Origin of the sequence: Niallia endozanthoxylica (assembly GCF_008710145.1) — a bacterium.
Classification (GTDB): Bacteria; Bacillota; Bacilli; order Bacillales; family Cytobacillaceae; genus Bacillus_BD; species Bacillus_BD endozanthoxylica.
This window is the reverse complement of record NZ_VYKL01000021.1, coordinates 57,672-115,342: the sequence shown is the minus strand read 5'-3', so window position 1 is coordinate 115,342 and position 57,671 is coordinate 57,672. Positions and strand designations below refer to the sequence as shown.

Below are 57,671 nucleotides of genomic sequence, written 5' to 3'. Positions count from 1 at the left end.
CGAATTACAAATCCAAGTGAGGATAATCCTTTTTATCAAGCCTACCTAATAGACAAGAAGGAATTGGCCGTCAACCCGCTGTTGGTGAATTACGAAATGTTCTCGTCAAAATCTGTCCAAAAGCAAATAATTCAGCTCATTATTAAAACCATTATGAAGGATAAAGTTATTGTCTCTTCTCGGGCTTTACTAAATTTCATTTATGACATCCTTGTCCCTTCATCTGTGGAGGAAATCAGAACATCTGACTTTATTGATATGCTGCCAAGCTTATTGCCAAACCTCCTGTTCGAAGGAATTGAAAAATCTCATTTATTGAGAATGATTGCGAACCATGACCCCATCCATCGCCGCTTAAAGGAATTGGATGAAAAGCTGATAAGCCTTCATAATTCAGGCAGCTATTACACCTTTTTCAGAGAGGTCATTTATGATCCGGATGCACAGGAATGGATGAACCTCTTGGAACCTATTGAGGAGGTAGCACTGCTTGATAAGGATACAAAAAGGGAATTAAGTGAATTATTTATTCGCTCCACCTTCTTGTATGAATCACATTTGCAGAATGCCTTTAAGGATCTTGTTTATAGCAATTATATGAAATTTTTGTATGCCTACAATACGGATAAAAAGCCGATGCTGCAGAACCTGTACTTCGATATTGAAAAAGCCATTTATCTCTGGAGAGGAAGTCCAAAGAACAATTACCTATATATCGACCCTGAAGGCAGCAGCATTCGAATTGCAGAGCCGCTGGAGATAAAAAAGGCACCTATGACAATTAAAAATGAAAAAACCGATGTGGTCGAACGATTCACCCCTACTATTTTTCTGGGCTTTCGATGCAATCCATATCCAGAGGTACATAGGGTTGAAATTGACCTGCAGCTATATGAAATGGTCATAAGAGTAAAAAATGGCTATCGTTTAAACAAGAAGGATCGGGAGGATTCCATTCAGTTTGTTGATTATATCGAAAAGCTTCTGCCGTTTGGAAAACAGCAGGAGGAGATTCTCATAAAGGATATCGAGCACCGGCTTTCATTCCGTTTACTTTATGATGCTGAATTTGAATCTTATTCATTTTACAGGGAGCAGTGATGATGTTGAGTGCCTTAGAGGAAATAAGAAATACATTAGTAAGTACAAAAAATGGAAAGACGACCTTGAAGCATACCATTAACAAAAGGACAGCCTTCCTGCCTTTTCAAACGAGAAATCCAGAGAGAGCCAAATTCAAAAATGGCTTTACCCCTGTATTAGGCCAGTTTTTCCGTTATGTCGAGAAGGCTGGCTCCGATTTTGAATTAAATGGAGAAAGCATTATTCAGGAAATCTCTCATTCCGTTGAAATGGATGAGAATGACCGTCCGTATTTCGAACGAATTTTAGAATCCTATCTGTTTGAAGCAAGTTCCATTCGAATTTTTCATCCGAGTATGTATAAATACCTTCCTCTTTCTGAATCAAAGGAATCGCATGGAGAGGGAGAAATTGCACAGTTTCTCTATGATGCTTTATTGGAAAGTGATTCCGGCAAGCTAGAGGATATTTTGGAGCTGAAGGAAAAGGAGCATGTGCTGGCACGGTTAATACAGCAGCATATGCCTCGTCTCGAAGCAAAGGAAAGAAAAGTAAAATATACACCTACTCTTGCATTTATAAGAGAGACCTTCGCCGAGGATTTACAAACCCTTTTATCCAACAGAGAATTTTTTATGAACCATATTAACTTGTTTTTAGCCTATTACTATTTTTATTCAGCCTCACAGTTTACGCTGAAAATTAATCAATTTGAAAAAATGGACACCTTTTCTCCTACACCAATCTATTATAACCTGGATTGGGAAGCGTCGAACAGGAACCGCATGGCGGTAAAAACAGGTTTTAAGGTTGTCATGGACAATGCTCGGAGACTATTAGGACATGTCAATACGGTCGAGCATCTAAACTATTTGATGAATACAGAAAACCTGGTTTATATTGAGCTTCAGGAGCGATTTAAAGCCATATCAGAGGATGAGCAGACAAGCCTACTGGACGATCTATATACCTGGACCAGGGAATATTCAGAGATTACTTTAGGCAACCAACATGAAATAGAAAAGAAGCAGGACTTCATGGAGGGCTGCAAACAGCTGCATGTTCAAATTTCAAAGGGTTTATCATTAGAAACAAAATATCGATATGCTTTAGCTATTAATGAAATTGGCAAAACCTATTTTTTGAAAACAAGGGGCTCACTTGGCAATATCCTGAATGTGACACAGGACTTTCTCATCCTTTTGACAGCCTTATCGGTTAAGCACGAGAAAATCTCATTAAAGCAATTGTTTATCGAGTTTGAAAAGCGCGGTGTTTTCTTTGACCGTTATTCAAAGGAAGCCATCGTAGAATTATTCAACAAGCTCAATTTAATTGAGAAAAAAAGTGATAGTGGTGATGCACAATATGTTAAACCAATTTTATAACTATATGGCTAAAAAGCTGTTTACATTTCTGAAGGACCAGCAATTAGAGGGCGGCGAGCGTTACTATCTACAGTTTGATGAAGAAAAGAATGTCAGAGAATTCTATTCAACACTAAAAGGTCTGCCGGAAGCTCAGGCATTCCAATACCAGCACGAGCTTGGATCACCCTACAACACCTTTTATTTGCAGGTAAATGATGTGAAGGTGATCGTTGCTGCCACCATCGATGCGATTACCCCTGACTTTTTAGTCACCATCCGGAACCTGGTGAGTGAACAGGAAGAACAATGGGAAAACACGTCCATTATCTTTATATCCCACCTTTCACTTGATAGTATTCAGGGTGGAAGCAAGAACCTGCAGCAAAAGGGGATGCCCTTTAATATCCAAAGCATCACAGATTATATAAAGGACGAGCTTGATTATAACGAAAACCTCTCCCCGGCTGAAAAGGAAATTATCCATTTTCATCTAGATAAAAAGCTGGAGGATATCGTCATTCAAACCTCCATTTGGGATTATGCCGATGTCATTGCTTTAATCAATAAAGGGGATATTCAAGATCAGGACTTTAAAGCATTATATCTATTCCCAGATAAGGAGCTAGGCAAGGGCTCCTATATTAAACCGTCTGATATTCGGAAGCGTTTAGAGGAAAACAACCGCCTATATGAGCTGGTGCAGAGAATCCATGACTATGAAACACTCGATACAGAGCTCGAGAAATCCTTCGATGAAAAAATGATTCCAAAGTTAAAGAAGGAAAACTGGTTTGAAAATGAATTTGCACCAATTAAGGATGCTTACAACAATGTGAAGCGTTCCTTGGACTACCTGAGCAGCGAAACAAAAAAGCTAAATAAGCATGTAAGCTTTTGGGAACGACCACAGCTTGAAACAAAGGTAGGTCAGAGAAAGCGCCATATTATCATCTTTAACGAAGAGAAAGCTTCGAATGTGGAGATGCAATTTGAATTTGATGATTTCTTGAAAAAGCAGTTTATCAATAAACAGAGTGCGCCGTATACGGTGACGAGCGGAAGAAAGCTAAAGGTTATCCTTCCCTCCTCTGAAGGCATTCAGTTTCAGCAGATTAAATACAAGCACAATAATGAAAGTCAATCCAGCTATGAATTCAACTTTTGTATTGTCCCCTTCGCAGTAACGGAGCTTGAAGGCATAGAGGCTTTATTTGAAGTCAAAATTAAACCCTCTGATAAAGGAATCTTTTTAAAATATCAGGGTGACCAAACCACCATTGGCTCCGGTGAACATGTGAGGGAGCATACAATCAAGGAGCCCTTTGAAACCATTGTCAAGGGCGAAAATGAGAAGCTGGTTCTCGATGTGGACGCTGGCGCATGGGATGATGATTCCCTCACCTTCACGGTTCAAATCGATGGAAATTATCTTCCTATTGAATTGAAGGATACAGATACTAAATCCTATCCGATACCGGCAAGACGAGTTTGGAAATTAAAAAGAGAAAAACGTGAGCATTTTTATTTAGATCATGACCGGTTGAAATATGGAACCAATACCTTTTATCCCTATGAAAATTTCAAGGACATTCTATTACTAGAAAAGGATTGGATTGAAAATAAATATACCAGCCTGATAGACAGAAAACAGATAGAGCACTTTTCCTTGCCTGAAAAGGTTCAAGAGGCATACCTTTCTTATCTAGAGTACTTTTCAGCCAATAATCGGCTGCCAAGCCTAAGCTATATGGATGAAGAGTTGATTCCGCTTGCCAAGCAATACGTAGAGGCAGTCATGAAGGAAATCCGTGCCATTGAGGAGCACTCCCTTCTATCTCAGGAGCAAAAGAACCTGTTTAGACTAGGCTTATCTGTTACGAACGGAAAAATTTGGCTGTCCTCCCTTCATCCATTAAATGTAGCCTATCAATTACAACTTGAAGAGGAGATAAAGGACGAGGAGCTAGACAATCCCATCTTAGATCGACTGCATCCGCAAAATCTGCTTCCGTTCCTCTATTCGCAGCAGGATGAATTGTATAGGCCTTCAATGGATTCACCGTTTGCAGAATGGTACAGCTACGAGCCTGAAAATCTGATAACGGTCGGAACAGCCAATGAGTTCCTTGCCACGGTCGTAGAAGAAAAAATGAAGCAGTTTATTCGACATTTTGACTATTTATTCCTTGAGAGCGCACACTCTCCCCTGCTGCTAAATGTGATTGAAATTCATAATGACAAGGAGGTTGTTCGGGGACTGTTTAGCTTTTTGAAAAAACAGCTGGAAACGAACGGACAGGACGGAATGCTGCCGATTGAGGTGGCTCTCTACCGCGATGGTGTTCAAAGCCCGAGTGCATTCGAATTGTTCTCAACACTGAAAACACCCTCTGAGATTGAAGCGGAGTTCAACATAAGCTTAAATTCCAGAGAATTTGATGCCGTTGATGTCTTAAGGCTAATTAGAGAACGGATTCATTATTTCAAAATTGATCTAACACCGACAACGGAGTTCCAGTATGCACATATATCCTTCTTTAAGCTTCCTACGCAGGATATCGATGCATCCCATCAGGTTGACAGCATGGAAACAGGAATTGCCTTGAATGGTCTCCTTTCATCTGTGGTTGCCATTGCCAGTGAATCGGATTACCGCTCAGGCTTCGGGTTGTTGAATGCACCGAAGGAATTCAACCCTCTCATGGGTCTGGCTGCCTGCTATAATGAGCTTTCCTTTAATATGCAAAATGAAGGGAAAAACTCCTATAGTAAGAACAAATCCATTGTCATGAGCACATCAACAGAAGGCAAAAGCCTGTTAGATAAGCTTTATCAATCATCTGCATGGGTGACGTTCATTGATCCTGGTGTGGACCTTGATTTCTTCCAGAAATCTAGTCAAAATCTGTTAGTCATTCATTATAATGACCAGCATACCTCCTCCGACCGCTATGACGCGATTACCGTCACAGATAAGTCCGAGCAATATAAGAGAGTAATTTCCGATTATATCGGCAGCAAGGTGAAGTTTACACAAGGAAATATTGATTTGGCCATTAAGTCGTTTAACTCGATTAATGGTGAATGGCTGTTAAATATCATTGGCAGCAAAGGTCATCTGGCCCGTGAGAAAATCAGCCTTGTGGCGGCGATGAAGTTTGTAGAGGGCTATTTCTATCACCCGAGCATCACCTGGATACCAATATCACTAGAGGAGATTCTTCGTGTTGCCTCTGCCATCAAGCTAACGAAAAGTGAAGGTATTTTCTCTGCAAAAAACCTAAACTCCAGCGGTAAGCACAGTGATGACATCCTAATGATGGGTGTAGAGGAAATTGAGGATCAGCTTATTCTTTATTTCTATCCAGTAGAGGTGAAAATCGGTAGACTGCAAACCTCCAAGGCAAAAATTCAGGTTGAGAAAACAACCAATCTCTTTAAAACGTTCCTAATTGATGAGCCTGACGAGCAAAGCTTTAAAAAGAAATTCTACCGAAATTTCTTTGCCCAAATCCTACTATCTAATGCGAAGAAGCTCCATGCCAATGGCCTGTGGAATGATGAGAAATATCAGCAGATTCACAAGCTGAAATCCAGGCTGATGAATGATGATTTCCGGATTGGCCTGCATCTTGAACGCTTTATTGGTCAAAGTGCCGCCCTTACCTTCCGAAAGGATTATGGCTTCCGCTCGGCAGAACTAGAGAACAACAGTCTAAAGCTCACCTTTATTGAAGAGGATGCTTTCGCCGGACTGGTGATGGATATGGACCAAATACTGGAGAAAATGCAAAAGGGCTATATGGATTTTCAACAGGAGAAGATGCTATTTTCTGTGTATAAGCCTGAGGAAGCAGATTTGACGGTGGAATGGACACCTGTTGTGGATGAGACAGAAGCTGAGGTCCCAGCTGAACCGGAACTTGAGGTCCTAACTGAACCGAAACAAAAGGCAAAGGCGGACGAATCCTATCAGTATTGGGAGACTCCTGAAATACCTGAATTGGATTTTGATGATGACTTAGATGATGATTATGATGACGAAAAGCTGCCTGAGCAAAATGGCTTCACCCCTGAAATAAAGGAAGAAGTCAACGAGGATTCCATACTGGAGAAGAATGACGCTGAAGAAACTTCAAAAGCCAATCAAATGGTAGCGGATGCTACTCCAGATGTAAATCAGGACGAGAAAAATGCGGCCCACAACGAAGTCACTGACCCTGTCACACCACTTTCAGACATCAGAGTTCCAATTGGCACCATCCATGGCTCAAATCAGGTGATACATTGGGAGTTTGGTAACCAAGGCTTAGCAAACCGCCACCTTTTTATCACGGGACGTTCCGGTCAAGGAAAAACCTATTATATTCAATGTCTGCTTTGGGAGCTATCTAAGCAGGGGATTTCGAGCATGATCATTGATTACACAGACGGCTTCAAGAAGTCACAGCTTGAGGATGACTTCAAGGAAAAAATGGGAGATAACCTCGAGCAATTCATCGTCTTAGCGAAGAAGTTCCCAGTGAACCCCTTCAAGCGAAATCAAAAGGAACTCGATGAGGATATTATGATTGTGGAGGATGACTCAGACGTAGCAGAGAGAATGAAGAACGTCATCAGTTCCATTTACACTGGACTGGGACCACAGCAGCTAAATGCGATTTACCAGGCGGTCATGAAGGGCATGTCCATTTACGATGAGAGAATGAATTTGACACGCCTGCGCGAGCTGCTTGAGGAGGATGGATCCTCCAATGCTAAAACAGCCATATCACAAATGAATCTATTAATTGATAAAAATCCGTTCGATTACGAAAAGGATTTTGACTGGTCATTTCTTGAAAAAGGAAAAGGAAAGGTCTTTGTGGTTCAATTAACCGGCTTCTCCCCTGATGTGCAGAAGATGATTACAGAGTTTATCCTATGGGATTTATGGTACTACAAGCTGCAGCACGGGAAAAAGGATCTCCCCTTCCCTGTCATTCTGGATGAGTCACAGCGCTTAGATTTCAGCGGCGACTCCCCAAGTGCAAAAATTCTAGTGGAAGGCAGAAAATTTGGCTGGTCCGGCTGGTTTGCTACTCAGTTCCTAAAAGGCGGCTTCTCCACCGATCAGGTCAGCCGGTTGCAAAACGCGGCAGTGAAGGTCATCTTTGCACCAATGGAAAACGAGGTTGCCTCCATTGCAGCCACTCTAACGCAGGATTCTGGAGAACGTAAGGAATGGGAAATGCGGTTAACTAACTTGAAGAAGGGACAGTGTATTATTTATGCACCTGTTTTAGATAGGAATGGGAAGTTGCTTTCTCCTAAGCCTTATTTAGTGGATATTTTGGCTTTGGAGGGGCGTTAGGGGTACTTCTTTGATATCCTCATAATGTTTCTACACATTAAGGGAGTAATTTATCCGCTTCTATGATAATTACTCCCTATTTTTATTTATTAAGACATAAAGCAGAAATGGAATTCAAACGATTATGTGCAGTTTTAATAAGAAATTTCCACATCTTCTAAAACTGCATTTTTTAACTTTTGAATCATATACCCGATACCTGAACAATCACTTAATGGGTACTGATAGATGTAGCTATTGCCAAAAGTCTGTTCAACGACTTTCCTATACTCTTTACCGCCTAAAACCACTAGTGCTTCAAAATCATCTAAGTGTTTGTCAATGATTTGTTGTTTTAATTGATCTACAGTAATTACTTCTCCACTTTTCCGGTTAAAAGATACGTCATAATTAGAATGGACTAAATCATTTGGAAGTAAAAATCCATATTTTGCTGAGAGAATCACCCAATGTTCAAAGAACTGTGCAGCATACTTCTGACAATAGTGGTGATAATTACTCATATAGACATTTTTTGCTTCAGTTGGTCCAGCTTCTGGTTTAATATTCCATATTTTTTTGCTGCCGCATGGAATGATACATAATCGTTTAACTATTTTCGATTCACACCTTCCTCATTTAAAAGAAATTCAGGATAAATATCGCTTGCTAAACCAATTAATAAATATTCAAGAAAGGTAAGAGATGTATTTCCAAATTCCTTCCAAACACCGATATCATCTTTTGACCATGCCTTAATCCAAAAATAAGTTTCCTTTTTTAGTCTTGGGACTTCACTCGGGAATTCCTTAAACAACATGTCAGCCCATTTCCTATACTTCTTTGTCATTTTGTTTGTCGGATGTTCCTTACAAACAACTGCACTCAAGTCACCTATATGATAGGCATAATTATTTCCCCAACGGCAAAAATTCGCTTGATTTCCCCTAATATTCTTTATGTTTTGAGATAAGTTACCGCCGTTTTTCCCATATTTTTCAGATTTCCCGATATACAAAGGAATTACTTTTGAATCCTCTTTCCAAAACATGATATAGATTAAGCCATCATATTTTTCAGTTTTTTGATTATAATCACTAACTACTTTTTCAACCTCTTCAATGATTAACGAATCCATTTGAGAACTTCGCTTTAGGATATTACGTTGATTTTTTCCATACTTAAATGTTTTAACAATTCCATTCACTTCATCAAATAACGGGACTCCTTGCTCAATAATTTTATGTATTGAACAAAAGTCATCCCAGATATTAATTTTATTGTTCATATGTACAAAAACCCCGTATTAATCTTGAAAGACAAAGATTAACTTTCAAAGTATTTTTAATAAACTCTCTTCTCCGGAATAACACCCCTAACACCCCCCCGAGGCTCTTCCATATCACCTTTAAATCTAGGAATAAGATGAACATGCATATGAAAAATCGTCTGCCCCGCTGCTTCCCCACAGTTAACGCCGATGTTATACCCATCTGGAGCCAATTGCTCATCCAGCAATTTTTTTCCTTCAAATAGTAATTGATCAATCGCATTTCTCTCATCAAGCGTTAAATCAAAATACTGCTCAACATGTCTTTTTGGAATAATAAGAAGATGGCCTTTGTTTACCGGATATTTATCATAAAAAGCTAGGGCTAGATCATTTTCCAAAACAACTTCTTTCATATTACAGAACACACAAGTCATAATAGGTACCTCAACTTTTTAGCTTATTTACTTTCTCGCTTCTCTCTCCGCTCAAAATAATGATGTAACCGGTATTCACAAATTTCCTTCGTCCAATGATACAGGATGTCCTGGTCATCTTCAGCTATGGCAAAATTTAAACTAAATACATCATTTTCAAAGCTAAGTAACCCTTTTGAACTGCCACTCCATTTGGTCATTGGCATTCTGACAATTAACTTGCTAACTTTATCTTCATTGTAATCCCATAATTGTTTCCCAGCTTTATCCGACAGATCTATTCTTTTGCGGTATTCCTTTTCAGTTAAAAATTGATGAAAGCCAAGTGCTGTTTCTTCTGGGGTAATAGGTTGGTACCACTGAGAAACCCCTCGATCAAGCATCACTTTCAGCACAACCATCTTATAACTTTTGGACATAGCTGTCTTTTCCACTTCAAGAATCCATGATTCATATCTTCGGAAAGCCTCTTTCTCCCTTTCAGACAATTCATCAGCCCAGAAAAGGAAGCCTACATATGATTTAAATTCCTGTTTGTATAAAGTAGAGTCCGACCAGCCTTTTAAATGAAGCTCAAGGTAAGAAGGTTTCCGCCCCATTTCTTGTTTTAAAGCAAAATAATCATCATATAGTTTTTGTTTTCGAGGCTGTCTTTTTCTAGCCATTTCTTCAAGCAGGTTGATCACTCGAATATCTAAATCAAAGGAACAATGCTGCGGAACAGTTGGCTGAACGGCAGATTTTTTCTTTTTAGTTTCGGGATTTGTATCAAACACACTCAGTTTGACATCAGCGTTACGGTAATTTCCAATCAGATCAATGATAACGCAATTTTCTTTATCCGGATGTAACCGTAGTCCACGCCCAACCTGCTGTGTAAAAACAGTTAATGATTCCGTCGGCCTGACAAAAAGCAGTGTATCAACCGAAGGGATGTCGACCCCTTCATTAAATAAATCAACGGTAAAAATAGCATCCAGTTCTCCCCGGTCCAGCATGGCAATTGCCTGACTTCGGTTGATGTCTACTTGTTTTGAATGTAAGCTGACAGTTCGAAAGCCATTCTGATTAAAATAATCTGACAAAAAGACAGCCTGACGGATCGACGAACAAAAGACGAGCGTGCGAGTTTGTTTATATTCCTTCCATGCTTGTAAAGTATTCTCCGCCATCTCTTCCCGAATTTGTACTTTTAACAGATCCTCTTCAGCATACCTTGTCCCCAGCCATGTTAATTGAGAGTAATCTGTCTCATCATAGACACCCACATACTTAAACGGGGCAAGCCACTGTCTTTGAATCGCTTCCAAAAAATCAATCCTGTAGGCCACATTCCCCTCACAAATGGCATAAACATCTTTATTATCATTACGATCAGGTGTGGCCGTAATTCCAAGCAGAAACTTTGGCTTAAAATAATCAAGTACCCTCTGGTAAGAAGCTGCAGCCGCATGGTGGAATTCATCAATAATGATTAAGTCAAAAGTGTCTGGACCAAAGACCTCCAGATGCTGCTTCATACTTAATGTAGAAATAGATGCAAAAATGCTCTGTGCCTCTGCATCTTTTACTTTTCCATTATAGATACCTGTTGATCGTTCCGGCATGATATGCTTAAATGACTTCTGCGCCTGATTTAAAATCTCCTCACGGTGAGCAATGAAAAGCGTACGTTCAAAATTCCGAGCAAAGAAACCAGCTAAATACGTTTTCCCTAATCCAGTTGCCATAACAACAAGAGCGCTATGATAGCCTTCCTCCAATGTAATCTCCAATTGCTCAAGAGCCTCGGGCTGGGCAAAGCGCGGTTCAATGTCGCCATAGGCAGTTGGAGTTTCTCTAACTGTCTCAGATTCCGGCACATGTTCTGTTGGCAGCATTAATTCAATTTCTTCCAGTTCAGTCCAATTATGTACCAAGTTTTCGTGCTTTTGGTGATAGTGTTCATATTGTTCGCTGTATATCTTTATCGTTTCATGATTAACCGTCAGCGTTTGTTCATGATAAAAAATATCCTCTAAAAAGGTTTTTACTGCCTGATCATATGCTTCAGGTCCTGCCTCTTTCTCCATCGCCAGATTCCATTCTGTCCCTGACGTTAAGGCCGAACGGGATAGATTAGAGGAACCGACAATTAATATACTATTCTCATCATTTTGGAAAATATACGCTTTCGGGTGAAACGATGTCCCATTACTTTGCCATAAACGAACTTCCATTTGATCATGAATGCTAACGAGTAATTGCAAGGCTTCTGGCTGTGTGACAAATAGATAGTCCCCTGTACAAATTTTGATATCTGCCCCCCGCTCAGCAGCTTTTTTCAATGCATCATGAATAGCCTCTACTCCTGATTTCATGACAAAGGAAATTAAGATATAAATGCTGTTAGCCCAATCTATTTCGGTGACTAGGTGATCAACCAATCTGTCTGTTATAAGCCGCACTTTATTCATCACAAACCTCAATTAAGTACACTTTATCTGAAAAGCCGCCTCTTTTTGCGGCTTTCTCGATACGAATGTTTTCTACATCTTCTATAGAAGAACCATGGACTTTTGCGAGTGCATGGATGATTTCTAGGAGGTCAGCTAACTCCTCGAGGGCCTCTTCATTTGTTTTTGCTGATAAGTATTCTTGCAATTCTTCTTCGCTTTTTTTGCGGAGTTCAGTTATGTATTCTTCTTGGTTTAAGATTTTTGTAATTGGTGTTTTTCCAGAATCGTTTATAATATGCGGTATTCTATCTCGAACAAGTTTATTGTATGTAGGCACTGAAATTTCCTCCATCATTGATTACATTTATTATATAACAAATCAAATTGATAAATAATTAACATTTGATTCGCTAATAAAGCGACCGAGTTAAATCGGTCGCTTTATTTTTAACGCAAGTGTCTTTATGGGCGCTATATAAACAATAATTATTACTCCCCCACTAAAACGGGATCAATCCTTATCAACAAATAATCTCTAACAATCGATGATGAATCTGTTGCCAGTTCTGATTTAAATCCACCGTGCACACCTTTATTGGATAACCTTTTATTTCATAGGAGAGATCCAGACTATGTCCAACTAAAGGATACAATAGCATACCTTTTAGTTCCTTTTTCGGAAAGCTTTTATCTTTATAGTTGCTAAGGTAAGAATACAACTGATAAAGGTTGCCGCTAATTAACTTTTCTGAGCCCCAATGCCCTTTGACTGTATCTTGATAAAACTTAGTATCGATGATCCATTTTTCAGATTGATTTTCTAATGAAATATCGGTCTCCATACTCGGCAAATAGTTCAGGTTATCTCCGACGGCATCCCAATGAAACCTGTCTCGCTTCACCCGATAGTCAGGTAATTCTGCTTTATAGAAATTCCGTACAAACTCTTCAAATAAACGTGGCATTCTTTTCGCATCTCTTTCAAAATCCGAAAAACTTCTTTCATCCCCATCTTCGTGAATCAACAATGATTCATATAAGAACTGACAGATATCCAAAACAAAACGATAATGTTGGTTACTTCGATGTAAGGTTATATTCGAAAACACTTTAGAATAAAGTGGAATGATGTCTATGCCAGCAAAATAATGATGTAATTGTTGTACTTCATTCAATAAACGTTGGTCGAGATTCTGAACCCTTAATAATGAATGTAAAGTCGTTTTAATAATTTGATTGTGAAGGATATTAAGATTCAATTCTTCATATTCACACTGCATTTTTCCCCGCTTAAAAGAAAATGAATGAACCGATTGGGAAAAGAGAACTTTCCCTCGCAACAATGACATCTCTTCTTGATTGGCTCTATATTCGCGGTAAAAGCCCCTTTTTATTAACGAACGGATCTTCACCACAAGAATTCTTGTGAGTAAATGATGAATGTCCTTTTCATCTTCTTGTGCCACACTCGTCATATCTTTCTCAGTCAGATGTCCCCAAGCATAACAAAGCATATAATAGATATTTTTTACTGGGATTTTACTTAATTCTTTCAAGGAGTTCATTCACTTTCTCCTCCTGATTAAACCAATATTCTTTCAATAAAGGTTTGATTTCCATCTTGATAATTCGGTCATACCATTTCTGCTCATCAACGACATTTTCGATCGTTGGACAGAAATAGGAATGCCCAATTTCAAAACCTTTGCCTAAATTAATAGTATCACTAACAATTTCATGATTAAGATCGTTCATATTACCAATAATCATTTCGATAAATCCCTGACTTAGACCTTTCCTTCGTAAATACTCACTAAATTTTTCTGAATCAAAGGCAGGCTCCACCGTGATAAAAGAAAAACGTCTTCTTAGAGCATAATCAACTAAGGCAATGGATCGGTCTGCGGTATTCATTGTTCCAATTAAATACAGATTTTTTGGTATGTAAAAAGTTTCTTCTTCATTTTTACCATAAGCGAGTTTTACAGCATATTTCTTACCTCTTTTATCCGATTCCATTAGCATCATTAACTCGCCGAAAATCTTTGAAAGGTTTCCACGGTTAATCTCATCAATGACCATATAATAATTTCCTTCCGGATCACTAATGGCTTTTTTACAAAAAGTATAGAAGATCCCGTCCTTTAAGATGAAATGGCCATTTTCATTTGGCTTATATCCGCGAATAAACTCCTCATAGGAATAGGACTGATGGAATTGAATCATGGTAATTTTACTATCATCAATTGCACCCATGTGTAAAAAGGCAAGCCGCTTCGCTAAAAAGGTTTTCCCAACACCGGGAGGACCTTGAAGAATGATATTTTTCTTATAGTCTAACGTTTCAAGAATTTCCTCGATCTCTTCTTCTTCCATAAATATTTCTTGATAAATATTTTCGGAATTAAATAATGGTAAAGGAACTGGCTCATCTGGAGGTCCATCTAACACAACCCCGGCTCCTGAGTTGGCATTAGGATAGTCAAATTCCTTACTATCCACATTCATTATTTCGAGAAGATCCTGAACATACTCTTCGTATGGAGTAATATCTGTCAAAGCTTTTGTATGTAAATTTAAAGTACCGGTATCCCAATTTCCCGTTTTCAACCATTCTACCTTTCGAATCGAGTGATAACCCTCTCGAGCCGCATCATAAATATAATCAGAGATTATTTTTCCTAAAGCGGTTAATTTCCGAATCCCCGCTTTGATTAATACATAATCCCCTACTTTCATTTCAAAGGCAAACTGGTAATTAGCTAATGCATTCATAGTAGGATTATAATCTAATTGGTTCATTTCCTTTAAAGCTTCTAATATCTCCCGTTTACTACTATACTTTTTCAAATCACCCAGCTCTTTCCAGCCGATCCCAATGATTTCATTTTGTTTAAAATCATCCCACATGTAGTTATTTTCCCCTGGTGACAACAACCAATATTGTGGCCCGTCCATTATAACCTCTGTCTCTTCCTGGGAGGATTTACCGAATGTTTCATACAAAAAGCTAAAAAACTGATCTACTTCTAGATAGAGTGGTAAATTCGTTTGTTTACCTACAATGTCTAAATATTTATTTGAAATTTCGTGATCATTAAGACATCTTTGAAACTTTACGAATTTTTCCCCAATCGTATCTCTTCTCGAATATTTTGGATCTAATTCCAGAATATTTTCAACCGCTACCTTGTCTCTTTGATTGTAAAAACAGTATTGTTCCGGAAAAATATTTCCAACAAATTCACTGACAAAACTCTCGCCCAGTCCGAAGATTTTATAATTTTCATCATGTAAAAAACGATCAATGCGTACTTGTAAGGAATCTTCCCCGTAGATTAAGTACATAAAACTTTCTCTATACTTTTCTATCGGTGCGTTCGGATTACCCAGTGCTCGTTTTTTGGCAAGAGGCATAGTCATAAATGCATTGATATGATTACCTAACTCCTGTACATTTCCCCATTCCAATTGCTGAAGGTGTTCCATTGTTTTAAAACGTTCAAAAAAGTGTTGATTTAAATAAAGAAACTCAGCTTTTCTAAACCACTCTTTAGCTTGTGGTTTGAAAGCATATAAATAGCGATCAACCAATGATTGTTCCAATCTTTCTTCAACCAGATTAGGTTTTTTCCAAAATTCACTTAATATCAGAAACTCCTGTTCTGTCAGTTTAAAATTGGTTCCCGTTCCTATTTTTAAAATCTGTATGGTTTTCGTTTCCGGCAGTTCTTTTAATTCATGGCGCATGAGCATACCATCGTCTTTAGTCAAACGGTATGCCTTTATAACTAATTTTACCTCGTAATGTTCATCTCCTTCATAGGGTTCAGAGATGACTTCACTTAAGGCAATCACTCCACCTGAATTCTTTTTTCCACCGTCTGCTCTCCATAGAAAAACTTTATCACCCATTTTGATATCATCTATATATTGTTTTTGTCTGACGCCCCATGTCAGTTCTTTATTTTCCTCTACATATGTATTGACATCAAATTGCTTTGGGTTTCCTTGAAATATCCAATAATTCATATGAGTGATGCTCCTTTCTTGAAGCGCGGGGACGGTTCTGCCGTTTCATTTTAAGGAAAATAGTTCCCAGGTGAAACAGGAGGTCCAGCCCTACGTTTCAAATTCACCATGATTTATTATAACAAAGCAAATGGACACGAAGGAAAATTATAGGCGATTATACTATTTACATTAGCGATTCATCACTCTCTCATACCACTCTTGCTGATATTCCCGCACCTTCAAATTCCACAGGCTCCCGTAAACCACACGATAAAAATACCCTTCAAAGGTTGTATGTACCTTCCCTGTCTTATACAAAAACACCGTCCGTTTAAAATCAGCGATAATGGGTTCCATTACATCATCCAGATTGGCCAAAAGCTTTACTTTCTTATAAGCCAATTGAATCTTCGACCAAAGCTTATGGATGTCACCAGGATGAAAAAATGACTGTGCTGCTAAAATAAAATCTTTGTTCACGTACTCTGGTAAAAAGCTTGGATTGAATTGATGCCATTCAACCGGTTTTAGCTGAACAGTTGATTTAATCTCTGCATTTAGTTGTGCCTTTTGCTGCATTTCTCTTGATGTTACCCCTGCCTTTTGTTTTAACCCTTTACTCTCTGCTTGTTTTTCACCATCCACATCAGAGCGGCTGACTGCCTCAGAATTCAATCCCATTTCTCTAACAGAATCTTCAACCTCCGTCTCCTTTACGATAATACGGTTTTGTTTTTTATTCTCACAGAGTGAGCTTTGTTTATTCTCTGTTTTATTAGGAGTGACAGGATGGGTGACATCCTGGGGTGACACCTGATCCAATGCAAAAGGCTGGATCACAAACAGATTCACACCTTGCTTTCCGTTCATTCGAGAAGTAGGGATTTTCTTGATAAAAGTAAGCTCCTCCAACACCTTCACTGCACGAATGACCGTTCTCCGACTAAGCCCGACAGTTGCGGCCATTGTGTCATACTTGGCAAATGACACCCCAACTACCTTCACTGAATAATGCCATATAAAATTCAGTACCTTCACCGCTCCATCTGATAGAGAAGACTTATATTTATATAAAAACCCGCGTACCGCCTTGTCCATATCCTCAATTGTAGCAAAAGATTGATAGTGTTTGATTGTGTCAAAATTGAGCCTTTCCACCTGTCCATTCCTCCTGAAGTTAAGTTCATGCTGTTTTAATGAAAAAGAATCCGTCCCATTAGGTACTTCAGTTCTCTTCTAACTCCAATGTATAAAAGGAAAAGGATCTTGTACAATGTTGAAAAACTCCAATTGGTCCACAATTGATACCAATTCCGGGACAATTGATATCAATTGCGTCAGAAATCATATCAATTCCGCCGCAATTTGATATATTTGGTCCAAATTTTAGAGAAACATCCTCGCTTAGTGCGAATGACTTCCAGGATGTAGTCACTCTCTTAAAACGCCAACGACAAGTGAACAATCCAACCGTCAGCGATCAACAGAATCACCAATTTGAAACGGATTATAACGACATCGCTGAGTTAACACTGGTAAATACTGAGGCAAGGCAGCATCCGTTAGAAGATTATGTCGTCATCATGGAGAGTGCAAAATGAAACAAATTAAATATCTACAAGACTCGCTTGTATCACTAAGATTAGTGGAAACCTCAAAGAAGCTTCCTTCCTTATTGGAGGAAGCTGAAAAGGAACAGCTAAGCTATATTGCTTTCCTAAATAATGTAGTGGAATATGAACGAAGAATTAGAGACGAGAGAAACATGGAAAAACGATTAAAACTCGCGGCATTCCCGTGCATAACTCCTTTGGGGGAGTTTAATTTAAACAAACAAGAATCATTAAGTTTAAAACAATTTAATCAATTAAAGGAATTAGCTTGGGTTGAAAAGTTATTCAATCTTATTCTATTGGGACCGCCGGGTGTTGGAAAAACACACATGGCGGTTGGATTAGGATTAAAAGCCATCAAGCGAGGTTACAAAGTCTCTTTTATTTCAATGGGCGACTTGGTGCACACGTTAAAAACTATGGATATAACAAGAAAATCCCAAACAAAGATTAAAAGAATGAAAGAATCACACTTAGTTATTATTGATGATTTGATGTATGCCGCTATGTATCCAAGAGATGCAAATCTGTTTTTCCAGCTGGTCAATGACTTGTACAATAATTCAACTATTATCTTAACCTCAAATCGTTTTCCAAATGAGTGAACCGAACTGTTAGGTGACGTTGGTGTAGCGACAGCCATTTTGAATCGCCTCATTCATCGTGCAGAAATTGTTCATTTTAATGATTCAAGTTATAGAATGAAACATCGAGAAACCATTTTTAAAGAAGAAAGTGTTCAAATTTAATAAGCAAATTTGTTCAATGCACTTGACTCTTACATGAGGGTTTGTTTTTATTCTCGGGATTTAATGTAACAGGAACAATGTAAGCCCTTATTCAAACAAAATACTCTCAGGTAAACGTAAAGGATGATCATAAATATTAACAATTTTTGAATAGATTCTTGCTCTAATGCTTCCTCAATCATCTTATCCTGTAAAGTCAAACTCATCAATTTTAGGTTATTTAATATTTGGGTTGGCAATCCCAAAACATTCCACAGTATTTTTCATTACCATGTAAGTCCAAAATAAAGAAAAGGAGATGAAAATCTTGAAAAAAGTATTAGTAGGTGCAATTACGCTCGCTATCTTGGCAAGTTGTGATTCAAAAGATACTGAAAAACAACAAGAGGTTCAACAAGAAACCCAAGAAGATATAATACCTGAGGCTCAACAAGTTGAAGAACCTGAGATCAAGAAGGAGCAATACGATGTCGTGTGGGGAACGTACGATAATGAGTGGGTTTATAGTGACGACTGGACAGGGGAAGGATTTGATAATTTTGATGAGGCTATGAACGTGTTGAATCAATGTATGACAGAAAGTGAGGAAGAAACTGAGAATTGTGTTTACGATTATTTAAAAAATAAATAAGACCGAAACAATCTAACAAGATAGATTTAATATACTCATATATATTTCTTAACACAATCCCACCAGATTATTTAATAAAGCATCTTTTTTTGCAATAAACAAGCATTACAGAACCCCCTTGTTAACGAGCAAAACTTTTTTAACAAGGGGTAAATGAAGTTATCAACCCTATTGTTCTGTTTGTTCTTTTATTCTTTATTCGAAGAGTATAATAATAAAATTGACTATTTAAAAATTATTATTTCAACAAATAACCCATGCCTCCCCTTTGTTAACAGTACTCGATAGGCATTCAGCTTCAATTGGTAAGAATCCTCAGCATTTTTTCAAATGACTTCATCTCCAGCCATCATTTGTCCATTGGGAAACGCGGAGACACGGTACTGCCGTTTCATTTTAAGAAGCGCAGAGGAACCATTCTCACACTTCCATAGGCGATTAGGTATGCTATAAAACATCAATTATTAGTGCGTAAAATTTCAATGAACGAAAGAGAAACCCTACAAATACTATTTTCCGCTTAACCGCTCCGGCAGACTTTGGATCGATTGAACAACGTTATCGAGTTTTGCTTCAATTCGATAAAGCAAGAACAGGGTAACGGCAATAGGAAAGCCAACCTCGCTTATGAGGGGAATAAATTGTTCCAAGATAAACACCTCTTTTCTCAATAATTATAGGAAAAGGCCGCCTCCGGAAGGAAAGCAGCCCTTTTGTTTTCAAGGATTACGAATGAAGATTGAACTTACACAATTTCGTAATCGGTTACGTTATGCTCCACAAGACGAGCTTCTTTTACACTGACAAAGCTTTGATTTTCTCCGCCGAAAATATCAGCTGCAATAATCAAATCCATTACCTGCTTCACTGCCATCTTGTCCACCGGCTCTTTCGGATTATCAATTGTTAGTTTGGAAGTTTTCCCTAAGCCATTTGTGAAATGTAGTTCAAGTGTTTTTGCCATATTCGTCATCCTCTCCTATTCATTTCATCCTTGTTTAACCGATTACTTCATAAAGGTCGTTCTTTTCCAGCATAGAAAGCGGATCGTTCGAAAGGGAAGCTAACGCCTGCCCCACCTGAAAAAGCTGATCAGCCGTAGCTGTTTCAACTACACCACCGTACGTCTTTGATTTAAAAATCGCCTTACCGCCTTCACCAATCCCAATTTCATAAGTCAAACGCAGCTTCATCGCCTTTACCATTGTCTGTGCCATCCTTATCATCCTCTCCTTTCATGATTGTTATATAGAGAAAGGAGGAAAAAGTGGCCTATGAATTTTATATTTTTTTAGATTATTATAAGTCGGAGTATAACCGGTTTATTTGAATACGGGCTTACAATACTTTTATAAAAAATCTGTAAAATGAAATCAATTCTACTTTTTTCCACAGAATAAAAAACACCCACAAACATTGATGTACCAATATTTACGAGTGTTTTATGGTTTCTTAATTTAACTCGTCGTAACCTAAAAATACCGGTGATCGGGGTCGAATTAGGTTAATAGACATTAGGTTTTTAAGGTTTTGTGTTGGCGATGTATAAAATTTGTGTAAAATGATATGAATGTTTTAAAGCTATATTTACATGTTGCCCCAAACCATGACCAAATTATTTGTTAAGAGATTTAATTCTTTCACTTACTATTTTTTTAATCCGCTTGTATGAGTTTGGCAAATTCTTATGTTGCAGTTCACTTATCACATTCATTATCACCTTTATTTGCTTTATTTGTCCTTTTCTTTCTGTTAATAAAAACTTTTGAGAAGGATTCTCTTGCATTTCGCGCGGGACGATTAGTAAGTCATGATAAACTTTTGTTGCTGTTTTTGAACCTACCAAATCTATTTCTAAATTATACATCATGGATATTATATTGTATTTCTCTAAGAGATCCATTGCCTTACTATGATTTGTTTTGAATAGATTCAATAATCTATCTCTATCATTTTTTTTAGGTATTAACTCTTTAATAAGTTCAAGGTTTTCATTCTTATACTCATTCCTATATTTTGGAAAACCATTATCATAACGACTATTCTCGAGAGAATCATTGTAGTACGGAATAAAAAAGTCTTTATCTAAAATAATAAAATGTGGAATTTTAAGATAATTTAATAAATGAAAAGGATATCGAAGATTATTTACCCCGCCTAGGTCTATTATACTTACCCCATATAAGTCTGGATCAATATTTTTTTGTTCTAATAAGAACTTAACTACCTCAGCATCATTTTTACTTTCTACTATAATAATAAACTTCGCAAAAAAGAACTCACTATTCTTATATCTATAAAACTGATAGTATTTAAATTCTTCAATATCATGTTTTTCCCAAAAATTATCCGGTACTTGATGTGCAATAGTCTTAAATCCTCTACTTCGATCTTCTACTTTTCGAAATAATATAAGTTCATTATGTTCTAATTGATCAACTATAACTGCTGAATGTGTAGTGAAAATGGTTTGTATTTCATGAATGGCCTCATTATTTTCTTTGATTGACTTTATAAACTGGCGTTGAGCTTGTGGATGTAAATTAATTTCAGGTTCTTCAATTCCTAAAATTATATTATTATGTTTAATCTCTGCCAGGTATCTATATAAAGCTATTATTGTTAAACTCTGGATTCCACTTCCACTTTCCGTAATGTTATAATTTTGTCCTTTCTCCTCTATACTTAATGAAATATCATTTAGCAGTATAGAATAATCAATCATTTTATTGTGATTTAACTTGAAATCAAAGTTCTGTGTTAAGGAATAATATTTAGAAAGTGATTTCTCCACTTTTGATAATGCTAATTTTTCAAAGTTCCTTGCTGCCTCTTTTACTTTTGGTGACAATGAATCTCTTCTTGAAGTATGTTTTTTAAAATATGCCTCTAAAACGGTTTTTAATAAGGCATTTTCAGCCCATATTACCTGCTTATGATCCCTACTTGTCGGGATTAAGACATAGTTAATATCATTTTTTAGTTGTTCTATAAAATCGTTTGAAATATTTTGATAGCTTCCATTTATTTTATACTGAATAGTCCGTCGTTTATTTCTTGCATTGTGGGAATAAGTCATTCTCAAAATAAGTTCTTGGTTATAAATTTTATCTATATAATATTCTTTGTCAGGAATATTTCCAAATGTTAGCTCTATTCTTACAAGGCGTTGATTAGAATATTGATGTGAGCCATTTTTAAAATGCTCCTCTTCTTCTTCATAATTAAAAAAGGCATTTAATGCTCTTAAGATTCCAGATTTACCAGAATTATTTTCTCCAACTAATGCCGATAACTTTCCGCAGGTAATAGTACATTCAGCTATTGATCTGAAATTATTTATAGTTAGTTTTTTTAGTATCAATCTGATATCCCCCAGTAAATATGCTAATCCCTAATTCTATTTTTCATACTTCTTCTCTTTATAACATTTTTAAGGTTCAAAGAAATCTCTAAAATCTATAACTTCCCTTTCGCACTTAAAATTTAAAGGAAAATGGTGTCTGCCACCGTGGAGAAGCAATTTATTCTACTAGAAACAGAACTGAGTCTTTTTTTATTTCTACTTGTTAAAATAACTGGCACTTTATCATATAAAATAACAGATTGAGAATAATCATTCCCACTCGGCTAAAAATATTGCTATTTATCATGCCATTTCAACTGCCAAAATGCCAAAACATTGATGTGTCAAGGAAAATAAAAGTGTGAAATCATTTGTAAGGTGGCCCCCTGTTTATATAGTGATTTACTATTTACACCCATAAAGGGAACCCGTTAGTAACATTACGGGCTTCCTTTTTTCAAACAAAGAACTCCATCAATCTCCTTACATTATTTCGGGTAGTCACTAGTGACAAATTTTATTTCGGGTGACTTGTGACAATTCAGCTTTTGTTACTAACGTCAAGCAAGCAGGCCGGAGTTGATTCCTCCGGCCTTAAGTATGGATGGACAGAGTTACGCATTCGCTTCCGCATAAACCTCATGCATCATATCTTCCATAATCAAGTTTTTAAATTCTTCGTTCTCTAAAATCTTCATAAAGAATTTTTCGTTGCTGCTCATGCGGTCAATAACAAAATCCATAAATGATTTTTCAAAAGCAAATTTAAAATTGTCCTTTGAATTATTTTTTGCTTTTTGCTGAATGTCTTCACTTTTTAGCATATCCTCTTTTACTTGGTCGCGTGAAAGGAAGTCGGTTTCTGTAAATTCAGTGCCAAAACGTTCGTTTAGTTTCTCTAAAATGGTAGACAGCCGTACCTTCTCATCTTCCACTGCACCGCCTGTACCGTGTGAGGTTGGCTTTAAATCGACACCGCCTGTTTTCTCTAATTCGATACTACCTTCAAATACTTTCTGATTGCGATAATATTGAAGCGCTACATCATCGGCCATGTACACGTCTTTATCTTTACTGCTGCGAGGCAGCTTACGCAATAGATAGTTTAAGTAAATATAAAGCTTGTGTAGAGGGACATCAATGAACGTGGCAATTTGTAAAATGAATGCATATGTACGAACAAATTTTGTTGCGGATGCTTTGAATGCTTCTTTTTCTTCTGCACTTAATTGCTTAAAACGGTCCACACCTTTATCTATCCATGCATTCAGTTCTGTTTGTGCCTTCGTAGACTTTTTGAATCCACCCTTCATCTCTAACTCATTTACAGCTTGTATTTCTTCCTCTGTAAAGATTTGATAAGGCTCCAATTCTGCCTGCAAATCATATAAAATGTTCGGATCTGTTACTTCTTCAAGACCTGTCGTTTCATAATAAGGCTGAAAAGAAGCTTTAATCTCTCCTGGTTCATTCACGAAATCAAGGACAAATGTATCATCTTTTCCTGGACAAGTACGATTTAAACGAGATAATGTTTGAACCGCTTTAATTCCACTAAGCGGCTTGTCCACATACATCGTATGCAGCAATGGCTCATCAAAACCTGTTTGATACTTCTCTGCTACGAGTAATACTTTATATTCATCTAAATGGAACTTATCAGGCAATTCCTTCTCGCTGAATCCATTCATATCGGGTTCTGAATAAGGAATCTCTCCGTCTTTGACAATACCAGAGAAAGCAACAACCGTTTTCAAATCATCATAGCCCTGTTTTTTGATGTATTGGTCAAAAGCCACTTTATAACGAACCGCATGTAATCGACTTGCGGTTACAACCATTGCTTTTGCACGGCCGCCGATTTTATGACGAGTGAAATTTCGATAATGTTCAATAATGATTTCAGTTTTTTGAGCAATATTGTGTGGATGCAGCGACACATACTGAGCAAGCTTTTTTGTAGCCTGTTTCCCGGACACTAACGGATCCTCATCAACTTTTTTCGCTATTTTATAAAAGGTCTTATACGTTGTGTAATTACTTAACACATCTAAAATAAAACCTTCTTCAATGGCTTGGCGCATCGTATATTCATGAAAGGCATGCGGCTTTCCATCCGTACCAATTGTACCGAACTTTTCAATTGTTTTCGGCTTTGGTGTTGCTGTAAAAGCAAAGAATGAGATGTTATTCTGTTTCCCGCTTTTCATAATCGTTTCAACAATCTGTTCATCCAAATCATCCAGATTTTCTTCTGCGATGCGATCTTCTTCATAGGCATCTTCTAATGTTTTATCCGATAAAATATTAGTTAGTGCGGTTGAAGCCTTCCCACCTTGTGAGGAATGCGCTTCATCGATAATGACCGCATATTTTTTTCGATCAAACCCTGATACCTTTTCCATAATAAATGGGAACTTTTGAAGGGTTGTAATAATGATGCGCGTCTCACTTGTAATCGCCTGTGCCAGTTGGTTTGAATCCTTCTTAATCGGTTCAACCATACCCGCTTTATGCTCTAACTGATACACAGCATCCTGCAATTGCTTATCTAATACGCGACGATCTGTAATCACGATCACACTGCTAAATACAGCATTATTTTCTTTATCATGAAGCTTTGCCAAACGATGCGCCAACCAAGAGATAGAGTTTGTTTTCCCGCTCCCTGCGCTATGCTGAATCAGATAATTTTGACCGACTGACTTCTCCTGCACATTTTTTTCAAGCTTCCGAACAACATCCAACTGATGGAAACGGGGAAAAATCAGCATTTTTCGCTCCCCAATCGTTTCACCGTTGGAATCTAAAATATCGTCCTTCTTCACAAATACAAACCGGAATAAAATGTCAAGTAAGCTATCTGGTACTAAAATCTCTTCCCATAAGTAATACGTACGGTAGTTATTATAAACGGTTGGATTTCCTTTCCCGCCGTTATTTCCTTTATTAAATGGCAAGAAATATGTTTTTTCCTTTTTTAGTTCCGTTGTCATAAACACTTCATCAGGATCAACGGCAAAGTACACCACGACACGTTCATTGCATTTAAACAGCTGCTCATTTGGATCTCGATCAAACCTCAACTGCTTCATTGCATGTTCTACCGTTTGTCCTGTAAATTGATTTTTCAGCTCCATCACAACAAGCGGTAGACCATTGACAAACAGAACCATATCTAAGCTATTATTATGTTTGTCGCTATAATACACTTGGCGGCTCACTGTAAACCGATTTTTGTGATAAAGCTCGTTCATTAATTGATTCATCGTTGTGGGAGGCTTGTTGTAAATTAATTTCAGTGTCACACCACGGTCTTTAATCCCGTGGCGCAAACAATGTATCAATCCTTGCTTTCCTAGCTGGTCAGAAATACGTTTTAATACCTTTTGCTTATATTCTTCCGTACCGTAAGCCTTCTCAAGTGCACGAAGTGATTTTTCTTGCGTATCTTCTAAAAAGGCAAAAAGCAGCTCCACATCTAGGGCATATTTCTTAAAAAGACGGCTTGCCTCCCCTTCAAGAGTTCGTTTACTATAACCATTTCCGATTAATGAAGCTTCGATATTCGTTTCAAACCCTTTTTCCGTTGCATCAATCGCCATATCATCACCTCATTTCTCTGCTAATTCGAAATTACGGACATCAATTTTGCCTGTTACAGCCTCGTAGATTAGGGATTGGCGATATTCTTTGAGTTGTTCAATTTGAACTTGTATAGTTTTTATTAGAGAATCTAATCTTTCCTCTTGTCCATCTATATAATTTGCAATTTCTCTTTGTTCACTAAGAGGCGGCAAAATAATAGTAAATTTTTTTATATCTGCTTGGAACAAATGAGGTACACCCATACCGTCTTTTATTTGATTAATAATATCTTGAATATATGTTGAGGATAAATAATAATAAAAATATATACTATCAATTATTTCCTTTGGCCTTAAAACAGCAATAGAGCTATTTACAGTTGCTTTAGCAGGTAGTTCCCTAACAACATTAGTAGTTCCTAATGTACTTCCGTCTTTTGCTAATAGAATGTCTCCTTTTTCGAGCATGATTTCCGGAGACTCTAAATAACGTTCCTCAGTAATGTAATTAACATTTCCAAAATCAATATATCTACCTTTTATATTAGGTGTAGAAAGGAAAATATATCCTTCATCTACATATTCCTCGGCTTTCAAACCTTTCCATCCTAATCTTGCTTTAACTCTTGCCACAAAATCTAATCGAGTTTTTTCCCAATGCTCAGGTATTTCACCAATCCACTCCACATCTGAATCTTTCATTTTCACATTTGGATTTAATCCTTTTGTTACAGCTTCTGTAATCAGTGATTGGCGTTTTTCTTCAAATAATCGCAGGGATTTTTCTAAATTTTTAATCAATTGATTTATCGATTGGACTTTATCTTCAACATACCCTACTATAAACTTTTGTTCTTGTAAACTTGGTAACAGTACAAATAAATTCCCCATATCACTCCATCTGAAATCTGTTGATCTTTCTCGAATTCCTTTAGCTAACGATTCCACGTATCCGCTATTTGACATAACTCTTAATGTGTATGCAAGATAAGGTAAATAAATTTCTCTATCATTTATTGCCTCACATACTGTATAAACTGGTGACCCTTTCCCTTCTGAATCTGATATGCCGATTGCACCAGCGAATGCATCCATTTGATGAACAACTAAGTTACCTTTAGAAATATGTTGATATCCTATTTCTTTAAGTGAAAAAGTGAATCCATCTTGTCTTCTATTCTTCCTTAGAGTAACTTGTCCATCTCTAAATGCTGTAATTATTTCATCATTAGGTTCAGGGGATTTATTTAATCTTTTTACTAGAAATTTTATTTTCTTCACTTTCCAATGTGAAGGTAGATTTCCCACCCAAGGTAATTCACTATTTATATATATTGGATATCTATTTATCATCGTTAATCCAACACCTTTTTCATTTGATCAAATATTAACTCCTGTAAGCCTTTTATTTCCTCCATAATTTCCTCAGAGCTGCGTAAGGCTGTATATTTGTAAAATTGACGTGTAAATGAAATTTCGTACCCTACTTTTGTTTTTGTTTCATCAATCCATGCATCTGATACATGCGGTTTCACTTCTCGCTCAAAGTATTCGTAAATACCCTCTTTTAACGGCACATTTTCTGTATCACGTAAATCTGTATCCGGTTCGGCATCTGTTTTATTTTTCATACAAATATCCGCTGTTTCATCCTTTTCAGATAAGCCTGCTAAAATGGCTTTTAACACGGGTGCACCAATTGTTACATCTGCCTTTTTAACCGCATCTTTAAGCAGCTTTGTAAATTCATCACGATTTTTATACAATTGCTCACTTTTTAAGTTGTATAGTACCTCAATTATTTTTGCTTGAAGAACTTTGCCGGCTTCGATTTCAGCCTGTCCGTTTTCGCCTTTTTTCTTTGATTTCGCAAGGTTTTCAAACGCCTTTTGTTCTGTAACACGCTGAATTCGTTCCTCTGAAATGCAAAAGTTTAAATGTAATGGTCGTTCGACCGTAATTTTGTGATAGCCGAAATCTTCATTATCAAAGATTTTGACATGTTCTCCTTCTTTAAAACCACCGTATAGGCGTACAATTTCATCGATTTGTTCTTGTGTAATTTCATTCCGTTTACTGCCCATGCTCTTCTTCATTTTTTTATAAAAATCAACTGCATTGACTAACTGTACTTTTCCTTTTCGAATAGCTGCCTTATTATTCGTTAAAATCCATATGTATGTAGCTATCCCTGTGTTGTAGAATAAATCATTCGGCATCGCAACAATCCCTTCTACTAAATCATTTTCCAGTACATAACGACGAATTTCACTTTCACCTGAACCTGCATCCCCTGAGAATAATGGCGATCCATTCATGATAATCGCTAGTCTTGAGCCGCGTGGATTTTCTGCTGTAACTGGCTTCATCTTTGAAATTAAATGAAGTAAGAATAATAACTGTCCGTCACTTGTACGTGGTGTACCAGGACCAAAACGTCCGTTATACCCCTGTTCTTCATGCTCCTTTTTAATTGGCTTTTCATATGATTTCCAATCCACACCATACGGAGGATTAGAGATTAAATAATCGAATTTGTCTCCCTTAAACTTATCGTCTGCTAATGTATTCCCTAAACGAATATTTTTAGCATCTTCACCTTTTATCAAAATATCTGCTTTACAAATAGCGTATGATTCCCCGTTAATCTCTTGAGCAAAGAATTCCAGATCTGCTGTAGGATTGAGTTCTTTTAAATATTCCCCAGCAACGGAACCCATCCCGCCTGTACCCGCAGCGCAGTCATATAATGTTTGTGTGATACCCTGCTTTGTCAAGATATCATCATCGTGAAGGAAAAGCAGGCTAACCATTAGACGTACCACTTCACGGGGTGTATAGTGATCCCCCGCTTCAGCATGCTCAGAAAAACGGCGAATTAATTCTTCGAAGATATAACCCATTTCTACATTTGAAACGACTTCTGGATGTAAATTAAGCTCACTAAAACGTTTAATGGTTAAATATAAAAGGTTGTTATTATCCAATTTTTCAATTTGACGCTCAAAATCAAAGTAGTCCATAATATCACGAGCTGTTTTTGAAAAGCCATTAATATAATCACGCAGGTTATCCGCAATGTTATCGGAATCAGTGAGTAAATTTATAAAATTATAGTTACTTGTATTATGGAAGTTTTGTTTGGCGATTCGATTTAGAATCGGTTCTCTGGCCTCTTCACTCATCGCTTTAAACTTCTCAAAATTCTTTAACACATCCTCTTTTGTGCTTTCTAATACACAATCAAAACGACGTAAGACGGCCAAAGGCAAAATCACCTTTCCGTAATCCTCTGGTTTGTATGGTCCGCGCAAAACTTCTGCGATTGACCAAATAAAACTTACTTTATCCTGGAAGTTAATCATGAGCTATCTCCTTATTCATAGTGGATTTTCATATTCTTAGCATAACGAACTCAATCAAATTCGTGAAGTAATATACAGTTATTTAAAAATTATAGAAACACCGGGACATTCTGCCGTTTCAATAATCAATCAAATTATGTGCAATTTATTCTCTACAGGGACTTTTTATTTTTCTTCAAGATAAAGTTTATACATACCAACATCATCATGGTAGAAACACGAAACCATCCCCTCGTTTTCTCCACTTTCCGACCTTTCTCCTCTCACTTTCATCCCCCTTTTATAAACGCCAAGCGCCATCCCAAAAATGGATGACGCCTTAAATTTACTCTTATCTATATATACCCATTATTTTTCAGTTTCTCTCTCAATCCCCAAAGACTCTCCTCAATTTTAATCACGTCAATAAAAAACACTCGTACCTTCGTTTCCACTTTATCATTATTATTGTAGGACACAAAGCTAATTTCAGCATACTGCATTTCCCCATTTATTGGATATAGTAACCAAATTTCTGACGTGTTGTATTTCCTTGAATAGGCATACATTTGGTACATGTCTGCTTGTGAGATTCCGTAATTTTGCCGTGGGTTATTGATAAGCGACTTCCATTTTGTATCTAAGATAACCGTGCTCTGATCGTCACGTGTGATGACAAGATCTGGCCGCAAAGCAAACTTTCTTGGCTGATTAAATAAATAATAGCCTTTGTCCTGAGTGGCTACGTCCCATGGAAGATCCTTTAGGACTTTCTTCAAGTTCTCGGCAACATAGGCTTCAAAGACTTTTTCCATTGGAAATAGGAGCGCTCGTGCAGTTGTTTGACCAGAAAATGTTGTGAAGCTCTGATTCAATAAAAATACCTTTGACCAGCGCATAAGCAGCTCATAATCCTTTGTATTTCGATCAATCACTACACGAGAGAAATCTTTTGTATAATTCGTAGACGGTTTGATCATTTCAAAATAGGATAATTGCCGCCTTATCTCTTTGATATTCACAGCACTGCTTGAGAGCTTCTGTAATTTTAACAGCGTTGACTTAATTAATCTGTTTTCTGGTCGATTGATATCAAATTCATCATAACCGACATAAAATCTCTCTTTATGAACAAGATTGTTCTTGATCTGCTCCTGAACCATTAGTTTTCCCTTATAATAATTCAAATTATCTTCGACAGGCAAATAAGCCGAACGCAACCCCTTTTTCAAAAGGATACGTACCTCCTGTATGTACATATGAATAAAAATCTCATAGAGATTCATGCGGTCCATTTTTAAACTAGCGTCATTGAATACTTTACTTGGAAAATCTTTCATGCTTCGAAGCATCCGTAAGAAAGTAATCTTCGTATCCTCTGTTTCATTAGAAAAGACCTTTGGAAGGATTTGGATTTGGAATCCATTCTTCAATTGAATAAGACCGACATAGTTCTTTGCTTGAATCACCTTACCCACACGGCGACGTACGCCTATTTTTAAAAAGTCTATCGCATCCGATTGTTCATTTTCATTAAACTCAAGGATAAAATTTTCAAGCTCCGCAAAGGTTTCTTCATTTACATACTTGTATTGCGGATCGTTCTGATAAGCTTCATTACAGGTTATGGACTCAAATTCACGAACTTCCAAAAGCTTGTCCATCGTTTCACCACTTTAATAAATTAATTTATAACTTTCTGACTGATAAAATGCATTCGTTTGAATGGAATACTTCTTTTCAGGCAAATCAATATCAGGATCTCCTTTGAATACCTTTCTTACATTAATGTCATGATCAAGAATAAATTTATAATCCGAATTCTCCTTCGCATTATCCCCTAACACGAGTTGGATTTTGCTATAATCCTCATAAAAATACTCTTGCAGCAATGGTATGATGGCATTCAAGAAAATGTCGGCAAGACGATCTAACGTTGGGTTCTTCGCTAGAGAAGTAAAATAGGCATGCCCAATCGTATGTTCACGATCATATAAATACTCAATTCGTTCATTCATTGTTTTTAACATTTTTGGTATATGAATGCCGTCTATATCCTGAATATCCAATGACGTTAACACGTTTTCATCTGGCATCATTTCAATAAACTTAAACCTTCTTCTTAAGGCTGTATCCATCAAGGCAATCGACCGATCTGCCGTATTCATGGTTCCAATAATATATACATTATTCGGAACGCCAAATTCATCTCCTGTGTAAGGAAGAATGGCAGTGGTCGCTTCTTCTTCTCCCGTCCTTTTCGTTGGTTCAATTAACGTAATGAGTTCCCCAAATATTTTCGAAATGTTTCCACGATTGATTTCATCAATGATAAAAATATAGGGCTTGTTATTTTCTTCCACGTTTATTTCAGATGTTTGTGTGTACTTCTCAATTAAGGCCGTCACTTTTTTCAGTTCCATTTTTCGTAGCGGATAGACGGTTTTTCGGTCTAATTTTGTCTGCTTATTGAGTTCATACACATTCTCATCGATGTGCGTCTTGATCCATTTTACTCTCCTTGTTCGTGGATACCTTTCGTACGAAGGATCATATTCATAAGGTCCTGTAATCACCCCAATGGCATCAATCGATGTGTTGCTTTTTTGGATAAAAACAAGATCGCCTTCCTGCATTTCCTCCTGAAAGTTTAATAGAATTCTTCTTTCTTTATCATTTATTTTTTCTGTTTCTTCCGTTACTTTTTCATCCATATTTGACCAGCCAATTTTAATATAGTTATGTTGAAAACAATCCTTTTTCAGTTCTGTTTCCCCTGTGCCTCCGAGGAGAACATTCCATATAACTGGATTTTCACGAATCTGAAGAGAGGAAGTCTGAACCCTTACCTCTTTCGCTTTATGGCAGAAATTTTTAAAGAGTCCAGGAGTATACTCATATTTAATCTCTGTCGTCTCCTCATCCCCATCCTGACTGATCACAGGCTTTATTCCTTCGATGAATTCTTCATAGCCATAAGATTGATGAAAGGTGGTAAAGGCAATCCTGCCTTGTGCTTTATAAGATACATACCTTTCAAAAACGGAAGAATAATTCTCACTTTGTATCGCCTCTAGAGGCTGATTTTCTATAATCGATACTGCGTATGTAACGGTATTGTAGGTCTTTCCCGTCCCTGGAGGACCATACAAAATCATATTTTTATTCACTTTTTCCATAGCCACATATCCTCCATCATCCCCATCTTTGATTGCCGAATGAGTCGGTCCTTCATCGATTCCTATCGCTAATTGATAATAGGGCATAAGGGCTTCGACTGCTTTTAACATTCCACGGACAATTCCAGCATCATTATGGAATTCTTCTTCAATATCCTTTCGAGTGATGATACGTGCAATTTGTATTCTTCGATACGTTCCATCCTCCACACGCTGCTTTATTTCCTCTGTGGAAAGGCTTAACTCTTTCATTTCTATTTCGGATTGATTCCCGGTTAAAATATAGAATAACTTGTCTGTAGCAACCGTGATATCTCGATTCAAAAGTCGATGATGTTTCACGTAATCTTCTTTTGTACTTTTATCTTCATTTAATTCAACTGAAAACTTGAAGCGTGCCTGTCCGTCCACCACTTCCGCAACTAAAGATAAACTTGTTAGTGAATCCGTATGTCCTTCCAGCTTCACTTGCCTCCATAGATACGCTCTAACTCTGTTGTTACCTCCATTCAGCCATTTCGAAACGCCATGTTTCTTCAGTCCAAAATGTTTTTCACATAATTTAGCCATTTTATCGAGTTCTCTTACGGCCAAACTACCTGCTGCCCTAATGTCTAAGTAATGTTGTTTCTTAGATTCTTCCGCTTTTTCAGGACTTTCATAAGGCTGTCCACCATATGTATCCAAATAATCTAAGATGGACATACATTTGATAGGGCTACTCTGGCTATTTGAGCCCTGTTCGGTAAATAAATTCGTGTAATCTGTATCAACAAACTGCTTTAGTTCTTTTATTGTCTTAGGACCTAATGCCGTTTGAACGATATTATCTAAATCGAGCTCGGGTTGCTCCTTTATCCCATTGAACTCACCATCGTATGAAAGTCTTCTCGTTGCACCCTGTCCTTCACGAAGGTAATTATATGTATGGTTATTGTGATCCGCATTACACCATTGAGAGATTCTAGCACTATCAACGCTCTGCTTGCACAGCTGCTGTGCTTTTTTCTGAATCTCACTTTGCTTAACATACATCATTTCAGTCGTTGTCTGGTCTGCTCTATTAAACGTTTCATAAGCAAGGACGGAGGTGGCCATCCATACGGCCGTTGGAGCATCTTCTAACTTTTTCAAGATAAGGGGATTAGGATATTCTAAATCGGGATATATTTCCTCCAATGCATGAGCCAATGCCGGTCTTAGCTTCCACTCGAAACTTCCTCTTTGCCGGTCGTTTACCTCTTGTCCATAAAAAGGAATATACCAATAGACATCAGAGTCGCTTCCATCTCTCGTAGGTAATTTCTCGATTCCTAGCTTCTTTGCAATTCTTTTCGCTACTCCTGTGGCTAAACCAACATAATATGAAGCGGTCTGCCCCAATTTTCCGCTGACTTCCTTACATGTAGCAGCATGGTTGTCAAAGGAGTAAATACATTTCATATGCTCAAGGTTGTTTTCATTAAAAATGGTAGGGTCCTGTAGAAGCTCTTTCCACTGTTCTTTTGAAATATCCACTTCATAATCATAATAACGCGGATAAGCCTCATCTATTTTATCCTGTAAATTCATTAAGCTCACCTCTTGTTGGATCGATTGATTAATATCTTCATTTATATATGACCTCTCGTTTTTTCGATATGTTCTAGAATTGTACCATATTTTGTCATGCAGCGCCGAGGCTGTTCTACCGTTTCAATCGTCAATCCTGCTATGTGAAGTTTACTCTCTATGGAGGTTCTTTGTTTTTCTTCAGGACAGCATTTATACATACCCATATTATCCTATGTAGAAACACAAAAGACAGACACTTCTAAATGGGAGTTTTCACGAGCTTTGGATAAATGGATGAAACTAGATAAACGTCCGACGGCTATTTGTGCTGGTCGGATTCTCTCGCCCTCCATTTCATTGACGATTGCTACAGAGGAAATGTGTCCATACCGAATGAAGATAAGTATCATTGGGATGGATAATGTGAAAATGAGCTCTCATAGCCCCTTTAAATGAACGACAGTTGGCAGTGTTTCGAAGCAAAATTTAGGGTTTCTGGCAATTCGTGAATGAATTAAAATGATTGAAAATAGGAAAAATTCTTGCTTTAAGATTACTGAATCTGTTAAATTATTAATAGAAAAACAACTAGAAAAATATGAAATAAACAACTATCCGCTAAAATGCATACATAATCATTGCCAATGCAGATTGTTTTTTCGAATTAGAACGAAGAAACAATAGGCTAGGATTTTTCTTTTCCCAAAAATGAATACGTATGCAAAAAAATATACTTAAGTGTATTTTCCGAATCAGCGCTTTGTAAGAGCTTACATTTGGAAAGAGAAAGAAATTTTATAGAATGGAAAAATTGAATGCATAGAAGAATCACCATACATTCCTGCAGGGCCTTTTAACATTCGGTTGCCTTTTGTTCATTACCCTTGTCATCAAGGAGACTTCAAGGGCCTTTGCATTAGGAATTCTTCTATGCATATTCATTTACGGAAAAGACTTTTTCAAAGGAGAATTGATCATGCCTTTGTGAAGGATACAGTAGATCCTACAAAAGAAGAAATGAAAGAGGTAATTTAAATGAAAAAACAATTTTATGTAAATGGTGAATGGAAGTCTTCTGAGAAATATGCAGACCTTTACTCCCCTTATACGAAAGAGATCATTGCCCAGATCCCTCAGGTAACTCGCGAGGAAGTGGATCAAGCCATTGATGACGCGTACAATGCAAGAAATCAAATGGCTGCATTGACCGCGTATGAGAGGGCAGCGATCTTAGAACATCTTGTACAACTATTCATTGAAAATCGTGAAAAAGCAGCTTCTATTATTTCATTAGAAGCGGCAAAGCCAATGAAGTTTGCACTAGGGGAAATTGACCGTACGATCGAAACCTATAAATTTGCAGCTGAGGAGGCTAAGCGCTTAACGGGTGAAATGATACCGATGGATGCCGCGAAAAACGGGGCAAACCGCTTCGGTTATACAGTTGAACAGCCTTTAGGAGTGATTGGAGCGATTACTCCATTCAACTTCCCGCAAAACTTAGTCGCTCATAAAGTGGGACCTGCTATTGCTTCGGGAAATACGATTGTCCTTAAGCCAGCATCACAAACCCCTCTTTCCGCCCTATTCTTAGCTGAGTTAATCGATCAAACAGCACTTCCAAAAGGAGCTTTCAACGTTGTCACTGGAAGCGGCAGAACAGTTGGAGAAGCCATTGTCGAAAGCGATAAAGTGAAAATGATTACCTTTACAGGAAGTCCGTCTGTAGGAATCGGCATTCGTAATAAATCAGGTCTGAAAAAGGTTGCTCTAGAATTAGGTTCAAACGCTGGTTTAATCATTGACAAAAACGTTCATTTATCAGACATCGTTCTAAAATGTGTGACAGGTGCCTTCTCCAATCAAGGCCAAGTATGCATTTCCTTACAACGAATCTATGTAATGGATGAGTTATTCAATGAATTTATTGAGGCATTCACCGCTGCTACAAAGCAATTAGTCATTGGCAGTCCTCTTGAAGAAACAACCGATATTTCTGCCATGATTAATCCTGATGAGCAGGAACGAGCGCTCAGCTGGGTACAAGAAGCTGTAGAGAATGGTGCAGAAATTGTAACGGGCGGCAAAATCGAAAACGGTGTTTTCATGCCAACGATTTTAACAAACGTAGACCCTACACTCAAAGTATCCTGTCAGGAAGTATTTGCTCCAATCGTTGTGGTCAATCGAATTCTCTCCATTGAAGAGGGAATCGCTGCGATTAATGATTCTACTTATGGGCTACAAGCAGGAATTTTCACTAACGATATTAAGACGGCCTTCAAGGCTTCGAAGGAACTTGAAGTAGGCGGTGTCATGATTAACGATATTCCAACTTACCGTGTCGACCAAATGCCTTATGGCGGTGTGAAAGAAAGCGGCACTGGAAAAGAAGGATTAAAATATGCCATTCATGAAATGACGGAAACAAAACTTGTTGTCTGGAACCAAAATTAAAGGAGCGTTTAAAACGATGTCAGAAAAAATCACCTTTACACCCATTAATTTTACCGGTTGGGGTTCTTTATCTCACCTTTTGGATGAAGTTCATCGCTTTCATGTGAAAAAAATTCTTGTGATTACGGACCCGGTTTTAAAAGATATTGGATTAACAAATCAAGTGGTAGATCCGCTTGAGGAAGCTGGCTACTTAACTGAAATTTATACAGATGTTGTTCCAGAGCCTCCTCTAGCAGTGGGAGAAAAATTGGTTGCCTACACACGTGCCAACGAATTTGATATGGTCATCGGTGTTGGTGGAGGAAGTGCTTTGGATTTATCAAAGCTTGCAGGTGTCTTGGCCTCTCATGAAGGCAAAGTCGAGGACTATCTAAACCTAGCTGGCACCAAGCAAATTATGAAAAAAGGGCTTCCAAAAATCTTAATCCCGACGACATCAGGGACCGGTTCAGAGGTTACAAATATTTCTGTCTTATCCCTTGAAACAACAAAAGATGTTGTGACTCATGACTATCTATTAGCAGATGTTGCCATAGTGGATCCTGCTTTAACGGTTTCATTACCTCCAAAAGTAACCGCCTCTACAGGTATTGATGCACTGACACATGCCGTAGAAGCTTATATATCTAAGAATGCCAGCGTTGTTTCCGATGCATTGGCCCTGCAGGCTATTCGTTTGATCAGTCATTCACTTCGTACGGCTGTATCAAATGGGGAGGACAAACAAGCACGTACCGATATGAGCTATGGAAGCTATCTTGCAGGTCTAGCATTCTTCAATGCTGGGGTTGCTGGTGTTCACGCATTAGCTTATCCACTCGGCGGGCAATTTCATCTTGCACACGGTGATTCAAATGCCGTATTGTTACCTTATGTGATGGGCTATATTCGCAAAAGCTGTGAAAAGAAAATGAAAGATATCTATGATGCAATGGGCTTTAGCTCTACTAATCTTTCACAAGAAGAAGCTTCCTATAGATGTGTAGCAGAATTAAAGCGTTTAGTAGAAGATGTCAACATTCCATCTACCCTAACCGGCTTTGCCATTCCTAGGGATGCACTTGAAAGTTTAACAGAAGATGCTACTAAGCAAACACGGATTTTAGCTCGTAGTCCAATGCCCTTATTAAGAGAGGATATTTATACCATTTATCAAGCTGCATTCGATGGTATCATCGCTGAAAAATAATTGTAGTATTCATTACATTGCGCTGGCGTTAACGCACATGATCACTTAATGTATGTATTTCTCTTGTAGCATTCCAGAAAGCAACACCATCACCATTTCGTTGCTTTCTGGATCAATGTATATCTTATTCGTTTCTATTTTACATCAGCCAAATAGATTCAAAATAAGTAAAAAGGCCGGTACTTCTCATTGTTTAATGAAAACAATGAGAAGTACCGGCCTTCGATATGTAAACCGTGCATCCTATTCTCGACAGGAACAACCAAGCGTTACTTACAAAAGGTAACTCGAACTAGGCTACCCCACGGCACATGGAAAAGTCTACTTATGGCTGCTTCCTTCCGGACCTGACCAGATTCATAGGTTCCCATTGCGCAGGACCCAATTGTCAACGCTCACTTTTGTAAGGCAGACCTTACATGTTCAAACCTCAAATAGGCATTCAACCCCGCTATAGCGGATTGCGGGTACAGGGCACCGCTAACTCCCCGTCTAGCACGGTATGTATATGAAAACCATACCTTATGTTTTTGCAAAACGATGTAGATGATTCGGCTCATGAAATGGCTGTAAGCCAGGTTCTGTTCCTGTGTGCTCAAACGATGCCAATCTTGCACTGACAGGTGTAGTCATCTAACTATCGATCCATTTGACCGATCCATCCTTTGGTTCACTTCCCTAGGAATGGTGCCCCTACCTTAGTTTGGGTTGCTCGCTCGTGGGGTTTACCCCGTTCCATTTCTTCCGTTTCCAGAAGAACTCCGTTACTGTGGCACTTTCAGGATAATTTCAGCATATCCATAAGGACTTAGCTGATTTCTCCGCCGTCAGAGATTACTCTCTGCCCACCTTTACAGATGGCACGAACACTCCGGGCATCTCAGCACCGGGCGAGCCTGGACTTTCCTCAACTCATGTACACATGAGCCGCGACTACTCACCATTTCATGTTTGTTTCGTTCATCACTACGAGAATAACTATAACATACATTCGCTTAAAACTGCACTAGGAGAAGGATTCCAGATATGGAAGGTTTTTAACTCACCAAAAGAAAAGTCCCTGTGACACCCCGAAAAGTCTTGTTCCACAGGAGTCAGAACTCTATAAATAACATAAACCTCCCCCTTGTTTTTGAAACGCGAGAACGAACCGTCCCCGCGTTTCAATTTATAATATTTCACCTCAGAGTTGAAATGATATAATATAGATTTAAGATAAATGTTGGAGGATACTATGAAAAAACTAGTCAAAGTCGTTGCAGCCATTATAGAAAATAATCAAAAGGAAATCTTATGTGCCCTTAGATCACCTGAAATGTCTATTCCAAACAGATGGGAATTTCCTGGTGGCAAGGTAGAAAAAGATGAAGATATCTATTCAGCGCTTGAACGAGAAATTTCCGAAGAATTAGAGTGTAAAATCAAAACAGAATATCAAGTATTTAATGATCATACCCATGAATACGATACTTTTACTGTTAACCTAATTTCTATTAAATGTAGGATTGTAGAAGGTTCTCCTAAAGCTAGCGAACATTCAAAATTAATTTGGCTAAAGAGAGAAAATTTAGAATCACTGCAATGGGCTCCTGCCGATATTCCCGCAGTTGAGCAGCTAATGAATGAAAAATAGTCTTCTCCATTGAGAAGACTATACTTTTTCCGTGAATTCAATATAGAGACTAGCTGGTACCTCATGTTCTAATTCCATTCTAACCGTGATTGGCTTATTCCCTTCAAATTCAACAACATTTCCTTTTCCTATATAAATATACGGTTCCGTTTTCCCATCCATTTCTTTGTACTTTCTGATAAATAAATGTAGATGAACGCCTCTTTGTTTATTAAAAATAATATCTTGACCACGCTCTGATTGTTGAGTGGTACTATTAACTGACTGCCACTGAAATTCACGAGTATTAAAAAATTTATCTTTATAATTAATACTTTCCTTCACATCGGCTTCTTTATGTAAATCCACAAATAAGAAAAACTCTTTACCATTTGTCAATAAACCTGATCCTCTAAACGAAGTATGGATCTTTCGGTAGTTTGATAATAATGCAGCGTCGATCATTTGATATTGCTCATATAATTTAAAATGTGGAACTCCATAATAGGCACGATTAAATTCTTTTTCATATCGGAAAATCCCATAAGAAATTGTATCCTCTATAAATTTACGATAGGTTTCGTTCTCTAACAGATTCGTAAAAAGAGGTGTTTTAACTAATAGGCCATCTTGATACTGACATAACTTTGGCTTGTTTTTCTTTTGAATACTATCATAATAATCTTGATTTAAATATTCGAATGCATGAATCACGCTATCATCATCAACATATTCTACAAATTTCAGTATTTGTTGTTTCGCTTCTTGAAGCGTCACACAATCATGATCGAGTAAATAGCGAATAATCACAAATTCATAAATCCGTTTGATTGGAAGCTTGCTTGATAATTCCTTTATAGCACCTTCAAAATCTTCATTTTGTAATAACTCTTTGAGACTTTGATCTTTTTCTACTTTTGCGACAAATTGTATATATGACTTCTCACGATCAATAAATTTCACTGGATCTGGAGCTCCGTCATATTTTAAATAATCTAATAAGAAGTAAGGAATTCGACCTTGGTTGAGCTGTTTGAATTCATTATATTCTTCCTTTAAATACTTCATGGAGTTAAAATTTTCTTTGTCAATTTGTTCTAATATTCTTTCCTGTGAAATCTTGTCCATCTGAATATGTGTCGCTCCTGGAATATTTGCAAACCCTGTTGCTACCGCGACCTTCAGACTTTCTTTATCATAGTATCTACTTCCGTTAAGCGCTAAAGCAATCAGGAATGTTTTATTATGATTTCCAATGAAATCAAGTACAGTTAAAAAACTCTTTTCTCCAAATTTACGTAAGCCCCTACCTAATTGTTGGATAAATACAATTGGGGAGTTTGTAGGCCTCAACATCAATACTGTATTAACCGAGGGAATATCCACCCCTTCATTAAATATATCTACGGTAAAGATCATGACTAATTCATCTTCGTCATCTTCGAGTTTATGGATATATTTTTCCCGCGTATCTGGTGAATCTTCTCCAGTTAGACAAACACTTTTGTATCCTCTACGATTAAATTCGTCTGTCATATACTGCGCATGTTCAATCCCTGCACAGAAACCAAGGCCCTTTCTTTTTTCACCATCATGACCATAAAAATTCATTTTTTCAATGATAAAATCAACTCGTTCGTTTACTTTCAATCTTCGGGTTATCTCAGCAATATCATCTATGCTTACATCACTTAAATCAACATCATCAATATCCGTTATCCCAAAATAATGGAAAGGAACAACAAGTTCATCATCAAGCGCCTCATGCAATCGGACCTCAAGGGCCACATTATGATCGAATAATTCAAATACATTTTGATTGTCACTTCGTTCCGGAGTAGCTGTCATCCCCAAAGTAAATTCTGGTTCAAAATAATCCAAAACAGATTGATAAGTTGGGCTCGTTGCATGATGAGCTTCATCTATAATCAAATACTCAAATTGATCCTTTTTGAATTCATGAAAGCATTTAGAAACTGTCTGTATCGTCGCAAAAATATAATCTGCATGCTTATCCTTATAATTCCCCGTAAGCAAACCAAATGTTAGCCCTTCATTCGGAAGTAACATTTCAAAGGTTTCTTTTGCCTTTTTCAGGATTTCCTCTCGATGGACAATAAAAAGTAGCTTCTTCGGCTTATAATTTTTTACATCAAAGGCAGACATATAGGTTTTCCCTGTACCGGTGGCTGCGATAACGAGCGCTTTTCTTTCGCCAAAACTTCTTAGCCGCTCCAGATTCTCCATGGCTCTTCTTTGCATCCGATTCGGCACTATATATCGTTTTCTATGTTCATAAATCAGTTGAGTCGTATTTTGAGAATGTTTAAACCCCTTAAGAAACTCTTCATAGCGACTAATAAACTCATCATCCGCCTCTATGCTCCTATTCCAAAGATTCTCGTATTCTTTTAGCACTTCTTTTATAAAATCAGCGTCCTGCTTCGAAACGATTTCAACATTCCATTCAATATTACTTTTTAAAGCACTTTGAGTAATATTAGATGAGCCAATGATTACTTTATAGCTGTCACTATATTCAAAGATATATGCCTTCGTATGAAAGCCAATTTCTTTATCCGTCACAAATACTTTTAATTCAACATTTTGAAATTCTTTTAATTTTTCTAATGCCTTTGCTTCAGTAAAATTTAAATAAGTGGACGTAATAATCTTACCCTGGATACCTTTTTCCTCAGCTTCTTTAATGGAATCTAATAAAAGCTGTAATCCACTAAAGTTAATAAATGCCACACTAAAATAAAATCGCTCACATTCTTTAATTGATCGCATTAATTCATTCAATACGTTTCCCTTATCTGAATTGACAATTAACTTCCTTGCTTTTTCAACCATTGTCCTTCTCCTTGTGATACACGAGGACAGTCCTGCCATTTCATTTTTTTGGAATTTTTCCCATTTATAAAACAGCACGAACCATCCCCTTGTTTCAGTGATTATCAATAGTAAAATGATACCATTATTTTCATTTATTTTGGACTCTTCTAAAACAAAGGGCAGATAATTATTTATTTTAAGAAATATGAACCGTAAGCCAAGGTGACTAGTTTCTCTCAAGAAAACTTGTTTTTTCATCACACGGAATGGATTGTTAGGTTAATCCAATCGTCTTATCATACTATTTTTGACTAAAACGGTTGGACTTATTTGGAAAAGGACAACAAAAAACCTCCAAATGTTTTGATGGAGGTTTTAACGAATATACATCATGCCTGGCACTCTGTTCTTTTTAACGATTCTTTTTTATTAACTTTTCCATAAGAGATGCTGCTTGATTTCTTCTATTCTCAGTCTCAACTATAAGTGGTGTGGAGGAAATTTGATTATTCTCGATTTTGATTAAAAGCACGTCACCTTGATGAATCGGGTGAGTAAACTGATCCTTCTTTACCACTTCTTCCCTTTCCTCATTTTCTGTCAAAAGCAGCTTTACCCATCCGTTTTCAATCGAATCAATAATGTATTTGCCTTCTCTCATTGTTCACAAGCCCACCCATCTTTGTCACGATCCATTTTCGATTGATACGCTGGATGACTGCTATTTACACCATCTGGATAAACCGCTCGTAACTCTGTACAATTGGAAAACCCAGTTTGCACAGGAGGCTGAGGAGATGGTGCGGGCTGCGGCACTGGTTGCGGTACTCGTGATTGGCCAATTTGTACGTCCCATTGTAAAGGATTTGCGTTGATCGAATAACTATTACCAATCGTACTAACCGTTATCGTACCTTGTTCATATGTTGAAAAAATATTTACGTCATACAATATTAAATCATTGACTACTTGGTTATTTGGATGACCATAAGAATTCTCGCCATATGAAAGGATCGCGTCTTCTGGATTTACGGCTTCGATAAAGTCACCACTTGTACCTGTATTAGAACCATGGTGTGACACTTTTAAAATTTCTGCATCAACATCGTAATTCTTCATTAGATTGCTCTCCACTTGTATGCCTGCATCGCCTGTTAGCAGGATATCTGTCAAGCCATACGAGAGCATCATCACAATAGACCCATCATTTAAATCCTCAGAATCGCTATTTACGGCTAATACTTTTGTAGATACATTAGAATCATCTGTCACATTATCACCGATTTGCGGTACAACCAGTTCTAATCCATTGGCATTAATCGTATCCAAATAATCTAGGAACGTTTGAGTTGTATGAAGTTGACCACTATCAATGACCCTTTTCACTCCGTAGTTTTTTATCACATAATCTGCTCCGCCAATATGATCGGCATCTGGATGTGTCGCAATAAACGTATCAATCTTAGTAATATTTTCCGACCTGAGCGCCCTTTCTATCGCATCATCAGAACGCCCGGCATCAACAAGAGCCGTTTTTCCGTTAGGATATTGAATATAGATAGCATCTCCCTGGCCGACATTTAAGAATTTCACAATCATGGCAGGCTTACTTCTAAAAGAGGGTTCTAATGTACGAGCCAAAAAGGCTGAAAATTGTCCTCGAGTCACAGATTGATCTGGACGATACGTTCCATTAGGATAGCCGCTTGCAATTCCGGTAGCCGATACGTTTAAAATAGCCTGATACGCTTGCATATTAGACGAGATATCACGAAAGCTATGTGTTTGACCCATTGTCAGTGTATAAGCTCGATTTAAAAATATGGCCATTTGTCCACGATTGACGGGTTCGTTCGGACGATACGAGCCATCAGGAAAACCTGTTATGATGCCTCTCTCAACCGCTGACCCGATGTAACCTGAGCCTGTTACGTTTGGATTGACATCTGTAAATTGAGTATTTCTCGGTTTACCATCTAATCCTAGTGCTCGGCCAATCATAATAGCGGCTTGAGCCCTTGTCACTGTCTGATCCGTCTTAAAGGACCCATCCGGGAAACCTGTTATAATTTCTTTTGACGAAAGATATAGAACCTCATCATAAAATGTATATTTAGTGGACACATCATGGAACCCTGTTGCTTGCCCCTTAAACGGAGTAAGGAATCCAACAAGGAGAATAATGATTAACAGATTAGTTCGTTTCTTCAAATAATTCTCCCTCCCTAGTTATTCGATGCTATTTTATAACATCCCCATATCCATAAATTATTGACATAATAATATTAAAAACATTTGTGAAAGAGGGAAATGTGATTTAAAGAAGAGTGGGAGAGATAAACCCGTCGCCCCCACCTATCATTATTTTTTAAACAAAGGCTCTGTTAATCGATAATGTTGATTTTTGAGCAAAAGAAAAAGGACCTCATAAGAGTCCTTTTAGTCATTCCTTATTGAACGAATGTTACCCGTTAGTTTAAGTACATTTCTTCACATATCGTTGTTTGGCAAACAAAAATCAATCTACCTTAACATTAGTCCACGTTAGTACAATAAAAATACATATTAAAATTAATATCATTTCGCTAAAGTTGCAATATTTCCCATAGAAATTGAAATCATATTCCAACTATTTATTTGGTTTATTAGAATAACAAGGTCCACATATTCTTTTTCTGTGTAGTGTCTACGTACACGATTATACAATACATCAGGTACACGCTTAGTCGGAATCAATGTCACATGCTCAGTTAACTCTAAAGCTACTTTTTCTGCTTCAGTATAAAATTCACACTCTTTCCAAGCACTAATACAATATAGACGTTGTTCCGTTTCTCCCATTTTTCTAGCATCAGCTGTATGCATGTTAATACAATATGCACACCCATTTATTTGAGAAGCCCGAATTTTTAAAAGTTCACGAAGTTTACGATCTATACCTGTTGTTTTCGTATACTTCTCCATTTCCATCATTATTTTAAGTGCTTCTGGTGCAACATTGTAATAATCAACTCGTTGTTCCAATACAATTACCTCCTTATATTTATTTTCCTTTAAAGGTCCTAAACCTATTTTTCAATGCAAAAATATTAAAGGCAATGGATTGTCTAGAGAAAACTGCTGTTTAGCCCCTCCTATTGCACCATCAATTTAGTTATGCTCTCAGCAGAAGAAAAAATGCGTGATTACTTGCGTAGTAAAACACTGTCATGGTTAAATGAAGAGCTTGATCGTGTCTTACCCAAACAAATACGTGAAGTTACTCAGAAATATTTTTCGAAGAGCAAAATATAAAAATCCTCTCGTAAAATTCCTGTTAATTTAGGAATTTCACGAGAGGATTTTTTTGCTTAGTTCAAGGAAACAGCTCGTTCAATTTTCTTCAATAACTAGCGCCTAGATAGGGAGACTTTGAACAAGAATATTTTGTAATCTTTTTAGGGACTACCTTTTATTTTCGATTATTTGCATATATTGATAAAACCATAAATGAGGGGGGCGATTACCTTGAAACTTCATCTAGATAATGTGTTTTTGGCAGAAGAATTGGAGCAATTCGGCATAGACAGAACAGAACTTCTAATTCGCGTGATGACGGAAAATGTTGAAAGTCCATGGAAGCTGGAAGGAGATTGGTTGATTTTATCACGTACAGCCGTGAAAGAACTATATCCTAATATTAAGCTACCGGGAGATGATGAAGGTTTCATTGACCAAATGTTTGGGTGTAATTGGGAGTATTTTATGCCCCTTAACGCTGCTAAAAAAGAAGGTTTATCTGAGCGAAAAATCCGAAAAACATATGACCGATTGCCCGATGAAGCATGGGGAATTTTCCAATGCCATAACCAAGCAAAACGCTATTTTACAAAGCAAGGTTATGTATACGTGATTACACCGTCATTTGTTCTAGATTTAATTAAAATGGAAATTAATTCGAAGAAGAAGAAAAAGAAATATTGGACTATTTATGACGCAGCCATCGAACAAAACATCAAAATCGAAGAGGTACTCAACCTAATTGAAACGAAGAAAATAAAGTACCATTACGACAAAAAAGGGAAAATTATAATATCACCATGGGAATTTGCAAACCTAAGAAGAAAAAAACTCCAAAAAATGTATGATGAAATTGAGGAAGAAAAAGAAAAGGAAAAACAGGAATTCGAGAGGTGGAAATTAGAACTTGAAGGAAAAGTTATTCCTCTCTTTAGGGATGATAAGTCGACTAACAAATAAGTTGTTATTTCCTTTTTAATAAAAAAACCCAATAATTAAGCTCCTTTTGCATTACATTAGTCCCACCCAAATATTACTTGACCATCCAATTGCTTAAATAACTTTGATCTTACTCTTCCTTAAGGTATATCTCCTTTACTAAAGTTCTTGTAACCTCTCCACCATCCCCCTTTTTCAACATCGCACGCCAACTAACCATCCTAATACAGGATGGTTTTGCATTTTACACTTTCGTTATTAAACCTATAGCTTCTGTTCTTCAATCGAATCGAGAGTTGTATGATTTTGGAAACCTATTTGTCCCAAAGTTTATCCAATTCACGTACTTGATCATACGCTTTTAATAGATATTCGGGTACCAGTGTTCTTCCAAGTTCCCAAGAATTCTCTTCGATTTCTGCTAATAACTGTTCCTTTTCTTCTTCTTTACCATAAATGAGCGTCTTTAAAACTCGTGTATTTTTCCTATATTCTAAATAATATCCGAGCTGATGATAAAGAATAATTTTCACAAAGTTTTCATCTGTTTCTTTAACTTTAAAGTTAATTTTAGCGTTATATCCGTTAATTTGTATGTAGTTAAACTTTATCGCATTTGTCGAAACGTTATAACTCATCGGTGCAGTGAGATTATTGTTGAATTCAACATTAATATTTAGTTTGAGCTCTTGTAATATATTTTTAATGATCTTCTCAATATCCCATGTATAAAGCATTTTTCTATACCCTTCCTAAAAAACATTTTTAACAATCTTAAGAGAACCTTATCTTGATTCAGTTTTTATATCCTCACCATAAAGTTGTCTTAATCTATATTGAAGCATTTTATATTTTAGTAATTTCTAAACGGTTTTTTACATAATATTCTACATATTCCCAAATTATGTAATTCTATTTTTAAGTCTTCCATATGTAACTCTCCAATTGAATTAAACTTAAAATTGTCACGTTGACGTCGTTTTAACATTATAATACGCTGCATACTATAACAAGAGCCATTTATCATAATTAGTTATTGAACTAACCTGCTAGTTTAGTTGAAGAAGAAAATCAACACCGTTCTTTAACAAAAAAGCCTAAAAAGCCTAAACAAAAAAAAGACCATCACAATCTATTAGTAGATCGTAACGGTCTTTTTACCTATTATGAGTAAAGCCATTCACAACAACGGTATAACAAACGTTCGTTACACAACTCCATCGTTTCCTGAATGTTAGATACTGCTTCTTTTGCTAACTCATTATCATGAAACGCTGAGATGGTTCTGCCGTTTCGTTTCAGGGAAAATATTTCCCCTATGAAACGCGAGAACCGTCTCCCTGTTTCATTTCTATTGCAATGAAACGGAAACTTCTATTGGTTTCTTTGGATTTTCGACTATTCCTGTTGGAAGTACTGCTTGTAAATAGATTTCCTCATCGAATGATTGTACATCTGGGTATAGGACTTCTACGATTTCGATTGATTCCCCAGGTTGAAGCGTTAGCTCTCGAATAGCAAGAGTACAATTGGCTGCCGTGGACCATTTGCTTCCTGTTTTGACTGGACCCTCCGCTGTTTCAGTCACTAGTGCGGCTTTCAGCCCCGGATCACATCCAGAACCGCTTGTATATGGGATGGGTTGGCCGCTCGTATTAGTGGCTTTTACTTTTACATACACTTTTTCATCTGATGGGTCGGCCATTAAATCAAATTGTACGCCGTCCTTTTCTACCGACTGCTTCACGGTAAATTCAGGTTTATTGGTATGAAATTTAATGGTAACAGGCTCTGCTAATGACTTCCCTGTTTTTGAAGTAAGACCTTCTTTAATAAATAGCGTATAGGTTTCGTCAAAATCATAGAGAGTCCATAATGGAAGATGAACAATTTTTAAATTATCAATAATCATCGGCTCAAGTAGTTGTATTTGACTATCACTCTCGCGAACTATATAAATATGATCACGAAGATGCTCAAAGCCATACTCATCAAGTTCATAGTTGAATCGAATTATCCATTCATGGTCAATATCTATCTCTGTCACATCGGCCTCTTGATCCCAGCCTGAAACGGATTCGACCATGAAGCCTGGATTGCTTCTAAAGGAAGGCTCTAATGCACGGGCCAAAAAGGCAGAAAAGTGACCTCGCACGACACTAGAATCGGGCTTGTAGGTCGCATCACTATAACCATTTACAATTCCATTCTCATAGGCATTTAAGATTGATGGATAGGCAATCATATTTTCTGAGATATCTGTAAAAATGTTATCAGGATTAGCGTTCTTTAAGGTAAACGCCTTGTCCAAGAAAATAGCCATCTGTGCACGAGTAACCTGTTGATACGGGCGATAGGTGTTATCTGGGAAACCAGAAATAATGCCCCTTTCAACGGCTGATGCAATATAACCGGAACCAGTGACATTGGCAGTCACATCACTGAAGTGCGTATCCTTGGGGTCGCCGTTTAACCCGACAGCGCGGCCAATCATAATGGCTGCCTCTGCCCGCGTAACCCCAGCCTCTGGTTTGAAGCTTCCATCCGAAAATCCTGTAATGACCTGCTTCGAGGCAAGAAACTCCACCTCATCATAGAATGTATAAGCCTTTGACACATCATAAAACCCTGCCGCAAGTCCTGTCGATGGTGCCCATAGACAAAGGACAACTACAAACACTGCCAAACGAATAAATCTTTGCAAAATCTCTCCTCCTTGAATTCCATTGGCCTCAGACACTCTCCATAAAATGGATGACGTCTGGCACCTACTGTCTAATACATTTCTAATTCGACAAATTTCTCTACTTACCTTTTTACAAAATGATGATCAATAAAATATTTTCCCCTCCGCACTCATCTTCTGTATGTTCATTGTCATAAACCAGCCGACAGATGAACCCTCTATATCCCGTGCTATGCCCAACTTGCCGCAACAACAAAAAGCAGCTAAATAGCTGCCTTAAATCAATCCCTTTAATCGTTGTGAAAAACCATCATACATTCATTATTTTCCCCTAACGCCCCATAGTTTTCAAACCCATATCGCTCAAAGTATTGTACGATTTCTTCTGTTTCTGCCCATAAGCAGATAGGAGAATCTAGTTTTTTTGATAAACTAATAACCTTTTGCATCATCTTATATCCTTCTCCTTTTTGCATTGAATGAATGTTTAGGAGTTCTAAAATAAGATGATGACCTTCAAAGAATGGCTGTAACTTCTCATTAGGCCGATTCAATCCAAGCACTATGGCACCTTTTAAATTTTGCTTCAGTAGAATTAATCCATTCCCTTTAGGCAGCAAAGCTAAATAATAGTTGAATTCTGTTTGTTTAGAAACCCATTTCAAATATTGCTTTGCTTTTTCATCTGCCTTTTTATCTTTCTCCAAGGCTGATATTTCAGCTAGTAGCGTTTGCCTCGATTGAGGATGCATGCGCTTGATATTTTCAGTAAAAAGCTCATTCTGCAAATTTTCTATTTCTGATGTGTTCATGTGTTTCTTTCTCCTTTTTAGACTGTTCACTTTTTAAGCATATCTCCAATTTCTTTCTTTTTCTACTCTTATATTAGTATTTTATTTAAAGACTCTGTAAACGTAGCGTATATTGCTCAAATTTATAAAAAGGCTTTTCCATTGTGAACAAGCAGTCAAGTTATCCAATAAAATGTTACTAACTAACCTCGGCATTTATTTGGTATTCACCAAAAGGAGACGGTAGAAATGGGGACTATAAACGGAAGAGATTTTATTGAACGATTAGATAAGCTAGAAAATGAAATTTGGTTTGATGGTGAAAAAATCAAGGGGAAAATCTCGGAACACCCTGCCTTTAAAGGGATTCTTAGGTCAAAGGCTTCTCTTTATGATTTACAAAATGATCCCGTCTTAAAAGATCAGATGACTTACTTTTTACCAGAAAGAGGAGAATATGTTGGGCTCTCCTATTTACAACCAAAGACAAAAGGCGATTTGTGGGAAAGAAGAAGGATGATGGAACACTGGGCGAGATCCACTCACGGATTGATGGGAAGAAGTCCTGACTATATGAACACAGCTGTCATGAGCCTGGCCACTTCCTCCTCCCTACTAAAAGGAAGAGAAAGTTGTTTTCCTGAAAACATTCAATCCCTCTATGAAAGAGCGATTGAACAAGACCTCTCGTTTACACATACCTTTATTGCTCCGCAGGTCAATCGTTCCCAAGATTATTTGGGATCTTCTGAGGAGCCTATCTCAGCAAAGGTTATTGATAGAAATAAAGAAGGAATTGTCATAAAAGGTGCCAGGCTTCTCGCCACTCAAGGGGGATTAACTGATGAAGTATTGGTGATTTCTGCCCCAAGATTATTTTCCGATATGGATGAAGCTTTCGCTTTTTCGATTCCTTCCAACACGAAAGGATTAAAATTTATTTGCAGACAATCTTTTGTTGGAGGAGAGTCTTCTTTTAATCATCCCCTTAGCTCTAGATATGAAGAAATCGATTCCGTTGTCGTCTTTGACAATGTATTAGTACCATGGGATCGAGTATTTTTTTACGATAATGTTGAGGTAGCTGCCGACTTTATGAATACTAGCTCATTTTACCCCTTTGCATACCATCAAGTAATCACCAGACAAATTGTAAAAGCAGAATTTATTTTAGGGGTTGCCGAGCTTCTAGTCGAAACGATTAATGTTAGTGAGTATCAACATATACAAGAAAAACTTTCCGAAATAATCATTGGTCTTGAAACCTTGAAGGCTCTGTTGGAGAAATCAGAAAATGATGCTGAAATCGATGAGTTTGGATGTATGCGTCCCAGCATGATACCTTTGCAGGTTGCTAGTAACCTATCTCCCAGAATTTTTCCCCGCTTTAGCGAAATTATCCAACTCATCGGTGCCAGTGGTATGGTTTCTTTACCTACTGAAAAAGACTTTAGTTCTGATATAAGGGCTGATTTAGACAAGTATCTTCAAGGGGCAAATACGAATGCTGAGGATCGGGTAAAAATTTTTCGTTTGGCGTGGGATCTTACGATGAGTTCATTTGGTACAAGACAAACCCATTATGAAAGATACTTCTTCGGTGATCCTGTTAGATTATCTAATGTTTTATATAAAAAATATTTAAAAGACAAACATGTTGAAAATATTAGTAAATTATTAAATCTAAAATATTAAAAGGTTCAGAGGTCCAAAGGGACAGGTTCAATGTCCCAGTTGCTGAACTTTCACTTAGTAAATAAACCCATACGAGAATTTATGAGATGCAGTTAATTTTGTGCATCAAAAAACAGTCCCATCCAAAAATGGATGGTGCCTGTCACTCCGTTAGACCTTACGTACTTTTTGCTATCATTGAGAATTTCCAGCCGTTCAAAGACACATAGAAAAGACGTGTGACTTGCACACGTCAAGAAAACGTTATTTCCACTTTGATAAAAGCATTTCAGCACGGTCTGTGGCTGGTGCAGGAGTAATAGAAAGGGATGAAATTTCATTGCGCCATTCCGGTGTCATCTCTACATCAACGGCAGCAAGTGAATAATCAAGCTGCTCTACATTCCTTGCCCCAATAATCGGAGCTGTTATTGCTGGATTGGACATAACCCATGCAACAGCAAGCGTTGCTGGATGAATGCCCTGTTCAGAAGCATAGGCTGTAAATCGGTCGGCTACAACATAATTCATTTCATCTGCATAACGATCCGTATATCTTTTTTCTTGAACGATTCGGCCTTCCTCAGGACGTTTATTCACCCCATATTTTCCTGTAAGCAGCCCAGCACCTAACGGACTATATGGAATGACTCCCATTTGTTCGGATAGAGCAAGAGGTAATATCTCGACTTCAGCTTGACGTTTAACCAAGTTATACATCGGCTGGATTAATTCAAAACGAGCAAGCTGCTCTTTTGCTGAAATCCCTAAAGCTTTGGCTATTTGCCAGGCAGCCCAGTTGCTTACTGCAGGATAAAGGATTTTTCCTTGTGACTGAAGATCATCAAGAGCACGCAACGTTTCTTCTATTGGTGTATTCTCATCAAACATATGTACAAAGTAAAAATCAATGCGGTCTGTTTTTAAACGCCGTAAGCTGTTCTCCACTTCAAGCATAATATGACGGCGGGACAGTCCTCTAGCATTAATATCTCTACCCCTTGGAAAATAGACTTTAGAAGTGAGTATGATTTCATCCCTGCAATCAGCGATACATTCCCCTAAAATTTCTTCGGCACGTCCATCGCTATATACATTTGCCGTATCGAAAAAGTTAATACCTGCTTCACGACAGCGCTTAAACATGGCTTTTGATGTTTCTTCATCAGCATTTCCACCAAATGACATCGTCCCAAAACATAAATTTGAAACCTGAATCCCTGTCTTCCCTACTGTACGATAGTTCATGATGGTCCTCCTTGTCTATTGATAACAGCTATGTAATTTAATTATAAAATTCAGAACCTTACAACTTTTTAACATAAAATATGTCATTTATCAAATATTTGGCTTATGCGCCCGGCAGAAAATACACGGGCGTCTAAAGGGACAGGTTTTCCCTCTATAAATAAATGATTGACATTATCATTACAAAAAAATGAGGGAAAGAAATAGACAAGTGTGCCAAAAACCTTCCTTCTAATTTTATCTGCATCAATGGGTGATTCCTATCAACTTATTGTTGCCATGTCCTTGGCGAAAAAGAAAAGCCGAGAGCACTCTTGATTAAAATCATGATTGCTCTCGGCTTTTTTATAAAACAAACGCCCTCCATTACCCGAATCGTACTTTCGATAACTCTGTCATTTCTGCCTTTCATCAATTGAAAACGCCTTTAGATAGTACATGATTAATATGGTCCATGTATAATGGAAAACTCTTTTCAATATCTTCATGTGTGCTGTTATTCAGACCATAAAAAACAAAGGAAGGCAAAAATTTCATTCCAACTAAGTTACTCATAGCTTGAAATGGCTTTGTTAACTCATCTAAGGAAAAATGATTCTTTCCGCCAGCTTTATAGGCAGTCATTGCACTTCCAGTTGAAATGGCTAACATAAATGATTTTCCATTTAGTTTTGTTCCATTACTTCCATAAGCCCATCCATATGTTAAAACTTCATCCTGCCACTTCTTTAAAAGCGGAGGACTGCTATACCAATAGAAAGGGAACTGAAAGATAATGGTGTCATGCATTTCAACTAATTTTTGTTCGCGTTTTACATCTATCTCTTCGCTTGGATAAACTTTATATAGCTCGTGTATCGTAATATTTGCTTCCTTACCCAACTCTTCAACCCATTTTTTGTTTATTCGAGAATTTTCTATATCCGGATGTGCAACAATGACTAATATTCTTCTCATTCTTTCAGGCTCCTTTGATGATATATTTTATTCATGTTTGAATTTCGTTTAAGAATAAAAACCAGAAGTACCTCTTAATCTAAGTTTTCACATTTGATTTCAATGAACGCATTGCACGTTCCTCTCCTAGTTCACTGCCTACGTCAAATTTACCTGATCAAAGTGTAAATGAAGGTACCGATTTAGATAATCGTCCACTGCGATTTCCAATAATTAAAAACGCAATTCTTATTAGCCTGTTCATTAGTGTAACTGAATGGATTAGTAGAGGTTTTTATTTTTTAGTTAGAAGAATTACTAACACACTTATTAGAGAGAGAATAGCAATTAAGATATATACATGTGTATATCCATTTGAAGTTAAAGCGATGAGCATACCAGCAATTGCAGGTCCCATAGTCGAACCCATTGAACGTGCTAAACTTAAATAACCAATAGCAGAACCTGTTTCATTCGGTTTTACATTTTGAATCATGATCACATTTAATGGTGCCCCAATTATGATACCAATTCCAAAACCGATTAAAGTAATAGCAAGGATGATGATTACTAAATGTTGGAAAACGGAAATCATTATTGCACTTACTAAGGTGAGAAAGAAACCTATAGCAATGGATTTTTTTGCACCAATATTTTGCACTAAGTAGCCTCCTGCCATCGATGCAGCCATTGATGCAAGAGCTAGCGGTGTAACACTTAATGCTGAATAACTCTTATTAAGAGAAAATTGTGTTTCAATCATGAATGGCAATAAATTGATCGTACTTGCCATAATAAAACCCGATAGCAATGAAAGGATTAAAATAATGAATGTATTTTTATTTTTGAAATAATCGATATTTAATACGGGATCCATCGTCCGTTTTTCATGCTTTATAAAAAATGGCACCAATCCAACCCCGATTAATATTAACCAAACATTCTTTAATGTAATTCCTAACATGACTGTAAAAATTATGACTACCAGCATGAGCATTCCGTAATAATCAATTGGTTTATTTACAATCTGCTGATTAATTTTTAGAGGAGCCATAAAAAGTAATACTAAAATAGAAATCGGTACATTAATTAAGAAAATCCATTGCCATTCAATATTTCCAATAATTAATCCTCCAACAATTGGACCTAAGATTGTACCCAATCCAAAAACTACACCAATCATTCCTAACATTTTGGCTCGTGTTGCTTCAGGAAAACTTACTGCAATGAAAGCAGCAACAATGGGGAATATACCACCCGTACCTATCGCTTGAACTATTCTTCCCAAAAGAAAACTAATAAAGTTAGGAGAAAAAGCTGAAATTAAAGATCCTAGACAAAATAAAGCAATTCCAATCATAAAAATCTTCTTTCTACCAAAACGATCAGACATTTTCCCCATCAAAGGAATGCTGACTGAAAAGAACAATGTATATATTGTGAAACTCCATACTCCCCACGATGTTGCAATACCAAAAAATCGATTGATGGAACTAAATGCCGGTCCTACTATACCGTGATCTAAAGCACCCATAAATATTCCAGTTAAAAATAAGGTTAAAGCAACATTTTTCGAGATATCAGGATTTCTCTTACCCGCTAATGCCATATCCATATTAACGCCTCATTTCTAATTTTTTAAATCACATTTATTTTATACCATACCCCCCTATCCTATGTAAAGGGATAAATATGTAAAATATTTATATTTTTCTTAAAAGGGCGTTAATTTCACCATCCCTTATCCTGCATTATTACAAAATATACAAAAATAAGGTGACAGGCACCATCCAAAATTGGATGTGCTGTCACCTTAACTTACTTGATGTGATTTTTTTGGTTCGCATGAATCGGCAAACAAATTTCTACCTCTGTTCCCTGACCTACCTGACTGGAATAGCGAATCGTTGCGTGGTGTTCCGCTAAAATTTTATTACTGACCGTTAAACCCAGTCCTGTTCCTTTTTCTTTCATCGAATAAAAAGGTTCTCCAAGATGTTTGATTCTTTCGTCATCGATGCCACATCCGTCATCTTTTATTATGACTTTAACGAAATCATCTTTCGTTTTACTTAGGATAATTTCAATCTTTTTCGCTTCAGCTTCAATCGAATTTTTTATCATATTGATGAATACCTGTTTTAAACTATTGCGGTCAAAATCAATTTCTGGAATAGGGTCCAACGTTTTGATGAACATATCTATCCCATTCATGTTCGATTGAGGTGTTAATAAAGTCGTAACAGACTGCATGACTTCTTCAATATTCCCTTTGACCATACGTAAATTTTGTGGTTTGGCTAGTACAAGAAGTTCACCAACAATTTGATTGATTCGATCCATTTCCTCTAACATCACTTGATAATAGAATGAATGGGTTTTGTCGTCGGATTGTAATAATTGGATAAATCCTCGTATAGACGTTAATGGATTTCGAATTTCATGTGCAACGCTGGCAGCCAACTGGCCGATAACCGATAATTTTTCTGCATTGTGCAACATTTTTTCCGTTTCTTTTATTTTGGTAACATCTCTACCATATATAAATGTTCCCATCACCTTTCCGTTGATGATCATAGGAAATAGGGTTGCGTGAATATCGAGAATGGTTCCATCCTTCGTTTTTATTTGAATCTCTTTCCTGGTAGTTAAACCTTTACGAGTTTGTTCAATTCCTTCTTCTATGATGCTGCAACTTTCCTCAAGTAAAAGAGTAGAAGGTTCTACATCAATAAAATCAGACTGACTATACCCAGTGATGGTCTCAAATTGGGAATTAGATTCCATAAAATGACCTTTCTCATCTAAAATATAGATATAGTCAGGAGTGTTATCAGCTAGAGATTTGTATTTCTGTTGGCTTTCGACATACTCTTTCTCAATGACTTTTTGCAAAATGATGTAAGCAATAATAGAAGAAAGTAAAATAATCAGGAAGCTTACTACTATGATCACCTGTTTTACTTTGAAGAGAATATGTTCTACATATTGTAAGGAAAAATCAACACCTATAAATCCATAGACTTTACCTGTTTCATCGTCTTTTATCGGGGTAAAACCAGAAATAATAGGGCCCCATCTTTTATCTCCGATGACTTCTTTTGTGTATACAGGAACTTCATTATTGTATGTTTTTATTTTTAGATCAGACATTCCTTCTTTTACACCTAATACGATACCATCTGCGTCTATGATATAAACAATTTCATCATCCGATACTCTTTTTTCTGTGTATATATACGTTGCTCCTGTTTGCTTTTTTAATCTTTCAAAAAGTTTTTGCATTTTATTATAGTAAACCTGATCATAGGATCCTTCTTTGTATTCTTTGGCATCGTACAATTTTTTGTATGAATCCAGATTCTGCTCAATAAATTCTGCAATGGTCAGCGAAGTATTAGCCGCATTTTTTCCAATTTCATTATTAACCACATCTTTTAAGTGGCCATATAGGGAGAAAGCAGGGATGGTTACGGCAATCGTAATCACTATAACTAAAAGGATTAAAATATACTTTTTTTTCCTAACATGTGTGTTCAAACAAATCACAATCCTTCTTGTTGACTTATCTCTTTTGTTTAGGGGAAATCTTTTTATTCTTCCAAAACGATAATTATACGTCAATATATAATACTATACTAGTATAACGTGGCTTTTATTTAAAAAGATAATTCGAAAATCTCCAACAAGAAAAGATACGACTTATACTTTGAGACAACAAAACCTTATCCCATCTAAACAAAATCAGCTGGGTTTCTAGCGTTTTTATATGTGTATGAAGGTGGAAAGTCATAACTCGCCCTTGCTCCACAAGCAATTGTTGCTTGAAAAAGAAAAGTCCCTCTGACGCCCCATAATAATAGAAGAAATCGGTTTTGACGTTATATTCGCCCAACTATTTGAAAGACCGACATGCTTAGAGAGTGAAAATGGATTAAGAAATTGGATTGAAATGTTTGGGAGCAGTCTATTTGAAGGAATACCAGAAACCTCCAAAAATCAAATCATCACTCTTGTGGGACAAAGATTAAATCCCACTTTATATAATCAAGAATCTAAAAGTTAGGTAGCC

At 37.1% G+C, this 57,671-nt stretch carries 39 protein-coding genes, 2 other RNA genes and 2 pseudogenes (1 of these 43 only partly in view); 13 read left to right on the top strand and 30 right to left on the bottom strand.

The window, feature by feature from the left end:
- The 3 genes in view from dptF to dptH are tightly spaced (each overlapping or abutting the next) and all read left to right on the top strand, a layout consistent with a single transcriptional unit that may run on beyond the window.
- Positions 1-1,101: the 3' portion of a DNA phosphorothioation-dependent restriction protein DptF gene (gene dptF / locus F4V44_RS14500; protein WP_150440736.1), read on the top strand. It extends 1,185 nt beyond the left edge of the window; the window shows 1,101 of its 2,286 coding nt (coding positions 1,186-2,286); the start codon falls outside the window, past its left edge; its stop codon occupies positions 1,099-1,101.
- On the top strand, positions 1,101-2,471 hold the full coding sequence (dptG, locus tag F4V44_RS14495; RefSeq protein WP_150440735.1) for a DNA phosphorothioation-dependent restriction protein DptG: 1,371 nt from the start codon (positions 1,101-1,103) through the stop codon (positions 2,469-2,471). The genes dptF and dptG overlap by 1 nt, the downstream gene beginning before the upstream one ends.
- Positions 2,452-7,806 (top strand): DNA phosphorothioation-dependent restriction protein DptH, encoded by a 5,355-nt coding sequence (gene dptH, locus F4V44_RS27860; protein WP_223881899.1) that lies wholly within the window; start codon positions 2,452-2,454, stop codon positions 7,804-7,806. Before dptG ends, dptH begins: the two co-directional genes overlap by 20 nt.
- Before the next feature lie 134 nt (positions 7,807-7,940).
- Here dptH and F4V44_RS14485 read toward each other — a convergent pair whose 3' ends face one another.
- The 8 genes from F4V44_RS14485 to F4V44_RS14450 form a co-directional block, all read right to left on the bottom strand.
- The gene (locus tag F4V44_RS14485) at positions 7,941-8,402 is read right to left on the bottom strand and encodes a DUF6884 domain-containing protein (RefSeq protein WP_150440734.1); all 462 of its coding nucleotides are present in this window, start codon (positions 8,400-8,402) and stop codon (positions 7,941-7,943) included.
- The gene (locus F4V44_RS14480) at positions 8,399-9,073 is read right to left on the bottom strand and encodes a hypothetical protein (protein ID WP_150440733.1); all 675 of its coding nucleotides are present in this window, start codon (positions 9,071-9,073) and stop codon (positions 8,399-8,401) included. Before F4V44_RS14480 ends, F4V44_RS14485 begins: the two co-directional genes overlap by 4 nt.
- 56 nt (positions 9,074-9,129) lie before the next feature.
- A complete protein-coding gene (locus F4V44_RS14475) occupies positions 9,130-9,471 on the bottom strand; it encodes an HIT family protein (protein ID WP_223881897.1) in 342 nt (113 codons plus the stop codon).
- A gap of 44 nt (positions 9,472-9,515) precedes the next feature.
- Positions 9,516-11,948, bottom strand: coding sequence for a DEAD/DEAH box helicase family protein (locus tag F4V44_RS14470; RefSeq protein WP_150440731.1), 2,433 nt, complete (start codon positions 11,946-11,948; stop codon positions 9,516-9,518).
- Complete coding sequence (locus F4V44_RS14465; RefSeq protein WP_150440730.1) at positions 11,941-12,267, bottom strand: nucleoside triphosphate pyrophosphohydrolase; 327 nt, start codon at positions 12,265-12,267, stop codon at positions 11,941-11,943. Before F4V44_RS14465 ends, F4V44_RS14470 begins: the two co-directional genes overlap by 8 nt.
- Positions 12,268-12,451: 184 nt before the next feature.
- On the bottom strand, positions 12,452-13,495 hold the full coding sequence (mcrC, locus tag F4V44_RS14460; protein WP_150440729.1) for a 5-methylcytosine-specific restriction endonuclease system specificity protein McrC: 1,044 nt from the start codon (positions 13,493-13,495) through the stop codon (positions 12,452-12,454).
- Positions 13,470-15,962 (bottom strand): AAA family ATPase, encoded by a 2,493-nt coding sequence (locus F4V44_RS14455; protein WP_150440728.1) that lies wholly within the window; start codon positions 15,960-15,962, stop codon positions 13,470-13,472. Before F4V44_RS14455 ends, mcrC begins: the two co-directional genes overlap by 26 nt.
- A 171-nt stretch (positions 15,963-16,133) precedes the next feature.
- On the bottom strand, positions 16,134-17,102 hold the full coding sequence (locus tag F4V44_RS14450) for a helix-turn-helix domain-containing protein (protein ID WP_150440727.1): 969 nt from the start codon (positions 17,100-17,102) through the stop codon (positions 16,134-16,136).
- Positions 17,103-17,245: 143 nt separating this feature from the next.
- Here F4V44_RS14450 and F4V44_RS14445 point away from each other — a divergent pair, with 143 nt between their 5' ends.
- The 3 genes and pseudogenes from F4V44_RS14445 (at position 17,246) to F4V44_RS14435 (ending at position 18,937) form a co-directional block, all read left to right on the top strand.
- Positions 17,246-17,545: a hypothetical protein gene (locus F4V44_RS14445; protein WP_150440726.1), complete on the top strand. Its 300-nt coding sequence runs from the start codon at positions 17,246-17,248 to the stop codon at positions 17,543-17,545.
- Positions 17,542-18,306 (top strand): annotated as a pseudogene (gene istB, locus F4V44_RS14440) (IS21-like element helper ATPase IstB). Before F4V44_RS14445 ends, istB begins: the two are co-directional and overlap by 4 nt.
- Positions 18,307-18,613: 307 nt before the next feature.
- On the top strand, positions 18,614-18,937 hold the full coding sequence (locus tag F4V44_RS14435) for a hypothetical protein (RefSeq protein ID WP_150440725.1): 324 nt from the start codon (positions 18,614-18,616) through the stop codon (positions 18,935-18,937).
- A 509-nt stretch (positions 18,938-19,446) separates the two neighbouring features.
- Here F4V44_RS14435 and F4V44_RS14430 read toward each other — a convergent pair.
- From F4V44_RS14430 to F4V44_RS27855, 9 genes are all read right to left on the bottom strand, one after another.
- On the bottom strand, positions 19,447-19,587 hold the full coding sequence (locus F4V44_RS14430) for a YvrJ family protein (RefSeq protein ID WP_150440724.1): 141 nt from the start codon (positions 19,585-19,587) through the stop codon (positions 19,447-19,449).
- Between the two features lie 95 nt (positions 19,588-19,682).
- Complete coding sequence (locus F4V44_RS14425) at positions 19,683-19,901, bottom strand: DUF2922 domain-containing protein (protein WP_150440723.1); 219 nt, start codon at positions 19,899-19,901, stop codon at positions 19,683-19,685.
- 34 nt (positions 19,902-19,935) lie between these two features.
- Entirely contained in the window at positions 19,936-20,154 is a 219-nt protein-coding gene (locus F4V44_RS14420) for a DUF1659 domain-containing protein (protein WP_150440722.1), read from the bottom strand.
- 398 nt (positions 20,155-20,552) lie between these two features.
- On the bottom strand, positions 20,553-22,301 hold the full coding sequence (locus F4V44_RS14415) for an ATP-dependent nuclease (RefSeq protein ID WP_191090687.1): 1,749 nt from the start codon (positions 22,299-22,301) through the stop codon (positions 20,553-20,555).
- A gap of 596 nt (positions 22,302-22,897) precedes the next feature.
- Positions 22,898-25,888 carry a type I restriction endonuclease subunit R gene (locus F4V44_RS14410; RefSeq protein ID WP_150440720.1) on the bottom strand — a complete coding sequence of 997 codons (2,991 nt, stop codon included), beginning with the start codon at positions 25,886-25,888 and terminating at the stop codon, positions 22,898-22,900.
- A gap of 9 nt (positions 25,889-25,897) precedes the next feature.
- Positions 25,898-27,223, bottom strand: a complete 1,326-nt coding sequence (locus tag F4V44_RS14405; protein WP_150440719.1) for a restriction endonuclease subunit S — start codon at positions 27,221-27,223, stop codon at positions 25,898-25,900.
- Positions 27,224-27,225: 2 nt separating this feature from the next.
- Positions 27,226-29,235, bottom strand: a complete 2,010-nt coding sequence (locus tag F4V44_RS14400; RefSeq protein WP_150440718.1) for a type I restriction-modification system subunit M — start codon at positions 29,233-29,235, stop codon at positions 27,226-27,228.
- A 335-nt stretch (positions 29,236-29,570) separates the two neighbouring features.
- On the bottom strand, positions 29,571-30,878 hold the full coding sequence (locus tag F4V44_RS14395) for an McrC family protein (RefSeq protein ID WP_150440717.1): 1,308 nt from the start codon (positions 30,876-30,878) through the stop codon (positions 29,571-29,573).
- Between the two features lie 12 nt (positions 30,879-30,890).
- A complete protein-coding gene (locus F4V44_RS27855; RefSeq protein WP_223881896.1) occupies positions 30,891-33,965 on the bottom strand; it encodes an AAA family ATPase in 3,075 nt (1,024 codons plus the stop codon).
- Between the two features lie 264 nt (positions 33,966-34,229).
- Between F4V44_RS27855 and F4V44_RS27390 the strand changes: the two genes are divergently transcribed.
- From F4V44_RS27390 to F4V44_RS14380, 3 genes are all read left to right on the top strand, one after another.
- Positions 34,230-34,403 (top strand): hypothetical protein, encoded by a 174-nt coding sequence (locus tag F4V44_RS27390; protein ID WP_191090686.1) that lies wholly within the window; start codon positions 34,230-34,232, stop codon positions 34,401-34,403.
- A 579-nt stretch (positions 34,404-34,982) separates the two neighbouring features.
- Positions 34,983-36,404 (top strand): aldehyde dehydrogenase family protein, encoded by a 1,422-nt coding sequence (locus tag F4V44_RS14385; protein ID WP_150440716.1) that lies wholly within the window; start codon positions 34,983-34,985, stop codon positions 36,402-36,404.
- A gap of 16 nt (positions 36,405-36,420) precedes the next feature.
- Positions 36,421-37,596 (top strand): iron-containing alcohol dehydrogenase, encoded by a 1,176-nt coding sequence (locus tag F4V44_RS14380; RefSeq protein WP_150440715.1) that lies wholly within the window; start codon positions 36,421-36,423, stop codon positions 37,594-37,596.
- A gap of 234 nt (positions 37,597-37,830) precedes the next feature.
- On the opposite strand, the gene ffs is transcribed toward F4V44_RS14380, so the two are convergent.
- Positions 37,831-38,097, bottom strand: an RNA gene (gene ffs / locus F4V44_RS14375) — signal recognition particle sRNA large type.
- A 64-nt stretch (positions 38,098-38,161) separates the two neighbouring features.
- An RNA gene (gene rnpB, locus F4V44_RS14370) (RNase P RNA component class B) lies at positions 38,162-38,541 on the bottom strand.
- Between the two features lie 289 nt (positions 38,542-38,830).
- Here rnpB and F4V44_RS14365 point away from each other — a divergent pair.
- Entirely contained in the window at positions 38,831-39,229 is a 399-nt protein-coding gene (locus F4V44_RS14365; RefSeq protein ID WP_150440714.1) for a (deoxy)nucleoside triphosphate pyrophosphohydrolase, read from the top strand.
- An 18-nt stretch (positions 39,230-39,247) separates the two neighbouring features.
- Here F4V44_RS14365 and F4V44_RS14360 read toward each other — a convergent pair whose 3' ends face one another.
- The 4 genes from F4V44_RS14360 to F4V44_RS14345 all read right to left on the bottom strand — a co-directional run bounded on the left by F4V44_RS14360 (position 39,248) and on the right by F4V44_RS14345 (position 45,070).
- A complete protein-coding gene (locus tag F4V44_RS14360) occupies positions 39,248-42,064 on the bottom strand; it encodes a DEAD/DEAH box helicase (protein ID WP_150440713.1) in 2,817 nt (938 codons plus the stop codon).
- A gap of 394 nt (positions 42,065-42,458) precedes the next feature.
- Complete coding sequence (locus tag F4V44_RS14355) at positions 42,459-42,707, bottom strand: DUF3006 domain-containing protein (protein WP_150440712.1); 249 nt, start codon at positions 42,705-42,707, stop codon at positions 42,459-42,461.
- Entirely contained in the window at positions 42,704-44,257 is a 1,554-nt protein-coding gene (locus F4V44_RS14350; protein ID WP_150440711.1) for an S-layer homology domain-containing protein, read from the bottom strand. The genes F4V44_RS14355 and F4V44_RS14350 overlap by 4 nt, the downstream gene beginning before the upstream one ends.
- A 366-nt stretch (positions 44,258-44,623) precedes the next feature.
- A complete protein-coding gene (locus F4V44_RS14345) occupies positions 44,624-45,070 on the bottom strand; it encodes a carboxymuconolactone decarboxylase family protein (RefSeq protein ID WP_150440710.1) in 447 nt (148 codons plus the stop codon).
- Positions 45,071-45,101: 31 nt separating this feature from the next.
- Between F4V44_RS14345 and F4V44_RS27845 the strand changes: the two are divergent.
- Together F4V44_RS27845 and F4V44_RS14335 are read left to right on the top strand one after the other, a co-directional pair.
- Positions 45,102-45,340, top strand: a pseudogene (locus F4V44_RS27845) (Rrf2 family transcriptional regulator); the annotation flags it as partial.
- A 213-nt stretch (positions 45,341-45,553) separates the two neighbouring features.
- Positions 45,554-46,285, top strand: a complete 732-nt coding sequence (locus tag F4V44_RS14335) for a hypothetical protein (protein WP_150440709.1) — start codon at positions 45,554-45,556, stop codon at positions 46,283-46,285.
- A 293-nt stretch (positions 46,286-46,578) separates the two neighbouring features.
- Here F4V44_RS14335 and F4V44_RS14330 read toward each other — a convergent pair whose 3' ends face one another.
- The 3 genes from F4V44_RS14330 to F4V44_RS14320 all read right to left on the bottom strand — a co-directional run bounded on the left by F4V44_RS14330 (position 46,579) and on the right by F4V44_RS14320 (position 49,762).
- The gene (locus F4V44_RS14330; protein ID WP_150440708.1) at positions 46,579-47,001 is read right to left on the bottom strand and encodes a hypothetical protein; all 423 of its coding nucleotides are present in this window, start codon (positions 46,999-47,001) and stop codon (positions 46,579-46,581) included.
- Positions 47,002-47,615: 614 nt separating this feature from the next.
- Positions 47,616-48,968 (bottom strand): S-layer homology domain-containing protein, encoded by a 1,353-nt coding sequence (locus tag F4V44_RS14325; RefSeq protein ID WP_150440707.1) that lies wholly within the window; start codon positions 48,966-48,968, stop codon positions 47,616-47,618.
- Positions 48,969-49,240: 272 nt separating this feature from the next.
- A complete protein-coding gene (locus F4V44_RS14320) occupies positions 49,241-49,762 on the bottom strand; it encodes a hypothetical protein (protein ID WP_150440706.1) in 522 nt (173 codons plus the stop codon).
- Between the two features lie 228 nt (positions 49,763-49,990).
- Between F4V44_RS14320 and hpaB the strand changes: the two genes are divergently transcribed.
- Positions 49,991-51,436 (top strand): 4-hydroxyphenylacetate 3-monooxygenase, oxygenase component, encoded by a 1,446-nt coding sequence (gene hpaB / locus F4V44_RS14315; protein ID WP_150440705.1) that lies wholly within the window; start codon positions 49,991-49,993, stop codon positions 51,434-51,436.
- Between the two features lie 243 nt (positions 51,437-51,679).
- On the opposite strand, the gene F4V44_RS14310 is transcribed toward hpaB, so the two are convergent.
- The 4 genes from F4V44_RS14310 to F4V44_RS14295 all read right to left on the bottom strand — a co-directional run bounded on the left by F4V44_RS14310 (position 51,680) and on the right by F4V44_RS14295 (position 57,139).
- Complete coding sequence (locus F4V44_RS14310; RefSeq protein ID WP_150440704.1) at positions 51,680-52,663, bottom strand: aldo/keto reductase; 984 nt, start codon at positions 52,661-52,663, stop codon at positions 51,680-51,682.
- Between the two features lie 411 nt (positions 52,664-53,074).
- On the bottom strand, positions 53,075-53,620 hold the full coding sequence (locus F4V44_RS14305) for an NAD(P)H-dependent oxidoreductase (RefSeq protein WP_150440703.1): 546 nt from the start codon (positions 53,618-53,620) through the stop codon (positions 53,075-53,077).
- Positions 53,621-53,894: 274 nt separating this feature from the next.
- Positions 53,895-55,214, bottom strand: coding sequence for an MFS transporter (locus F4V44_RS14300; RefSeq protein ID WP_150440702.1), 1,320 nt, complete (start codon positions 55,212-55,214; stop codon positions 53,895-53,897).
- Between the two features lie 203 nt (positions 55,215-55,417).
- Positions 55,418-57,139 carry an ATP-binding protein gene (locus F4V44_RS14295; protein WP_150440701.1) on the bottom strand — a complete coding sequence of 574 codons (1,722 nt, stop codon included), beginning with the start codon at positions 57,137-57,139 and terminating at the stop codon, positions 55,418-55,420.
- Positions 57,140-57,671: the final 532 nt, after the last annotated feature.

Excerpts from the sequence above, each read along its gene's own strand:
- dptG (WP_150440735.1), top strand. The coding sequence starts at position 1,101 with ATGATGTTGAGTGCCTTAGAGGAAATAAGAAATACATTAGTAAGTACA.
- dptH (WP_223881899.1), top strand. The coding sequence starts at position 2,452 with ATGTTAAACCAATTTTATAACTATATGGCTAAAAAGCTGTTTACATTT.
- F4V44_RS14480 (WP_150440733.1), bottom strand. The coding sequence starts at position 9,073 with ATGAACAATAAAATTAATATCTGGGATGACTTTTGTTCAATACATAAA.
- F4V44_RS14475 (WP_223881897.1), bottom strand. The coding sequence starts at position 9,471 with ATGAAAGAAGTTGTTTTGGAAAATGATCTAGCCCTAGCTTTTTATGAT.
- F4V44_RS14470 (WP_150440731.1), bottom strand. The coding sequence starts at position 11,948 with ATGAATAAAGTGCGGCTTATAACAGACAGATTGGTTGATCACCTAGTC.
- mcrC (WP_150440729.1), bottom strand. The coding sequence starts at position 13,495 with ATGAACTCCTTGAAAGAATTAAGTAAAATCCCAGTAAAAAATATCTAT.
- F4V44_RS14455 (WP_150440728.1), bottom strand. The coding sequence starts at position 15,962 with ATGAATTATTGGATATTTCAAGGAAACCCAAAGCAATTTGATGTCAAT.
- F4V44_RS14425 (WP_150440723.1), bottom strand. The coding sequence starts at position 19,901 with ATGGCAAAAACACTTGAACTACATTTCACAAATGGCTTAGGGAAAACT.
- F4V44_RS14420 (WP_150440722.1), bottom strand. The coding sequence starts at position 20,154 with ATGGCACAGACAATGGTAAAGGCGATGAAGCTGCGTTTGACTTATGAA.
- F4V44_RS14410 (WP_150440720.1), bottom strand. The coding sequence starts at position 25,888 with ATGGCGATTGATGCAACGGAAAAAGGGTTTGAAACGAATATCGAAGCT.
- F4V44_RS14405 (WP_150440719.1), bottom strand. The coding sequence starts at position 27,223 with ATGATAAATAGATATCCAATATATATAAATAGTGAATTACCTTGGGTG.
- F4V44_RS14400 (WP_150440718.1), bottom strand. The coding sequence starts at position 29,235 with ATGATTAACTTCCAGGATAAAGTAAGTTTTATTTGGTCAATCGCAGAA.
- F4V44_RS14395 (WP_150440717.1), bottom strand. The coding sequence starts at position 30,878 with ATGGACAAGCTTTTGGAAGTTCGTGAATTTGAGTCCATAACCTGTAAT.
- F4V44_RS27855 (WP_223881896.1), bottom strand. The coding sequence starts at position 33,965 with ATGAATTTACAGGATAAAATAGATGAGGCTTATCCGCGTTATTATGAT.
- F4V44_RS14385 (WP_150440716.1), top strand. The coding sequence starts at position 34,983 with ATGAAAAAACAATTTTATGTAAATGGTGAATGGAAGTCTTCTGAGAAA.
- F4V44_RS14380 (WP_150440715.1), top strand. The coding sequence starts at position 36,421 with ATGTCAGAAAAAATCACCTTTACACCCATTAATTTTACCGGTTGGGGT.
- F4V44_RS14365 (WP_150440714.1), top strand. The coding sequence starts at position 38,831 with ATGAAAAAACTAGTCAAAGTCGTTGCAGCCATTATAGAAAATAATCAA.
- F4V44_RS14360 (WP_150440713.1), bottom strand. The coding sequence starts at position 42,064 with ATGGTTGAAAAAGCAAGGAAGTTAATTGTCAATTCAGATAAGGGAAAC.
- F4V44_RS14355 (WP_150440712.1), bottom strand. The coding sequence starts at position 42,707 with ATGAGAGAAGGCAAATACATTATTGATTCGATTGAAAACGGATGGGTA.
- F4V44_RS14330 (WP_150440708.1), bottom strand. The coding sequence starts at position 47,001 with ATGCTTTATACATGGGATATTGAGAAGATCATTAAAAATATATTACAA.
- F4V44_RS14320 (WP_150440706.1), bottom strand. The coding sequence starts at position 49,762 with ATGAACACATCAGAAATAGAAAATTTGCAGAATGAGCTTTTTACTGAA.
- hpaB (WP_150440705.1), top strand. The coding sequence starts at position 49,991 with ATGGGGACTATAAACGGAAGAGATTTTATTGAACGATTAGATAAGCTA.
- F4V44_RS14310 (WP_150440704.1), bottom strand. The coding sequence starts at position 52,663 with ATGAACTATCGTACAGTAGGGAAGACAGGGATTCAGGTTTCAAATTTA.
- F4V44_RS14305 (WP_150440703.1), bottom strand. The coding sequence starts at position 53,620 with ATGAGAAGAATATTAGTCATTGTTGCACATCCGGATATAGAAAATTCT.
- F4V44_RS14300 (WP_150440702.1), bottom strand. The coding sequence starts at position 55,214 with ATGGATATGGCATTAGCGGGTAAGAGAAATCCTGATATCTCGAAAAAT.